Below are 44,870 nucleotides of genomic sequence, written 5' to 3' on the forward strand. Positions count from 1 at the left end.
GGCGCCCTCGACCGGCAGCAGATCAGTGGTCAGTACTTCGGCGCGCGGCCGTCCGAGCGCGATCCGCGTCATCCCGTCAAAGCTGGTTGCGCCTGTGGCCTCCATGAGGAGTCGCTGCGCGTCTGCGGCAACCTCTGGGCCTCGCCGTGCCGTGCCGGGCTTCACCTTGAGGTCGCCGTGCTCGGCGCGCGCTGCCAGCTCGTCGTAGCCGGCGCTCATGGCGCCCCTCCTTTCGCTCAGTGAACGCTGAAATCACGCGGAACTGGCAGGTGTTGCATCAGATCGAACAGTTCGCGCTTTTACATCCATCCGTTCCGGGAGGGCAACGGTCGGACGCAGCGCGTGTTCTGGAACCGGGTGGCGAGCACCGCGGGTTGGCAGCTCGATTGGCGCGCCGTGCGCGGCGCGACCAACGACGAAGCTTGCCGGGCGGCCTCAGAGCGGCGTGACTTCGGGCCGCTGCGAGAGATGTTCGACCAGATCGTCACCAAGGCGACGCCATGGCTAGAACGCGACGAGACCTGGCGTGAAGCGGAACGGGCCAGGCTTGCTTTCCCCACCAGCTCGGGGGAGGGCGGCCCTGATTCCGGGCAGCACGTCGCGCAGGAGCCTCCCTCTCTTGAGCGGAGGCTAGACGCCGAGCTGCACGAGCTGCGCGCGCGTCGCGACGCGAGGTTGCCGAAGCCTGCCACCGATGCCACGCGCAGCGCGCCCGAGCTGGGCGACGGCGCGCGGGCCTACCGGCCCCGCGACGAGCGCGGCCGGGGGATGGGAGGCAGGTAGTCGTGGAGCTGGGGTATACGCGCGTGAGCACGCGCGGCCAGAAGGCTGACTCGCAGGTCGCCCGGCTGGAGGCGGCTGGGTGTGGTCGCAACTCGGTCATCCGCGCCCTGTCGAGGGACGTGCAACGCCAGTAGCACGCAGTGGTGCTTATCCCGATATGAAGCCCATAGCGCAGGGAGAGGGAGTGCCAAGGGGATGGCTTTGCCGTCTCGCGAAGCGACGCGCAGCGCCCTTGACACTCCCTCTCCCGGAGCTAACGTCATAGCCTCGGGATAAGCCTCTTACAACAGCGCGTCAATATCGACATCGATTGCCATCGACTCTCCCTTGCTCTGACAGCCTCGCGCGGCTGTTACGGCGGTGATCTTCTCGGGTAGAACGGTCAGCTGCGCCGAGCCGCACATGGCGAGGCCCCCTGTGGTCATGGCAAGCAGCGCGACGTCGAGCAGCGGAACGCAGAGCAAGAGCAGCCTGGAAAGCCCGCGCCACCGCGGCAGGATGGGACGCATGACGCCACCTCGGATCGGTCTGCTGGTGCGAGCCCTCCCTCGGGCGACTTTCGTAACTCGCCGTGATGAGTCACCTATCGGCGGAGACTCTTAGAATCGGGGGGTGACTTCTGGCCGTTCCTTCTACATCACGACGCCGATCTACTATCCGAGCGACGTGCCGCACATCGGCCACGGCTATACGACCGTGGCCGTCGACACGCTCGCGCGCTGGCACCGCCAGGCGGGCGACGACACGTGGATGCTCACCGGCACCGACGAGCACGGCCAGAAGATGCTGCGCGCCGCCGCCGCCAACGGGGTCACACCGCAGGAGTGGGTCGACAAGCTCGTCAGCGAATCGTGGTTCCCGCTGCTGAAGGAGCTCGACGTCGCCAACGACGACTTCATCCGCACCACTCAAGAGCGCCACGAGCGCAGCGTGCAGGTGTTCTTCCAGACGCTGTACGACCGCGGGTACATCTACGCGGGCGAGTACGAGGCGCTGTACTGCGTGGGGTGCGAGGAGTTCAAGCCCGAAGCCGAGATCGTCGACGGCGCCGGGGAGTTCGAGGGGCTGAAGGTCTGCGCCATCCACTCCAAGCCGCTGGAGCTGCTGCAGGAGAAGAACTACTTCTTCAAGCTCAGCGAGTTCCAGGACCGCCTGCTCGCCCTCTACGAGACCGGGTTCGTGCAGCCCGAGTCGGCGCGCAATGAGGTCGTCTCGTTCGTGACGCACGGGCTGAAGGACCTCTCGGTGTCGCGCTCGACGTTCGACTGGGGGGTCCGGGTTCCGTGGGACGAGTCGCACGTCATCTACGTGTGGATCGACGCGCTGCTCAACTACGTCACCGCGGTCGGCTACGGCTCGGATCCCGAGCAGTTCGAGCGGCGCTGGCCGGCGCACCACGTCGTCGGCAAGGACATCCTGCGCTTCCACGCGGTCATCTGGCCGGCAATGCTGATGGCCGCGGGTCTCGAGGTGCCCAAGAGCGTGTTCGCGCACGGCTGGCTACTGGTCGGCGGTGAGAAGATGTCGAAGTCCAAGCTCACCGGCATCGCGCCGAGCGAGATCGTCGACGTGTTCGGCTCTGACGCCTACCGTTTCTACTTCCTGTCGGCCATCCCGTTCGGGCACGACGGCTCGTTCTCGTGGGAGGACCTGTCGGCCCGCTACCAGGCCGAACTGGCGAACGGCTTCGGCAATCTCGCCTCGCGCACGACCGCGATGATCGAGCGCTACTGTGAGGGGATCGTGCCGGTGCCGGGCGAGCACACCGAGGCGGATCGCGAGATCCAGCGGGTGGTGGCGGATGCCGCGAAGAACGCGGATGCCGCGATCGAACGCTTCCGCATCGACGAGGCCATCGATGCGATCTGGACGATCGTCGACGAGCTCAACGGCTACATCACCGACAACGAGCCGTGGGCGCTCGCGCGGCGCGGCACTGAGTCTGCCGAGGGGGACGACGCGCAGCGTGCGCGGCTGGGCACCGTCCTGTACACGTGCGCGGAGGGGCTGCGTGCTCTCGCCGTGCTGCTCTCGCCGGTGATGCCCGTCGCCACCGAGAAACTGTGGATCGCGCTCGGCGCCGCCGAGTCGATCGGGCGCCTGCGGGATCAGCCGCTGCGCGAGGCGGGGGCCTGGGGTGTGCTCACGCCCGGCACCTCGGTGAACGGCCTGGCGCCGCTGTTCCCCCGTGTGGAGCAGGCGTGACGAGTGACGCCGCCGTGAACGTCGGAGGTTCGCGTCGATGTCGGAGGAACGACGCGGAATCCTCCGACGTTCGCGCGACCGTCCTGCTTTTGCGGTCATGAGCGATTTGAGCGGCTACGTCCGTGCCCGCGAGAAGGGGGCGCGGGATGTCACGTACCCGCCGGCACCCGAACCCTTGGCGGTCGCCGTGTACGACAATCACGCGCACCTTGAGATCCAGGACGGCCAGGGCCTGACGCTCGACGAACAGCTCGCTCGCGCGGATGAAGTCGGCATCGTCGGCGTCGTGCAGGCCGGCGGAGACATCGAGTCGAGCCGGTGGTCGGCGTGGGCCGCAGCATCCCACCCCCGCGTGCTCGCGGCCGTCGCGATCCATCCGAACGAGGCGCCCGCCTACCGGGATGCCGGCAGACTCGACGAGGCGATCGCCGTCATCGACGAGCTGGCCGCGCAGCCGCGTGTGCGTGCGATCGGGGAGACCGGGCTCGACTTCTTCCGCACCGGCGCCGACGGCATCCCTGCTCAGCACGAGAGCTTCGAGGCGCACATCGCGCTCGCGAAGACGCATGGCATCGCGATGCAGATCCACGACCGTGACGCGCACGACGCCGTGCTCGAGACGCTCGCGCGCGTCGGGGCACCCGACCGCACGGTGTTCCACTGCTTCTCGGGCGACGAGGCCATGGCGCGCATCGCCGCAGCGGCGGGCTACTACCTCAGCTTCGCCGGCAACGTGACGTTCAAGAATGCGCAGAACCTGCGCGACGCGCTGGCGGTCACGCCGCGGGAGCGCATCCTCGTGGAGACGGATGCCCCCTTCCTCACGCCGGTGCCGCACCGTGGACGCCCGAACGCGCCGTACCTGATCCCGGTGACGGTGCGCTTCATCGCCGACGAGCTCGGCGTCGATGTCGATGAGCTGTGCGCGCAGCTCGCCGAGAACACCCTGCGCGTGTATGGGGCGTTCGAGGACTGACCTGGACGGCGGGCTGCGGCGATGTGCGAGATCGACCGCCACACGAGGGCGAGTTGGCCGATGCGACGCGGCCCTGCAGTGCCTGCAGCACGAGTCTCTGACGCACCGTCGTCGACAGCACCCCGATGCAGACGATCGCCAGCATCCCGTCGGCGGTCGCACCGGCCGGCGATCGCGACGGCGCGCAGTCCGATCAGCAGCCACGCAGGAACCGCAGGATCGCGCCGGAGGCCACGAGCATCGGCGACGAGGCCTCCGAGGGAAGGCACCGGATCAGCGTGGAACCCGCCATCTTCCCCGGAGCGCGACGGGTGTGCCTACTCGGCGCGGGCCTGGTCGTCCAGGCGACGCTGCTCGGCCGCTGCGAGGCGATCCTTCTCTTTCTGCGCGGCCTCGCGCTCTTCGCGGATCTTCTCGTGCGACTCGGAGTTGTTCGTCATGAGGAGATCATAGGACGGCAACACGGCTGGGTACTGTGGTCGCATGCCCGTGACCCTCCTCGGGGCGGCGGAGATCCGCGCCCTGGCCGCCGAGCTCGACGTGACCCCCACGAAGAAGCTGGGGCAGAACTTCGTCGTCGATGCCAACACGGTGCGCAGGATCGTGCAGGTCGCCGGCGTCGAGCCCGGTGATCGGGTGGTCGAGGTGGGGCCGGGGCTCGGCTCGCTGACGCTGGCGATCCTGGAGGCCGAGGCATCCGTCACGGCCATCGAGATCGACCACCGCCTGGCCGCCCGGCTTCCCGAGACGGCCGCGGCGCACGGTGTGCGGGCGGGCGCGCTGACGGTGGTGGATGCCGATGCCCTGCGCGTCACGGCGCTTGCCGGTGACCCCGCGGTACTCGTCGCGAACCTGCCCTACAACGTGTCGGTGCCGGTGCTGCTGCACTTCCTCGAGACCTTCCCGCGCCTGCGGCGCGGGGTCGTGATGGTTCAGGCCGAGGTGGGGGAGCGCCTCGCCGCCCGGCCGGGATCGAAGACGTACGGGGCACCGAGCGCGAAGGCCGCCTGGTACGGCACGTGGCGGCTGGCGGGCACTGTCTCGCGACAGGTGTTCTGGCCGGTGCCGAACGTCGATTCGGTGCTCGTCGGCTTCCAGCGCGACGCCGTGCCGCGGGGCACCGAAGACGAGCGCCGCCGTACGTTCGTCCTCGTCGATGCGGCGTTCCAGCAGCGGCGCAAGATGCTGCGCCAGGCGCTGAGCGGGGTGCTCGGCGGGTCGTCGGCCGACGCCTCTGCGCTGCTCGAACGCGCGGGTGTGGAGCCGACGGCACGCGGTGAGGAGTTGACGATCGGCGACTTCCAGCGCATCGCGCAGTCGCTGCCCGGCACCTGACGCGCGCGGGTGCGCCGCGCTAGGGTCGACACGTGACTGACGAACCTCGCTTCGGGCCGTCCGTGCCCGACATCCATCGGCCGTATGCCGCAGCGGACGACCGGTACGCGTCGACGTCGTACCGCCAGGTGGGCGCGTCGGGTCTGTACCTGCCGCCGGTCTCGCTCGGACTGTGGTGGAACTTCGGCGACAACATCCCGCTCGACGACCAGCGGGCGCTGCTGCGCCATGCGTTTGACCGCGGCATCACGCACTTCGACCTGGCGAACAACTACGGCCCGCCCTACGGGTCGGCAGAGAAGAACTTCGGCCGCATCTTCGCCGAAGACCTCGCGCCCTACCGCGACGAGCTGATCATCTCGTCCAAGGCCGGGTGGGACATGTGGCCCGGGCCCTATGGCGACCTCGGCAGCCGCAAGCACATCCTCGCCAGCGCCGACCAGTCGCTGACCCGCATGGGACTGGACTACGTCGACATCTTCTACTCGCACCGGGCCGACCCCGTGACGCCGGTCGAAGAGACCGTCGGCGCTCTCGACACGCTCGTGCGCCAGGGCAAGGCCCTGTACGTGGGTATCTCGTCGTACAGTTCCGATCGGACGGTGGCCGCCGCGGCGGCGGCGCGCAGTCTGGGCACCCCGCTGGTCATCCACCAGCCCGCCTACTCGATCCTGAACCGCTGGGTCGAAGACGGCCTGACGGGGGTGCTGCAGCAGGAGCGAATGGGCGCCATCGCCTTCACACCGTTGGCGCAGGGGCTGCTCACCAGCAAGTACCTCGGCGACGGTACGGCACAGCGTGCGCAGCAGCGATCTTCGCTGCCCGGCGGGCGGCTGTCGGACGACGCGCTCGGCGCGCTGCGCGGGCTCGACGTGATCGCGAAGGCACGCGGGCAGGCGCTGGCACAGATGGCGATCCAGTGGGTGCTGCGCACCCCGGTCGTCGCTTCCGCGTTGATCGGCGCATCTCGCCCGGAGCAGCTCGACGAGAACCTGGCCGCCCTCGACGGCCCGGCCTTCACGACCGAGGAGATCGAGCAGATCGACGCCCTGTCGGACGCCATCGACGTCGACCTCTGGGCGAAGTCGAGCACGCTGTGACCGAGACGCCGCGCCCCCACCGCCAGCGCGTCGGCGACGACGCGCTGGTCGCCGGCACCGACAAGACCTGGGCGCAGTGGTTCGCTCTGCTCGACGCGGCCGGTGCGGTCGGGTGGACGCACACCGACATCGCGGCCTGGCTCGTCGGCGAGCAGGGTGTGGACGCCTGGTGGGCGCAGGGCATCACGGTCGGCTTCGAGCAGGAGCGCGGATTGCGCCTGCCCGGTCAGAACCCCGACGGAACGTTCAGCACGACGGTGTCCAAGACGCTGTCGGTCGCGCAGGCAGACGCACTCCGGCTGGCCGTCGCCGCCCTCACCGAGCTCGCCGGCGACCCGGCGTCGGTGAACACCGAGGCGAAGTACGCGTCGGCGCGCTGGCACCTCGACGACGGTGCCCGGCTGGAGGCGATGGCGGCTCCGACGACGAACGGCAAGTGCCGGGTCTCGCTGACCGCGGCGAACCTCTCGGGCCCGGAAGCCTTCGAGGGCTGGCGTCCACGGCTGAAGGCCCTGCTCGAGGGTCTCGCAACGCGCCTCGCGGCGGCGGGGGACTGACATGGCGCTGTCGGCGGTCGACGAGACCGTGCACGTGCGCGCGCCGGGAAAGCTCAACCTGTTCTTCGAGGTCGGCCATCCGCAGGGCGACGGGTATCACGACGTCGCCTCGGTCTATCAGGCGGTCTCGCTCTATGAAGACGTGTGGGCGACACCCGCCGACGAGTTCACGGTGGCGGTGAGCGGAACGGCGGATGTCTCGGGCGTGCCGCTCGACGACGGCAACCTGGCGCTGCGCGCTGCCCGAGCCCTCGCCGCGCACATCGGCTATGACGGCGGTGTGCACCTCGAGATCGTCAAGCACGTGCCGGTGGCAGGCGGCATGGGCGGCGGGTCGGCCGACGCGGCCGCGGCGCTCGTGGCCTGCGATGCCGTGTGGGGCGCAGGTCTGGGTGCCGCCGAGCTGCAGCACCTGGCGGCGCGGCTCGGCGCCGATGTGCCGTTCGCGCTCATGGGCGGCACCGCCGTCGGCACGGGACGCGGAGACCGGCTGAGCCCCGCCCTCGCCCGCGCGCGGTTCGACTGGGTGCTCGTCGCCGACGACGAGGGTCTCTCCACGCCCGGCGTCTACCGCAGGCTCGACGAGTTGCGCGCCGCGCCCGCACCGGGCGTTGCTGCGGCACCCCCTGTGCCGGGCGTCGACCCCGTCGTGCTGCAGGCGCTGCGCGCGGGCGACGCCGCCGCTCTCGCCGGCGGGCTGCGCAACGATCTGCAGGCGGCGGCCCTCGACCTGCACCCGCGCCTGCGCGAGGTGTTCGAGCGCGGTGTCGCCGAGAACGGCGCGCTGGCGGGTATCGTGTCGGGCTCGGGCCCGACCGTCGCCTTCCTGACGGCCGGTCCCGAACGTGCGCTGGAACTGCAGGTGGCACTCGCGGCGGCCGGTGCCACCGCCCTGCACGTGCATGGACCGGTGCGCGGCGCGCACATCATCGGCTGAGGAGACATGACCTTCGACCCGGACACGTACGACAACGAGGCGTTCCTCGCGCTGGCGGCGGACACGCGCGCTGCGCAGACGGTGGCCGAACGCGGTCTCGAGCTGCGCGTCGCGCCGTCGGCCGGCCCGGTCGCGGCGGGGTGGCTGCAGGCCGTGACGCGGGGATTCCTCGAACCCGAGCGCGACGAGGCCGAGATCGCCGCCACGCTCGCGCTGACGGCGCACCGTCGCCGCACCGGCGTCTACGACCCGGCGGCACCCGTGCCCGACGAGCCGGTGGCCACGTTCGCGTCGTGGATCGGTGAGCTCGCCGTGCCCGGCGGCACCGGCATCCCCGCGTGCGCGATCTCTTCGGTGACGGTCGCACCCACGCATCGGCGACGCGGTCTGCTCCGAGCGATGATGGAGGGCGAGCTGCGGCTGGCCGCCGCCCGCGGCGTGCCGATCGCGGCGCTCACCGTGAGCGAGTCGGCGATCTACGGACGGTTCGGCTTCGCACCGGCAGCGGCCGCCGCGCAGTGGACGCTGAACACGCGGCGCGCGACATGGATCGGGCCCGTGCCGGACGGACGCGTCGACTTCGTGCCGCGCGAGCGGTGGCGGGCGGTGGTCGAGCAGGTGCACGAGCGGGTGCGGCTGCGCGATGCCGGCGAGCTCAGCATGCCGGGCGGTCATTTCGAGCGGTTCGCCGGCACCCGGCTGGGCGTCGACAAGCCCGGGGCGAAGCGCGCGATCCAGTACACGGATGCCGGCGGCACCGTGCGCGGCGCCGCCGTCTACGCCGTGCGGGAGAACCACGATGATTTCGCGGCATCCACCGCTCATCTGCACTACCTGGTCGCCGAGACCGCCGACGCGTACGCGGCCCTGTGGCGCTTCCTCGTCGAGCTGGACCTGGTCGCGACGCTGCACGCGAGCGAGCTGTCGGCCGACGAGCCGCTGCTGTGGATGATCGCCGATCAGCGGGCGGCGCGCATCACCGTGGCCGACCACCAGTACGTGCGGATCCTCGACCTGCCCGCGGCGCTCGAAGCACGCCGCTACGGGGCGCCGGGCCGACTGCTGCTGGACGTCGCCGACCCGCTGGGGTTCACGGCGGGCCGCTGGCTGCTCGAGGTCGGAGAGGACGGCCGAGCGCGCGTCACGGCGACGGGGGACATCCCGCCGGACGCCGTCTCGGTGCGGCTGTCGGTGACGGAGCTTTCGGCGGTGTTCCTCGGCGGCGTGTCGCCGGCAACCCTCGCCGACGCGGGGCGGGTCGCAGCCGACGAGATCGCCCAGGTGACGCGCGTGTTCGGGTGGTACCGCACCCCGCGGCTGAGCTACTGGTACTGACGAACGCGTTACCGTTCATGTCGCCCTCGCCGCACAGGGGGGAGAGGTTGTCGGCGCACTCGGCTAGCGTGGAGTGGGTGATCGAGTTCACCGGCGTATCCAAGCAGTTCACGGGGGGAACCCGCGCCGTCGACGACTTCAGCCTCGTGATCCCGGCCCGCCGCACCACCGTCTTCGTCGGCTCGTCGGGCTGCGGCAAGACCACACTGCTGCGCATGATCAACCGCATGGTCGAGCCGTCGGCGGGCACCGTCTCGATCGACGGCGAGGACGTGGCATCCCGCCCCGCCGTGCAGCTGCGCCGCAGCATCGGCTATGTCATGCAGAATTCCGGACTGCTGCCGCACTTCACCGTCGCCGACAACATCGCCACCGTGCCCGTGCTGAACGGCATGAAGAAGAAGGATGCCCGCTCCCGCGTGCTCGAGCTCATGTCCACCGTGGGTCTCGACCCGGCGATGGCCGACCGGTACCCGAGCCAGCTCTCCGGCGGCCAGCAGCAGCGTGTCGGGGTGGCACGGGGACTTGCCGCGGACCCGAACATCCTGCTCATGGACGAGCCCTTCGGCGCCGTCGACCCGATCGTGCGCGCCGAACTGCAGCAGGAACTCATCCGCCTGCAGACCGAGATCGGCAAGACCGTCGTGTTCGTCACCCACGACATCGACGAGGCTTTCCTGCTGGGCGACCAGGTCGTGATCCTGCAGAAGGGCGCGCACATCGCCCAGGTCGGCAGCCCCAGCGAGATCATCGAGAACCCGGCCGACGACTTCGTCGCGAGCTTCATCGGGGCCGAGAAGGGCAAGCGCGCGCTGCGGCTGAAGGAGACGCCGCGCGGCACTGTCGTGGTCGACGCGGAGGGGCGCACGCAGGGGGCCCTCGTCGACGGGCCGGAGCGCGGAACGTGACCTGGGTTCTCGAGAACCTCGGCCTCATCGGCGAACTCACGCTGGTGCATCTGCGGCAGAGCGCGATCGCGATCGTGCTCTCGATCGTCCTGGCGATCCCCCTCGGCTGGGTGGCATGGCGCTACCGACTCGTGCGCGGCACCGTGATCACGGTCACGGGGCTGCTGTACACGATCCCGTCGCTGGCGCTCCTCGCCCTGCTGCCGGTCTTCCTCGGGACCGGCTACACGAGCGACGTGAACCTCATCGTCGCGCTCACGCTCTACGGCGTGGCGCTCATGGTGCGCAGCGTGGCTGACGGTCTCGACGCGGTCAGCCCGGAGGCGCGCCTCGCCGCCACGGCAATGGGTTACGGGGGGTTCCGGCGATTCTGGGCCGTGGACCTGCCGCTGTCCGGTCCCGTGCTCCTGGCGGGGCTGCGCGTCACGGCGGTCAGCACGATCGCGCTTGCGACTGTCGGCATCCTGGTCGGGATCACCAACCTGGGCTACCTGTTCACGAACGGTCTGCAGCGCAGGATCCTCGAAGAGGTGTTCGCCGGCCTGGTCGCCGTGGTGATCCTCGCCGTGGTGATCGACCTGCTCCTCGTGCTGCTCGGGCGACTGCTGATGCCGTGGGCGCACAGGAGTGCGCGGGGGAGCCGGCGGCTGAAGGTCGCGCTCGAGGTCGGGGCGGCGCCATGAACTTCATCATCGACGCCTTCGCCTGGATCTTCTCGGGCGATACCGGGGCGTACGCCTCCATTCCGGTGGCCTTCGGCGAGCATCTCCTGTTCACCCTCGTCTCTGTGCTGATCGCCGCCGTCATCGCCATCCCGATCGGGTGGGCGATCGGCCACACCGGCCGGGGGCGTGACATCGCCGTGGCCCTGTCGGGTGCCGCGCGCGCCATCCCGTCTTTCGGACTGCTGGTGCTGCTGGTCCTTCTCATCGGTGTGCTGCACAAGCCCGAGGCTGCGATCATCACGTTCGTGCTGCTCGGCATCCCGTCGATCCTCGCCGGTGCATACAGCGGGTTCGAGGCCGTCGACCGCTCGGTGATCGACGCGGGCCGGGCGATGGGGATGACCGGCTGGCAGGTGCTGTGGCGCATCGAGGTGCCGCTCGGCCTGCCGCTGCTGGTGGCCGGGCTGCGCGCCGCCACCCTGCAGGTCGTCGCCACGGTGACGATCGCCGCCTATGTCGACCTCGGAGGTCTCGGCCTTTACATCATCGCCGGTATCCCGCTGCGCAACTTCGCCATGGTGCTCGGCGGGGCGATCCTCGTCGCCGCGCTGGCCCTCGCCCTCGACGGGCTGTTCGCGATCGCACAGCGCCTCGTCGTGTCCCGTGGCATCCGTGTCGCGGCCCAGACCCTCGAGACCGGGTCGGCTGTCGCCCAGCCGGCCACCTGAGTTCCCACACCTGTCCCACGAGAAGGAGATCCCATGTTCACAGCACGCAGAAGAATCGTCGCGGTCGCCGCCGCGGCTGTGATAGGCGCGTTCACCCTCGCCGGGTGCGCGTCGAGCAACCCGCTCGAGCCCGAGACGGCTGGGCCCGGCACCGAGACCGACACCATCGTCGTCGGATCGCAGTCGTACTACTCGAACGAGATCATCGCCGAGATCTATGCCCAGGCGCTCGAGGGTGCCGGGTTCACGGTCGAGCGCTCGTTCCAGATCGGGCAGCGCGACGCCTATGTCCCGGCCATCGAGAGCGGCGAGGTGACCCTGTTCCCCGAGTACACGGGCAACGTGCTGCAGTTCTTCGACCCGGAGACGGAGGCGCGCACGTCAGACGACGTGTACGCGGCACTGGCCGAGGCGCTGCCCGAGAACCTCACCGTCCTCGACCAAGCCCAGGCCAGCGACCAGGATTCGTACACGGTGACCAGCGCCTTCGCCGACGCGCACGGGCTCACGACGATCGCCGACCTGGCGGACGTCGACGAGACCCTCGTGCTGGGCGGTCCGCCCGAGCTCGCCGAGCGCCCGTACGGCCCCATCGGGCTCAAGGACGTGTACGGCGTCGAAGTCGAGTTCAAGGGCACCGGCGATACGACAGTCGAGGAGCTCGTCGCCGGCACGGTGAATCTCGCCAACGTGTACACGGCCGATCCGCGCATCGAGACCGACGCGCTCACGGTGCTGGAGGACCCGAAGGGCCTCTTCCTCGCCTCGAACGTCGTCCCGCTCGTGAACGTGGGAGTCGCCGACGAGATCGCCGATGTCATCAACGCGGTGCAGGCGAAGCTGACCGCTGAGAGCCTGGTCGCCCTGAACGTGCAGAGCACGGTCGACAAGAGATCGTCGGCCGACATCGCGGCGCAGTGGCTGGCCGACAACGGTCTGAGCTGAATCGGCTGAACCGGTCTGAGCCGAGTGTGCCTCGGCGGGGCGTTCAGTCGAGTGCCTCGCCGAGTTCCAGCCAGCGATCCTCGAGTTGGGTCATCTCGGCCGAGACCGCGTCGCGCTCGGACTGCAGCGCGAGCAGCCGCTCGTAGTCGTCGTGCGACTCCGCCAGCTGCACGTCCAGATCCGCGACGCGCGCGGCGAGCTTCTCGAGCTTGCGGTCTATCGCGGCCAGCTCTTTCTCCGCCGCGCGCCGGTCGGCCCCGGAGAGCGCGGTGGCAGGCGAGGGCACGACGGCGGGGGAGGCCGACGGCTGTCGGGGCGCGTGAGCGCGCAGCCGCAGGTACTCGTCCACCCCGCCGGGCAGGTGCCGCAGGTGCCGGTCGAAGATGCCGTACTGCTGGTCGGTGACCCGTTCGAGCAGGTATCGGTCGTGCGAGACGACAAGCAGCGTCCCGGGCCATGAGTCGAGCAGGTCCTCGAGCGCGGCGAGTATATCGGTGTCGAGATCGTTGCTCGGCTCGTCCAGAATGAGCACATTCGGCTCGCCCAGCAGTACGAGCAGCAGCTGCAGCCGTCGCTTCTGGCCGCCCGACAGATCGCGCACCGGGGTCGACAGCTCCGAGGAGCGGAAGCCGAGCCGCTCCAGCAGCTGCGCGGGGGTGAGCTCCTTGCCGCCGGCGACGTAGGAGGTCTTCTGCTGTGCCAGCACCTCGCGCACCCGCAGGTGCTCGACCTCGTCGAGCTCGGTGAGCCGCTGGCTGAGCGTGGCGACGCGCACGGTCTTTCCGCGCTTCACACGGCCCGCGGTCGGTTCGACCGTGCCGGCCACGAGCCCGAGCAGGGTCGACTTGCCGGCGCCGTTCGGGCCGAGGATCCCGGTCCGCTCACCGGGTGCGATGCGCCACTCCACATCCCGCAGCACCTCGACGTCGCCGTATGAGACTCCCGCGTCCAGCAGATCGACGACGTCCTTGCCCAGGCGGGCCGTCGCCAGCTGCGTCAGCTCGACGGAGTCGCGCGGCGGCGGCTCGTCCTCGATCAGCTGGGTTGCCGCATCCAGCCGGAACTTCGGCTTCGATGTGCGCGCGGGCGCACCGCGACGCAGCCACGCCAGCTCCTTGCGCAGCAGGTTGCGCCGCTTCTCTTCGGCGACCGCGGCCTGGCGCTGCCGCTCCACCCGTTGCAGCACATACGCGGCGTAGCCGCCCTCGAAGGGCTCGACCTCGCCGTCGTGCACCTCCCACATGCGGGTGCACACGGCGTCGAGGAACCAGCGGTCGTGCGTCACCAGCAGAAGAGCGCCGGATGCCGCGGCCCATCGCCCGCGCAGATGCGCGGCGAGCCACGCGATGCCTTCGACGTCGAGGTGGTTCGTCGGCTCGTCGAGCGCGACGACGTCCCAGTCGCCGATGAGCAGTCGTGCCAGCGACACGCGACGTCGCTGGCCGCCCGACAGGCCGTCGACCGGCATGGTCAGGTCGAGGTCGCCGAGAAGCCCGTCCAGCACGTCGCGGATGCGCGCGTCGCCGAGCCATTCGTGCTCGGGCCGGTCGCCGACGACCACGCTCTGCACCGTGCCGTCGCCGGGCAGGTCGTCATCCTGCGCGAGCATGCCGACGCGCAGACCCCCGCGCCGGGTGACCCTGCCGGCATCCGGCCCGACCCTGCCGGTGAGCACGCGCATGAGCGTGGACTTGCCGTCCCCGTTGCGGCCGACGATGCCGACGCGGTCGCCGTCGGCGATGCCCACCGTGACGTCGTCGAGGACGACCTTCGCGGGGAACTCGACGTGCAGATGCTCTCCGCCCAGCAGGTGCGCCACGCATCCAGCCTACGCGGCGAGGGATACGTTGGAATCATGGGCGCCGAACGCATCTATCACGTGGCGATCTCCGACGACTGGGAGATGAGCGTCCCGGCCGGCTCGTACGAGGCGGCGACGCGGGGCACGCTCTGGGAGGACGGCGGGTACATTCGGGCGTGCGCGGCCGAGGCGATCCAGTCGGTGCTCGACGCGCGCTACGCCGATCTCACGCTGCCGCTGCTCGTCGTCGTGCTCGATGCCGAGGTGCTGCGCACCGAGGGCATCGCCGTGGAGACCGACGGCTCGAGCGCCCGCATCTACGGTGCGCTGCCGTCGGCAGATCACGACGCGGTGGTCGAGACGATCGCGATCGAGCGCGCCGAGAGTGGATGGCTGGCGCCCGCGGGCATGGTCGCACCCGCGCCGACGCACGTCGAAGCGCATCCGAGCGTGCTGTACGTGGGGACTCCGGCCTACCTCATCGGCACGACCAACGACGACGGAACGCCGAACCTGTCGCCGGCGTCGTCGCACTTCGCGCTCGGAAACATGCTGGTGCTGGGCATCGAGACCGACAGTCAGACCTCGCTCAACCTGCACGCCCGCGGTGAGCTGACGGTGAACTTCCCCTCGCCCGACAGCTGGCAGGCGGTTGTGCGGCTGTCGAGTCTCACAGGGCGCGATCCCGTTCCGCTGCACAAGGCGAGGCGCTACCGGTACGAGCCCGACAAGTTCGGCGCCGCGCACCTGACGGCACAGGCATCCGACCTGGTCGCACCGCCGCGTGTGCAGGAGTGCCGCCTGCAGTTCGAGGCGAAGGTGCGTCGCATGACTCCCGGCGTCGGCGGCGGCTATGACATGGTCGAGGCGGAGGTCGTGAAGGTGCACGCCGACCCGCGGCTGCTGCGCGACCGCGACGGCCACCTGGTGCCGGACCGGTGGCATCCGCTGATCTACGCATTCCGCCACCTCTTCGATCGCGGACCCGAGGTGGGCTGGCTGGCGTCGTCGCCGACAGCCGGTGGCCCACCCGAGCTGGACTGATCAGGAGTCGAAGCCGAGGCTGAGCTTGCGCAGCAGGCCCGCCAGCCGCTCCCGCTCCCCGGCGGAGAGGGTCGCCAGCAGCGCGGCCTCCGCATCGACGAGACGGGTGATGGCTGCGTCGACCCGCACGCGACCGTCATCGCTCAGGATGACGTTGATGCTGCGCCGGTCGGCGGGGTCGCTCTCGCGGCGCACCAGCCGCCGCGCGACGAGCCGGTCGATCCGGTTGGTCATGGTGCCGCTGGAGACCAGCGTCTGCTGCAGCAGTTGTTTCGGGCTCAGCCGGTAGGGCTCGCCGGCGCGGCGCAGGGCCGACAGCACATCCCATTCCCAAGGCTCGAGCTCGCTGCGGCGGAACGCCGTGCGGCGGGCACGGTCGAGAAGCCGGGACAGGCGGTCGACCCGCGACAGCACCTGCAGCGGCGCGAAGTCGAGATCGGGACGCTGGTTCTCCCACGCGTCGACGATTCGGTCGACCTCATCGTTGGCTCGGGACATGCTCCCCATTATCGCGGGGTGCGTGCACGGGCCGTGGCAGACTTGACGGGCGGCCCGGCAGGTTTCGGTTCGCGGTCCGCCGTAGTGTAACGGCAGCACGACAGCCTTTGGAGCTGTGAGGTTCAGGTTCGAATCCTGGCGGCGGAGCATGACAGACACGCAACTTGCCATCATCATCCTGGCGGCAGGGCAGGGCACCCGCATGAAGTCTGCCCTGCCGAAGGTGCTACACCCGATCGCCGGGCGCCCGCTGGTCTCGCATGTGCTCTCGACCGCGCGCGACCTGGAGGCCGGGTACATCCGCGTGGTGCTGCGGCATGAGCGCGACCGGGTCGCCGAGGCGATCGACGACGGCGGCCCCGACCTCGAGATCGTCGACCAGGACGACATCCCCGGCACCGGTCGCGCCGTCGAGGTCGCCCTGCAGCAGTTGCCGGTGGGGTTCGGCGGCGACGTGCTGGTGCTCAGCGGCGACGTGCCGCTGCTGCGGGCGGGCGAGCTCGCCGAGCTGCTGCAGACGCACCGGACCTCGGGGGCGGCGGCGACGCTGCTCAGCGCACGCATGACCGACCCGACGGGGTACGGCCGTGTCGTGCGCGGTGGCGACGGGTCGGTCGAGCGCATCGTCGAGCAGCAGGATGCCACCCCCGACGAGGCGGCGATCGATGAGATCAACGCCGGGGTCTACGTGTTCCGCGCGACCCAGCTGCGCGCACAGATCGGGGGCCTCGACACCGCGAACGCGCAGGGCGAGCGCTACCTCACGGACGTCATCGCGCTGCTGCGCCGAGCCGGTGAGGCGGTTGCCGCCGCGACGGCACCGGACCCGCGGGTGGCCCTGGGTGTGAACGACCGCGTACAGCTGGCAGAGGCAGCCGGCATCCTGAACGAGCGCATCGTGCGCCGCTGGCAGCGCGAGGGCGTGACCGTGACGGACCCGGCGACGACCTGGATCGACGAGACGGTGACACTTGCACCGGATGTCACGATCCTGCCGAACACGCAGCTGCTGCGCGCGACGGCGGTCGCCACCGGCGCCACGATCGGCCCCGATACGACCCTCACCGACTGCGAAGTAGGCGAGGACGCCGTCGTGCGACGCACCGAGGCGAACCTCGCCGTCATCGGCGCCAGAGTCGCGGTCGGTCCCTTCGCGCACCTGCGGCCCGGCACCGTGCTGGCCGCCGACGTGAAGCTGGGCGCATTCGTCGAGACCAAGAACGCGCAGGTCGGCGAGGGCACCAAGGTTCCGCACTTCATCTACCTCGGGGACGCCGAGGTCGGCGTCGGCGCGAACATCGGCGCGGGAACCATCACCGCCAACTACGACGGCGTGAACAAGCACCGGACCGTGGTGGGCGACTATGCCAAGACCGGCGCACACAACGTGTTCGTCGCTCCCGTTAGGATCGGAGACGGGGCCTACACGGGCGCAGGAACGGTGGTCCGCAAGGACGTCCCCCCGGGAGCGCTGGCACTGCTGGCGGCCCCGCAGCGCAACATCGAGGGCTGGGTCGGGCGCAGCCGTCCGGGCACAGCCGCCGCGGAAGCGGCGGAGAGGGCGAACGAGGGTGGGCAAGAAGAAGAGGACTGACCTCGACCGCATGAACGGCACGGCCCCCGGGCTGATCGCCAAGACGAAGAAGCGGCTCGTCGTCGCGTCGGGCAGGTCGCATCCGGCCCTCGCCAACGAGGTGGCCGAAGCCCTCGGCACAGAGCCGGTGCCCACCGAGTACCGCACGTTCGCGTCGGGCGAGATCCTCACCCGCTTCGAGGTATCGGTGCGCGGCTGCGACATCTTCCTCATCCAGTCCTTCGGCCCGCCGGTGAACGAGTGGATGATGGAACTGCTCATCATGATCGACGCGGCCAAGCGCGCATCGGCGAAGCGCATCACCGTGGTCGCACCCTACTTCCCCTACTCGCGGCAGGACAAGAAGGGCCGGGGTCGCGAACCGGTCAGCGCACGCCTGGTCGCCGACCTGCTCAAGACCGCCGGTGCCGACCGCGTCATGAGCGTCGACCTGCACGCCGCGCAGATCCAGGGCTTCTTCGACGGTCCGGTCGACCACCTGTTCGCCAAGCCCGTGCTGCTGGAGTACTTCCAGAACACGCTGAGCGCCGAGGACCGCGAGAAGCTCACGGTCGTCTCGCCCGACACCGGCCGGGTGCGGGTCGCCGACCAGTGGTCCGACAGCCTGCATGCGCCGCTGGCGATCATCCACAAGCGCCGCGATCCGAACGTCGCGAACCAGGTGACGGTCAATGAGATCGTCGGCCACGTCGACGGCCGGGTGTGCCTCCTCGTCGACGACATGATCGACACCGGCGGCACCATCATGAAGGCGGCCCAGGCGCTCAAGGCGAACGGGGCCGAGCGGGTCATCGTCGCGGCGACCCACGCGATCTTCAGCGACCCGGCGACCGCTCGCCTGCAGGATCCGTCGATCGACGAGGTCGTGGTCACCGACACTGTGCCGCTGCCCGACGACAAGCGCTTCCCAGCGCTGACGGTGCTGCCCATCGCTCCGCTGCTGGCCCGCGCCATCAAAGAGGTCTTCGAGGATGGCTCGGTCACCAGCATGTTCGACGGCGCCGCCTAGGTTTGTGCCACCGAGTTCCACAGCAGACGCATAGTCCCGGCATAGCCCCGTCGAGGGCTGCGTGTCTAGCCTGTGGGCTGGACGAACCGGAGGCGACGAATGATCCGCACCACTGTGACCCGCCCCGCCCGCGCCGGAGTGGCGCTGGCCAGCGTCGCCGGTCTGCTGGCACTGGCCGGCTGCGGTGCCGTGGTCGACGCCGACGGCGAGAAGGTCGACGCCGGTCCGTACACCGACGGCAGCTACACCGCCGAAGGCAGCTATGCCACACCCGAGTCCGTCGAGACGATCCAGGTGACCGTCACGCTGCAGGACGACAGGGTCACCGAGGTCACGGTGGTCGGCGACCCGCAGAAGCCCGAATCGGCGCAGTACCAGGGCCGGTTCATCGGCGGTATCGCTGAGGAGATCGTCGGGCGCGACATCGACGAGCTCGACGTCAGCCGTGTGGCCGGGTCGTCGCTGACCAGCGGTGGTTTCAACGCCGCGATCGAGCAGATCAAGCAGCAGGCGGCGGCGTAGCCGGTGTGGCGTTTCGACGCGATCGGCACGATCTGGGAGATCGAGACGTCGGCGCAGCTCACCGTACCCGCACGGCAGGCCGTCGCCGCGCTCATCGCCGCGTTCGACGGGGACTGGTCGCGCTTCCGCGACGACTCGCTCGTCCGTGCGCTCGCCCGTGGGGCGGGTGTGGTGCACGCGCCGGTGGATGCCGCCGACATGCTCGATGCGTATCTCGCACTGTCGGAGGCGACGGACGGTGCGGTCAACCCGCTGATCGGTTCGTCGCTGGAGCGTCTGGGCTACGACGCCGACTACTCGCTGCGGCCTGCCGACGGGCCGCTGCCCGCTCCGCGCGACTGGCGCGAGCGGTTGGCCTGGGCCGACGATCGCATCGCGCTCGCCGAGCCCGCACTGATCGATGTCGGAGCGCTCGGCAAAGGCCGCCTGGTCGACCGGGTGCTCGACGTCGTGTCGCAGTGGACGGAGGGCGACGTCGTGGTCGACGCCGGCGGCGACCTGGTCGTACGCGGGTCGGTCGTGCGGGTGGCACTGGAGCATCCGTACGATCCGGCCCGCGCGATCGCCACCGCGCTGTTCTTCGACGGCGGTGCGCGGCTCGCCCACGACGAGGGCATCGAGTGGGTGCGGATGCTGTTGGACGGCCGCGTCGAGCACTCCCCGCAGTGTCCGGCCGAGCTGTTCACGCCGGGTTAGCGTAGACGCATGACTATGAGTGCATCGGCCAACGCCGTGTGGAATCGCGTTCTGCAGGTCCTGGGCCAGGTGTCGATGTACCGACTGACGCTGCTCACGCTGGCCTCGCTCGCCGCGATCGCCTTCGTCCTGTCGCTGTTCGGACTGGTCGTGCCCGGCCCGCTCGCGATCGTGGTCACGCTCGCCGTGCTGGTCGGCGTCGGGGTCGGGGTCGACGCCGTCATCCAGCGGCTGCTACATCTGCCGCATCGCTACGAGTCGTCGATCATCACCGGTCACATCCTGCTGTTCGTGCTGCAACCCGCGCTCGATCCGTGGGCGCTCGTGGGCCTTGCCGTCGCTGCGCTGACGGCGTCGTTGTCGAAGTACGTGCTCGCGTGGCGCGGGCGTCACATCTTCAACCCCGCCGCCGTCGGGGCGACCGTGCTCGCGCTGGTGAGCCTGGCCTGGCCGGCCCTGGGCTCGCCGGTCTGGTGGGTGGGCTCACCGATCATGGCGGCCCCCGTGCTCATCGCCGGCCTGATCGTGCTGTGGCGCACCGAGAGGCTGCGCGTCATCGGGGTCTTCGTCGTGATCGCGGTGGCCGTGGGGGTGTTCCGGATGGCCGCGCAGTTGGATGCGGTCGGACTCCCGGTGGACCCGTGGGAGGTGCTCGGCTTCGCGCTGTGGTGGTCTCCGGTGCTCTTCCTCGGCGCGTTCATGCTGTCCGAGCCGCTGACGCAGCCGCCGCGGCGGTGGCAGCAGTTCTGGGTGGCGGGGGTCGTCGGGGTGCTCGTCGGATGGCCGATCGATGTCGGGGTGCTCACCCTGGGGCAGGAGCGGGCGCTGCTGATCGGCAACCTGCTCGCCTTCGCGTTCGCCGTGCGGGGTGCCGTGCGGGTCGCGCTGGTCGATCGCACAGCGGTGACCGGCACCGTGCAGCAGCTCACCTTCCGCGCCACCCGCCGTGTGCGCTTCGTGCCCGGGCAGTACCTCGAGCTGGACGTGCCGCACACCCACCCCGACGCGCGTGGCACGCGCCGCGAGTTCAGCATCGCGTCGGCGCCCGAGGACCTGCCTGAGATCTCCATCGCGTTCCGGGTGGGCGGCGGTGCCAAGCCGTCGAGCTACAAGAAGGCGCTGGCGGCGGTGCGCCCCGGCGATCCACTGGCCGTCACCGGCGTGTGGGGCGACTTCGTGCTTCCCCGCCGCGAGGGTGCGCCGGTGCTCATGGTCGCGGCCGGCATCGGGGTGACACCGTTCGTGTCGCAGCTGCGGCAGATGCGACTGGCGGGGGAGGACCGTGACGTCGTGCTCGTCTATGTGGCTTCGGATGCCTCGGAGCTCGCGTTCCGCGACGAGCTGGAGGCATCCGGGGTTCCCGTCCTCGTTTTCACCCGCAACCGCCCCGCCGACCTTCCCCGGCACTGGATGTGGGCGCGCGGGGTGCGGCTGGATGCGAACGGTCTCGCCGAGGTCGTGTCCGACATCGCCGCGCGGCATGCGTACATCTCCGGGCCGGCGGGCCTCATCGCCGACCTGGCGCCGGCGCTCGCGAAGGCACGTTCGGTGACCACCGACGCGTTCTCGGGTTACTGAACCCGGTCGTCGGCGGGCTCCGTCACCGGGTCAGCCGGGCGGGCGGGAAGACGCACCGTGAAGGTCGTGCTTCCGGGTGAGCTGTCGACGACGACCGTGCCGCGGTGGCCGTCGACGATGGCCTTCACGATCGACAGGCCGAGGCCTGTGCCCCCGGTCTGGCGAGCGCGGGAGCGGTCGCCGCGCGCGAACCGCTCGAACAGCTCGCCGGCCAGTTCGGGATCGATGCCCGGCCCGTCGTCGTGCACTCGCACGACGGCGTCTGCGCCCTCCCGGGCGAGGGCGAGGGTGATTGTCGTGCCGGAGGGCGTGTGCGTGCGGGCGTTCGCCAGCAGGTTCGCCACGACCTGGTGCAGACGCCCCGCGTCGCCCGCGACGACCACGGGATCGTCGCCGACCTCGAGCAGCCACACGTGGTCGGGGCCGGCGGCCCGCGCGTCGGCGACGGCTTCGACGACCAACTGCGAAAGGTCGACTGTGCTGTAGACGAGCTCCTGCCCCTCGTCGAGACGGGCCAGCAGCAGCAGGTCTTCGACGAGTCGGGTCATGCGCACCGACTGCGCCTGGATGCGGTCCAGCGCCGACTCGGTGTGCGTGGCTCCCTGGGCGGGTCCGCCCGCTCCCTGAGCCTGTCGAAGGGTGCGCAGTGACAGCTCGGAGTAGCCCCGGATCGACGCCAGCGGGGTACGCAGTTCGTGGCTCGCATCGGCGACGAACCGTCGCATCCGCTCCTCGTTGCGCTGTCGCGCCTCCAGCGAGCTGTCCACGTGGTCGAGCAGCGTGTTGAGCGCTGCGCCGACGCGCCCGATCTCGGTTCGGTCATCCGCTTCGGTGGGCGGCACCCGTTCGGCGATCGACACCGCGCCCTGGTCCAGCGGCAGTGCGGCGACGCGGGTGGCTGTGTCGGCGACGGACCGCAGCGGCGCCAGACCCAGGCGGATCACGATGACGATCGCCCCCGCGAGCACGACGAGTCCGGCGGCGGTGACCAGGGCGATGGTCAGCAGCATGGCGCCGATCGTGGCGTTGACCTCGGCGAGAGGCAGCCCCGCGATGCCGCTGGTGAGTGCCGACGGCCACGCCACCGGGGTGATGCGGTACGCGCCGAGGCCGTCGAGGGTCACGTCGCTGCTGCCTTGGCGCATAGCGTGCAGCAATTGCTCGGTCTGCTCCTCGGTCAGCGACCGCGCGGCGCCGTTGTCGTCGACGACCGCGCCGCTGACCTCGCCGTCGGCACTGCGCAGTATCAGCAGGAACCCGTAGCGCGCCCGGCTGTGCGCGAGGGTCTCCTCGGCGGACAGCGCCTGGGGCGGGAATCCGGGCTGGAACAGCTGCACCGAGCGTGTGGTCGTGGCGATCTCGGCGTCCAGCCCCTGCTTGAGCACCGTACCGAGTATGGTGCTGGTGGCTGCGGCAACGATGACGAGAAGCAGTGCGACGATGCCGATCACGATCATGATCAACCGGGCCTGCAGCGACACCGGTCGTCGGGTCACTGCGCCGCCTTGATCATGTACCCGACGCCGCGCACCGTGTGGATGAGCGGGCTGCGGCCGTGGTCGATCTTCTTGCGCAGATACGAGATGTACAGTTCGACGATGCTCGAGCGCCCGCCGAAGTCGTAGCTCCACACCCGATCGAGGATCTGCGCCTTCGACACGACGCGGCGCTGGTTGCGCATCAGGTAGCGCAGCAACTCGAACTCGGTCGCGGTCAGTTCGATGTCGGTGCCGGCGCGCTGCACCTCGTGGGAGTCCTCGTTGAGGGACAGATCTCCCACCCTCAGCACGGGATCCGCCTCGCTGGCATAGGCATTGCCGGCACGCCGCATGAGGCCGCGCAGCCGCGCCACGACCTCTTCCAGACTGAACGGCTTGGTGACATAGTCGTCGCCGCCCGCGGTCAGTCCGGCGATGCGGTCGGCGACGCCATCCTTCGCGGTGAGGAAGAGCACGGGCACGTCGTTGCCGGACTGCCGCAGCCGCTGCAGCACCGCCATGCCATCGAGGTCGGGCATCATGACGTCAAGCACCATCGCGTCGGGGTCGAAGTCGCGCGCGCTCTGCAGGGCCTCCAGACCGGAGCCGGCGGCGCGCACCTCCCACCCCTCCATGCGCAGTGCCATCGAGAGCAGGTCGGTGAGCATCTGCTCGTCGTCGACGACGAGCACGCGCAGCGCACTTCCGTCGGGGCGGCGCAGCTCGGACTCGGCAGCGGTCATGCCCCCATTGTGCGCCGTGTTCTATGAACTTCCTATGGAAGTGGCTATGTGTCTTCTGTGAGCCCTCAGTCGGTGATCTCGACCTCGGTGCGGTCGCCGGACCACAGCGTGTGGAACATGCCGGGCGTGTCGAGCCGCCGGTAGGTGTGGGCGCCGAAGAAGTCGCGCTGCCCCTGGATCAGGGCGGCGGGCAGCCGGTCGGCGCGCAGCCCGTCGTAGTAGGCGAGCGACGACGAGAAGGCCGGGGAGGGGATGCCGGCGGTCGCCGCCGTTGCCACGACGTGGCGCCATGCCCCCTGTGCGCGCGCGAGCGCGTCGACGAAGTACGGCGCGGTCAGCAGCACGGGCAGGTCGGGCTCGGCCGCATACGCGTCGGCGATGCGGTTGAGGAACTGCGCACGGATGATGCATCCGCCGCGCCAGATCTTCGAGATCGCTCCCAGATCGATGTCCCAGCCGTACTGCTGCGCCCCGGCGCGGATCTCGTCGAAGCCCTGCGAATAGGCGACGATCTTTGAGGCGTAGAGCGCCTGACGGACGAGCTCGATGAACTCGTCGTGGTCGGAGACATGGAAGTCGGCCGAACGGGTTCCGCTTCCCGAGCCCGTCGAGGGACCCGGAAGCTCGTGCGACACTGCACGCTGCTCGGGATGGCTCGACAGCGAACGCGCGAACACCGCTTCGGCGATTCCCGAAACCGGAACACCGAGGTCGATCGCCGTCTGCACGGTCCAGCCGCCGGTGCCCTTGGCGCCGGCCTCGTCGACGATGACGTCCACGAGCGGTGTGCCGGTCGAGGCATCCACCTGCCGCAGCACCTCCGCCGTGATCTCGATAAGATACGACTCGAGCTCACCGCGGTTCCACTCCGCGAAGACCTCGGCGATCTCGGTCGGGCTCTTGCCCGTGCCGCGGCGGATGAGGTCGTACGCCTCGGCGATCAGCTGCATATCGGCGTACTCGATGCCGTTGTGCACCATCTTCACGAAGTGCCCGGCACCATCGTGCCCGACGTGCGTGACGCAGGGCTCGCCCTCGGCGACCGCGGCGATCGAGCGCAGGATCGGGCCGAGCGTGGCCCACGACTCGTCGGATCCGCCTGGCATGAGTGATGGGCCGAGCAGTGCGCCCTCCTCGCCGCCGGAGACGCCCATACCGACGAAGTTGATGCCCGTCTCGCGCACGGCCTTCTCGCGCCGGACGGTATCGGTGAACAGCGCGTTGCCGCCATCGACGATGATGTCGCCCGGCTCGAATACGCGCACCAGTTCGTCGATGACGGCATCGGTCGGACCGCCTGCCTTGACCATGATGATCGCGGTGCGCGGCCGTTGCAGCACCGCCGCGAGCTCCGCATAGGTCGACGCCGGGACGAAACCGGCCTCGGGGTGCTCGGCGACGACCTCATCGGTGCGGGATGACGTGCGGTTGTACACCGCCACGGTGTTCCCTTCGCGACTGGCCAGGTTACGGGCCAGGTTCGAGCCCATCACCGCTAGCCCGATGACGCCGATGTTCGCCGTTGCCTCGGTCATGCGCACTCCTCGTACCGCGTGTGTCAGGGTCGCCACCAGCCTAGAGTCTGCGCACGAGCCGCGCGGGCGTCAGTCCTTGCGGTAGGCGTCGCGCCCCAGGAACCAGAGCGAGAGCACGGCCCCGACAGTGCCGACGACGCCGAGTGCGGCGATGACCCACAGCACGATGTGGGAGTAGAAGCCGTAGTCCATGGGGTCCTCCGATGCGCGGAACGAGTGCGTATTCATCGTAGCGGGGCCGCTGGTAGACTGGTGAGACGAACTTCGGCGAGGGATGCCTTGGGCATCCGTGATCGACGCGGTCGGCAGGCTTCACGGCTTTCCTCACGCGTGCGCGTTCGAGTCGAAACCTACAGACCACCGATACAGGGCCCCGCCGATCGCAGGCGCCCGCAAGGAGAACAACATGTCGACCGACACCAAGGTCCACGCAGAGACCCGCGAGCAGTTCGGCAAGGGCTTCGCCCGCCGTCTGCGCGCCGCCGGCCAGATCCCCGCCGTCATCTACGGCCACGGCACCGAGCCGGTTCACGTCGCCCTGCCCGGCCACCAGGTGGGCCTGCTCGTGCGCCGCGCCAACGCGGTGCTCGAGCTCGACGTCGACGGCACGCAGCAGCTGGCGCTCGTCAAGGACGTGCAGCGCGACCCGGTGCATCAGATCATCGAGCACATCGACCTGATCGTCGTGCAGAAGGGCGAGAAGGTGCAGGTCGAGGTCCCCGTGGTCATGATCGGCGAGTCCTTCTCGGGCACGATCGCCACGCTCGACAACACCACCGTGCGCCTCGAGGTCGAGGCCACACACATTCCCGAGCACGTCGAGGTGGACATCGACGGTCTGGAGGACGGTGCGCACCTCACGGCGGGCGACCTCACGCTGCCCAAGGGTGCGGCCCTGCTCGACGAGCGCGACCTGCTGATCGTCGCGATCTCGGTTCCCGCGGCAACCGTCGAGGCCGAAGAGGAGATCGCCGACGACGACGCCGCCGAGGCTGCCGAGCAGTCGGCAGAGTCCGTCGAGGCGGCCGCCGAGTAAGGCGACTGCCCCCGGCGATGGCGGAGACCTGGCTCGCGGTCGGGCTGGGAAACCCCGGTCCGCACTATGAGCTGACCCGGCACAACGTCGGCCAGCTCGTCCTCGACGAACTGGCCGAACGGCGCGGCGAGCGATTCGCCTCGCACAAGGCGAACGCACGGGTCGCCGAGACGTGGCTGCGCCCGGGTGGGCCGAAGCTGGTCCTCGCGAAGCCGAACTCGTTCATGAACGTCTCGGGCGGCCCGGTCTCCGGGCTCGCCCGCTACTACGGCGTCGACCCGTCACGTGTCGTCGTGGTGCACGACGAGCTCGATATCCCGTTCGACACAGTCCGGCTCAAGTCCGGCGGCGGGCACGGCGGGCACAACGGCGTGCGTGACGTCGCGAAGGCACTGGGCACACCCGACTTCCCGCGTGTGCGGGTGGGCGTCGGGCGCCCTCCGGGGCGCCAGGACGCCGCGGACTGGGTGCTCGACCCGTTCGGGGCCGCCGAGCGCGCACGGCTTCCGCTCGTTCTCGCCGATGCCGCCGACGCGGTCGAGCTGCTCGTCGCCGACGGGCTGCTCGCCGCTCAGCAGAAGCACCACGCCCCGCGCGCGTAGAGGCATGGCATCGCGTCAGGTACCCGGGTACATGCCGGAAGAGCCGGCCGTGCCGACCCCGGTGCTGAGCGCCATGAGCGCAGCGACGGCGAAGACCATCGGTGTGATGACGGCCAGCACGATCGCGACGATCGCCGCGATGCGACCGCGGTTCCGCACCGTGGCGACGATGCCCTGCACGAACGCCCACACGCCCAGCAGCGTGCCAGCCCAGAACGACAGCTCGGCGGCGAGCACCCAGCCGCGCACGGGCGTGAGGATCGCCAGACGGAACGGGTCGCCGGCGGTCATGCGGGTCAGCTCGGGGTCGATGCCCACCCCGACCTCGAACATCGCGATCGCCGCGACGACGGGCGTCACCGCGGCGAGCCCTGCGGCGATCAGTGCCACGACGCCGAGCGTGGGGCTGCGCCGGGGCGCGGGCCCCGACGTGATGGCTGCGGCGTATTGCGGGTGCACAGGCGCCTGATACGGGGCCTGGTAGGGAGCCGACTGGGGCTCTGGCGCCCGCGGGGGCTCTGGCGCGTATGGCCCGCTGTACGGTGCGACCGGAGGCGCCGTGGGCTGCGGAACCGGCGGTACGTGCTGGGGGTCGCTCACGGGTCCATCGTAGACTCGTGCGGTGACAGTTTCCGGGATCGCGCGCGCCCTCGCGCAGGCCGAGACCCTGCAGTCCGCGCTGGCCGCGGCCTCCGTCGATGCCGAGCTCTCGATGGTGCAGGGCATGGCTGCCCCTGCGCTGGCCGCGCTGCTCGATCGCCGTGCACACCGTGGCGCCGCGCCGGTGCTGCTGGTCGTCGCCCCGACCGGCCGGCGCACCGACTCCATCGGTCCGGCGCTCGAAGCTCTCGTCCCCGGGGCGACCGTGCTGCACTTCCCGGCGTGGGAGACGCTGCCGCACGAGCGCCTGAGTCCGAGTGCCGAGACGGTCGGCCGCCGTCTCGACGTGCTGCGGCGGGTCGCCCGCTGGGACGGTACCGCGCCGCTCATCGTGACGGCGTCGGTACGCAGCGCGTTGCAGCCGCTGGCGGCGGGGTTGGTCGACGCAGCGCCGATCGTGCTCTCGGTCGGCTCGCGCGGTCACGAGCTGAGCGAGGTCGTCACTCGGCTCGTCGAGCGTGCGTACCTGCGGGTCGACATGGTGTCGCGGCGTGGCGAGTTCGCGGTGCGCGGCGGCATCCTCGACGTCTTTCCGCCCGTGGCCGACCACCCGTACCGGGTCGAGTTCTTCGGCGACGAGATCGATCAGATCCGCTCGTTCTCGGTGGCAGACCAGCGTTCGCTGCCCGGCGACGTGCCCGAGATCGAGCTGGTGGCGAGCAGAGAACTGCTGCTGACGGATGCGGTGCGCGCCCGTGCCCGCGCACTCGCCGCCGGCCTGCCCGGCATCCGCGGCATGCTCGAGAAGATGGCCGAGGGTATTCCGGTCGAGGGAATGGAGTCGCTCACCCCGCTGCTGGTCGACCGGGTGGTCTCGCTCGTCGACTATCTGCCGCTCGGCGCCGCGGTCGCCCTGCTCGACCCCGAGCGCGCCGTGACCCGTGCGATCAGCCTGTCCGAGACCAACCGCGAGTTCCTCGATGCGGCGTGGAGTGCTGCCACCTCGGGCGCCGATGCGCCGATCGACCCGACAGCGCTGCTGGGCGCCCCGGCGGACGATGCGCGCCGCACCGGCGACTTCCTCACGCTCGCGCAGCTGCGCGAGACCTCCGCCGCCCGCGAAGGCGTGTGGTGGAGCATCAGCACCTTCGACGCCGGCGACGATGCGGTCACGCGGGTGGCAGCGGCATCCGTCCCCTCCTTCCAGGGAAACATCGACGGCGCGACGGCGCACGTCGCCGAGCAGCTGTCGGGCGGCTGGAGCGTGGTCGTCGCCGCATCCGGCATCGGTCTCGCCGACCGTGCCCGCGACGTGCTCACCGATCGCGGCATCGCCGCACGGCGTGTGGACGACGTGCGCGAACCGCCCGAGCCCGGGGTGGCGCTGGTGGTCGCTGCGACCCTCGAGAGCGGGTTCGAGGCGCCGGACGCCCGGCTCGCCGTGCTCACCGAGAGCGAGTTCTACGGGCGCACGATCGGCGGCGACCAGCGGGTGGTGCGCAAGCTCGCGTCACGGCGACGCAACGTCGTGGACCCCTTGCAACTGACACCCGGCGACGTCGTCGTGCATGCCACGCACGGCATCGGCCGGTTCGTCGAGCTGACCCAGCGCGAAGTCTCCAGCGGCGGGCGCAACCCGGTCAAGAGCATGCGCGAGTATCTCGTGCTCGAGTACGCGCCGTCCCGGCGCGGGTACCCCGGCGACAAGCTCTACGTGCCCACCGACCAGCTCGACCTGCTGTCGCGGTACGTCGGCGGCGAGGCGCCCACGCTGTCGAAGATGGGCGGCAGCGACTGGGCGGCTGCGAAGGGCAGGGCGCGCAAGGCGGTGCGCGACATCGCCGTCGAGCTGGTCAAGCTCTACTCGGCCCGCATGGCCGCCAAGGGACACGCTTTCGGACCCGACACGCCGTGGCAGCGCGAGTTGGAAGAGGCGTTCCCGTTCGCCGAGACCCCCGACCAGCTGCAGACGATCGACGAGATCAAGGCCGACATGGAGCGGCCGATTCCGATGGACCGGCTGCTGTCGGGCGACGTCGGCTTCGGCAAGACCGAGGTGGCGGTGCGGGCGGCGTTCAAGGCGATCCAGGACGGCACGCAGGTCGCGATGCTCGTGCCGACGACACTGCTGGTCAAGCAGCACCTCGAGACGGTCACCGAGAGGTTCGCCGGTTTCCCCGTGCAGGTGCGGGCGCTGTCGCGCTTCCAGAGCGACAGAGAGGCGCAGGCGACCCTGGCGGGGCTGGCCGACGGCACCGTCGACATGGTGATCGGCACGCACCGCATCCTCACCGAGAAGGTGCGCTTCAAGAGCCTCGGGCTCATGATCATCGACGAGGAGCAGCGCTTCGGCGTCGAGCACAAGGACGCGCTCAAGAAGCTGAAGACCAACGTCGACATCCTCGCGATGAGCGCGACGCCCATTCCCCGCACGCTGGAGATGGCGGTCACGGGGATCCGCGAGATGTCGACCCTGCAGACCCCGCCCGAGGACAGGCATCCGATCCTCACCTTCGTCGGGGCGCGCAACGACAAGCAGATCGCCGCCGCGATCCGCCGTGAGCTGCTGCGCGAGGGCCAGGTGTTCTTCGTGCACAACCGGGTGAAGTCCATCCAGCGGGTCGCCGCCGAGCTGGCCGAGCTCGTGCCCGAGGCCCGCATCGCCGTTGCGCACGGCCAGATGGGGGAGCACGCGCTGGAGCAGGTCGTCGACGACTTCTGGGAGCGGCGGGCCGATGTGCTCGTGAGCACGACGATCGTCGAGACGGGTCTGGACATCTCCAACGCCAACACGATCATCATCGACCGCGCCGACAAGTACGGCCTGTCGCAGCTGCATCAGCTGCGCGGGCGAGTGGGGCGCGGCCGGGAGCGGGCGTACGCCTACTTCCTCTACGACGACCAGAAGCCCCTGTCCGAGACGGCGGCCGACCGGCTCGAGACCATCGCGGTGAACAACGACCTCGGCTCGGGCATGCAGGTCGCCCTGAAGGACCTCGAGATCCGCGGCGCGGGAAACCTGCTCGGCGCCGAGCAGGCCGGGCACATCGCCGGCGTCGGCTTCGACCTGTACCTGCGCATGATCGGTGAGGCCGTGGCGACCTTCCGCGGCGACGAGGTCGAAGGCCCGGCCGAGCTGCGCGTGGAGCTGCCGGTGCAGGCGCGCATCTCCGAGACGTACATCGACAGCGAACGACTGCGCCTGGAGGCCTATCAGAAGCTGTCTGCCGCCGCCGGGGCAGCAGCCAAGGCAGACGCGATCGACCTGGTCGTCGACGAGCTGCGCGACCGCTACGGCGAGCCGCCCGCCGAGGTCGAGGGCCTCGTCGCGGTGGCCCGGCTGCGGCGGCGCGCCGCGCGCGCGGGCCTCTCCGACGTCGTGGCCATGGGGCCCAACCTGCGCATCGCCCCGGCACAGCTGCCCGACTCGATGCGCGTACGCCTGCAGCGGCTGCACCCGAAGGCGAAGCTGGTCGCGTCGGGCGAGGCGCTGGTCGTACCGTTGCCGGTGGCCGGGGGCGAGACGCTGCCGGATGCCGGCCTCATCGCGTGGGTGGGCCAGCTGCTCGATCAGCTCTGGCCGGCACCGGTACCCGACCCCGCGCCGGAGCCCGAGGTCGAGACCGTCTGACGCGCCGGTCGTCGTCAGGGCAGCAGGCCCGCGCGGCGGGCCTTGGTGACCGCGGCGTGGCGGGTCGAGGCATCCAGCTTTCTCATCGCGGCGCCCAGATACGCCTTGACGGTACCCTCCTTCAGCCCGAGCGCGTGCGCGACCTGGGCGTTCGTGTAGCCGAGGGCGGCGCACGCGAGCACATCGGTCTCGCGCGGTGAGAGGTGCACGTCGGGCAGGCTCAGGACCGCCTCGCCCGAGAGCCCGGCCAGACGATCTTCGAGCGCCTCGAGGCGACGACGCAGGTGCGGGTCGTCGACCGCCGCGGCGATGCTGCGCAGTTCGGCATAGCTCTCGCGCAGCTCCTCGCGCTGCGTGGGGGCGAGGCCGGGAGCGTGCCCGGGCATGGCCGCCAGGCGCCGCCGCACCTCGTCGCGCACGCGCAGTTCGCGGCTCAGCTCGTCGGCGATGGCCAGTGCGGGCGTGGCGAACACGTCGCCCCGCGGCCCGGTGCGTCGCGCCCCGCCGTACAGCACCGCGCGCGTCTGCCCGCCGACCACCACCGGCACCGCGAGCAGGGTCGCCAGCCCCTCGCCCAGCACCTGCAAGTCGTAGTCGTGGGTGATCTGCCGGGACGAGCCGTAGTCGGGCGTCCAGCGCGGCCGGGACTCGACCATAGCGCGGCCGCCGAGCCCGCGCAGCGGCAGTACGCGCAGACCGTGCAGGCTGCGGGTGCGTTGACCGATGACCGACGTGACCGAGACGCCGCCGTCGGTGACGAGGCCCCCGAACGCGACGGGGAACCGTGTCGTCTTCGCCAGATCGGCGACGGCACGGCTGAGAAGGTCCCGATCCGACGCCTCGTCAGGGGGAACGGGTGCTGCGTCGGTGCTCACTGCGCATGAGAATACCACCGGGTGCGACGCGGTGCTCCAGGTCGATCAGGTACCGCTTGGCATCCGGATCCCTCCCGTACCGGCCGATGCTGCCGTCGGACCGCACGACCCGGTGCACCGGGATGACGATGCTGATCGGCGTGCGGGCGCAGGCCGTTCCCACAGCCCGCGCGGCACCGGGAGCGCCGGCGAGCACGGCGACCTCGCCGTACGCGGCGGTCTCGCCGTAGGGGATGTCCAGGATCGCGCGCAGCGCGGCGAGGGGGAAGCCGCGGGTGGGCGAGAGGTCGAGTGCGATATCGAACGCCGTGCGCTCGCCCGCGAAGTACTCGTCCAGCTGCCGGGCGACCGGCGCGACGGTCGAATCGTCGCGCGCCACAACCGCGTCCAGCTGCCGGGCGAGCGGGGCGATCACGTGCTCGGGCGGGGAATCGTCGATGTCGAGCGAGACCAGTCCCCGCTCGGTGACGGCGATCACAGCGGTTCCGACGGGGGTGGCGGCGGTACCGAAGCGCAGCAGGGTCATGTTCTCATCCTGGTCGTCGACGGCGACAGAGCGGTGACGACAAGCCCCTGATCGGGACGGCACGTCGCGCAATCGTGCGAAACTCGGTGGGGATGCGACCCGCGGGTGTCTCGGACACCTAGTCTGGCGGGTGTGTGACGAGCAGGGAGCGTCGTGACGGGTGCGGAGGACGAGGTGTCGGGAGACACGGTGAGACCGGGCGCCCTCGGCGTGGCCGAGGGAGAGGTGCCCGTGCACATCGCCGAAGCTGAGCGTGAACGCCTGTGCGCCGCAGCGGCCGAGCTCGGCGGGCGGCAGACCCTGCTGCAGTACGTGGACGCGCCCGAGTCGGGCATCGAGATCACGAAGGCGCACCCGGGGAGCCTGCCGACGTTCATCACCGGCAAGTCGACGCTGCTGTCGAACCTTTTCCGCGACGAGGTCGCGCTGCGTACGGCCCGCCTGGCGGCGACACGCATCACCGCGAAGGACGTCGAGTTGCGCACGGTGCGGGCGATCGATTCGGTCCACCTCGCGGTCGGACTGGCGTCCTGGCGCGTCGGCGGTCGCGCGTTTACTGCACCGGTGCTGCTGCGCCCCCTGGCGATCCGGCGTCACCACGACGACTTCGAGCTCAAGCTGCACGGTGCGTTCGCGATCAACCCAGAGCTTGTGCGCGCGTTCCGCACGCACTTCGGCGTCGAGATCGACGGCGAAGCGCTCGCCCGGCTGGCGCTCGAGGACGGCGTGTTCAAGCCGCAGCCGGTCATCGACCAGCTGCGCACACGCACCACGTCGATCGAGACGTTCAGCGTGCAGCCCCGACTGGTCGTCTCCACGTTCGCCGACGTGGGGCAGCGGATGCAGCGCGATGCCGCCGACCTGCAGCATCCCGTGCTGGATGCCCTGGCCGGCCATGTCGCCGCGCGGGAGCACCTGCAGACCGAGCGCCCGCTGCCCGAGCGCCTCGGGCCGGACGAGCGCGCACCCGCGTCGGACACCCTGCTGCTGGACGCCGATGGCGAGCAGGAGGACGTGCTGGCCCGCATTGCCGCCGGCCAGTCGGTCGCGGTGCACACGCTGCCCGGCACCGGCGGCACGCAGACGATCGTCAACGCCCTCGGGGCGCTCGTGCAGGCAGGCAGACGCGTGCTGGTGGTCAGCGCGCGCCGGTCGACGATCGACGGCGTCCGACACCGCCTCGCCGGCATCGGCCTGCCGGGGCTGGTCGTCTCCCCGGTGGGCCTGCGCCGTGACCTGATCCGCGCGATCGGTCGCAACGAGAAGGCAGAGAAGCCGGCGGTCGCCGACGTCGACGATGCGCTCGTGCGGCTGCGCGGGGTGCTCAGCGACTACCGGGGCGCCCTCACCGGGCCCGACGAGCGCCTGGGCGTGTCGGCCCTCGAGGCGCTGCGCACCCTGACGCGGCTGGCGGCACAGGATCCGGCACCCGCGACGGTGGCGCGACTGGACGGCGACACGCTGGTGGAGCTGGCGGGCGGGCGGGATGCCGCGGCCACGGCGCTCGCGACGGCCGCCCGTCTCGGCGAGTTCCGCTTCGGGCCCGACGACTCCCCGTGGTACGGGGTCGGCTTCGCGACGTCGGAGCAGGCCCGGGCCGCCCACGACCTGGCCGCGAGGCTGCACCGCGACGAGGTGCCGCGGCTGCTGGAGCGTGGCTATGAGCTCATCGGCAAGACGCACATGCGCCCGTTCACGACCGTCGACGAGTTCGGCGAGCAGCTGCGCCTGCTGGCCGGCATCCGCGACTGCCTCGACCGGTTCAGCCCCACGGTGTTCGAGCGGCCGCTCGGCGAGCTCATCCAGGCACACGGCCCGCGTCGCGACGCGCCGCAGCTCAAGGGCGGCGCCCGCCGGCACCTGAAGCGCCTGTCCCGCGAGTACGTGCGGCCGGGCGTGCACATCGTCGACATGCATGAATGGCTCATACGCATCCAGCAGCTGCGCACCGAATGGCAGCGATACGCGGCCGTGGGCACCGCGCCGGAGGTGCCGCTGGGCCTCACCGATGTGGAGTCGCTGTGGCACCGGGTGCACGACGACCTCGCGGAGCTCGACGGACCGCTCGGCCGCACGGGCGACAACCGCCTGGCCGCACTGCCGGTGGCCGGGCTCGTGCGCATGCTGACGGGGCTCGCGGCCGAGTCGGACTTCTTCGACAACCTCATCGAGCGCGCGACGCTGCGCGCCGACCTGGCCGCACTCGGACTGGAGCCCCTGCTGACGGAGCTGTCGGTGCGTCACGTGCCCGAGGACCAGGTGGGCGCCGAGCTGGAGTTCGCGTGGTGGCAGTCCTCGCTCGAGCATCTGCTGCAGACGCGCCGGGCGCTCCTGGGCGCCAATACGTCGGTGGTCGACCGCCTCGAACGCGACTTCCGCCTCGTCGACGAGGCACACGCGGCCGCGTCGGGTCCGCTGCTGGCCTGGCAGCTGGCGACGCAGTGGCGCATCGCGATCGTGGATGCCGCAGCCGAGGCGGATGCGCTGCGTCGCCACCTGCGCACCGCGGCCGACTCGGCCGGTTCCGCGGGCAATGCCACGACCGAGCTCGACGAGCTGCTGGCTGCCGCGCCGACGCTCATGCGCACCCTGGTGCCGGCGTGGATCGCCTCGCCGTACGACGTGCCCGTCCTACCTGACCACGTGCACTTCGACACCGTCATCGTCGCCGACGCGGCCGCCCTGTCGCTCGTGGAGGCGGCTCCGGCGCTGCGCCGCGCCGATCAGGTGGTGCTGTTCGGGGATCCCGTGACACAGCGGCCGACGCCCTTCGAGGTCAGCGCGGTCTCCGGGCCCCTCGACGACGACCCCCTGCCGTTCGACGATGTATCGGTGTTCGAGCGCCTGGCCGAACTCGTCCCCGTGCTCACGCTCACCCAGAGCTATCGCGCCGGGGGAGAGGACCTCGCGTCGCTCGTGAACGACGCGTTCTACGGCGGCGAGCTCGCCTCACTGCCGTGGGCGGGCTCCTATCTGGGCCGCGGCAGCCTCAGCGTCGACTACGTCGAAGGCGGCGTGGGCACGCCGGACCCCGTGACCGGAGCGGTGGAGAGTCCAGACGCCGAGGTCGCGCGGGTCACCACGCTCGTGGTCGAGCACGCCGTGAACCGGGCGAGCGAGTCGCTCATGGTGGTGACCGCCAGTCGCAAGCACGCCGAGCGGGTGCGGGCAGCGGTCACGGCGGCCTTCGCCGGTCGATCGGATGTCGCAGACTTCGTGGGCCGCGACACCTCCGAGCCGTTCGCGGTGCTGACCCTCGAGGAGTCGGTGGCCGAGAGCCGTGACCGCGTGATCTTCTCGCTCGGATTCGGGCTGACCAAGCACGGGCGGGTGCTCAGCGACTTCGGCGATCTGTCGACGCCCGACGGCGACCGACTGCTCACGGTGGGCATGACCCGGGCGCGACGCTCGATGGTGATCGTCTCGTCAATCCGGCCTTCGGCGTTCGATGATGGCCGGCTGTCGCACGGCGCGCAGACGCTCATGGGCATTCTCGGTGGGATCGCGGCCCGCGCCCGCGAGGCCCGACTGGAAGACCTCGCCGACCCGCTCACGCTGACCCTCGCCCGCGAGCTGAGGCGCCTGGGCGCGTCGGTCGACGTGGACTACCGCGGCCTGCTGCCGTTGGTCGCCCAGCACGCGGGCAAGGCCGTGGTCGTCGAGAGCGACCCCGAATCACGTGGTGTCTCGCTGCGCGAGACCCTGCGTCTGCGCCCGCAGATGCTGCGCAGGCTCGGCTGGCACTACGTGCGCGTGCACGCCTTCGACCTGTACAGCGATCCGGCGGCGGTGGCGGGCCGGGTGGCCGGCATCCTCGGCATCCAGCCCGAGACGCCGACCGCCGACACCGATACGCAGCCGATTGTCACTCTCGACGAATGAACCGTGACGAAGACGCGCCGCGGCAGCGGGTGGTGCGCGCGCGGCACGGTCGGCGCGCCACGCTCACGCCGGCGCCGGGCACGACCGGCGAACCGGTGTCGGCGGACGAGAAACGGGATGCCTCTCCCGCGGCGGGCAGCGAGGCATCCGGCCCCAACGACGACCGCTTGCGGCGCGACAGACCGCCGCACTACTGACCGCCGGGAACCACCCGTCAGGACTTCTGCTTCTCCAGCAGGTCGCGGATCTGCACGAGCAGCTCCTGCTCGCTGGGCAGCGGCTCTTCCTCGACGATGCCGGCCTTGCGCGCCTGGCGGTCCTTCGCCTTGTTCATCGGGAGGATGAACACGAAGTACACGACCAGCGCGACGGCGACGAAGTAGATGATGGCGCCGATCACGGCACCGATCTGGACGACGCCGATTGTGAGGTCGTTCAGCGATTCCGCGTTGAAGAACAACCCGATCAGCGGATTGATGATGCCCTCGACGAACGCGTTGACCACCGCCGTGAACGCCGCGCCGATGACTACCGCGACGGCAAGGTCGATGACATTGCCGCGCATGATGAAGTCTTTGAATCCGTTGATCATGACACCCCTTCTGAGGCCTTTGCCTCGGACTTCGATTCTGTCGAACTGGTCTCGCTCGCGCCAGAGGTGGTGCGAGAATCCGTGCGATAGAACCCCGAGCCGTTGAAGGTGACGCCGACGGAGCCGTACTCCTTGCGCAGCGGCCCACCGCACTCGGGGCACTCGGTCAGCGATGGCTCGCTGAAGGACTGCACGGCGTCGAAGCGGTGGCCGCAGTTCTTGCAGGCATAGGCGTAGGTGGGCATCGGGACCTTTCTGGATCAGCTCTGCGGCGACAGGCCGACGGTGCGGGTGGGGGTGACGACGCCGTTGACGCGCTCGTCGTGCGCGTCGGAGGGCACCTCGTCGACGAACTCGGAGTCGAACACCACGGCGTACACCGGTGGGCGCCGCTCCATCGAGCCAAGGGTCTTGTCGAAGTAGCCGCGCCCCCAGCCGAGTCGCATTCCGGTGCGGTCGACGGCGGCCGCCGGGATGAGCATGAGGTCGACCTCGCCCACGGCGATCGGGCCGAGTACCTCGGCCACGGGCTCGGGCACGCCCATCGCCGCCTCCACGATCTCTGCACCGCTGTCGTGGACGGCCCAGTCGAGCAGCCCGTCGGCGCGCATGATCGGGAGGAGCACCCGGATGCCTCGGGCCGTCGCGCCGACGATGAACTGGCGAGTGTCGGGCTCGGTGAGCGTCGACAGGAAGCACGAGACCGACTGCGCGCCGTGCGCGGCGACGAGCGCGTCGAGCTGGGCCGTCAGACCTGCCGTGGTCTGATCGCGCTGCCGCTCGGAGAGCAGTTGCCGGCGTTCACGCAGCTCGGCGCGGAGGGCGCGCTTGGCGTGATCGACATCGGGCGTCATGACTTCGATTCTAGGTCGATAGGCTGTAGGTCATGCCTTTGAACATGAAAGCCGTGATTCCCGCCGCCGGGCTGGGCACGCGGTTCCTTCCCGCGACGAAGGCGATGCCCAAAGAGATGCTGCCGGTCGTCGACAAGCCGGCCATCCAATACGTGGTCGAAGAGGCCGTGCAGGCCGGGATCGACGACATCCTCATCATCATCGGGCGCAACAAGAACGCCCTCGCCAACCATTTCGACTCGGTGCCCGAGCTAGAGAGCACGCTCAACGCGAAGGGTGACACGGCGCGGCTGCGCCGCGTGCTCGAGGCGAGCGACCTCGCTGACATCCACTTCGTCCGTCAGGGCGAGCCGAAGGGGCTGGGCCACGCAGTGCTGCGGGCACGCACACACGTGGGCGAGGCGTCGTTCGCGGTGCTGCTCGGCGACGACCTGATCGACGAGCGCGACGAGCTGCTCACGCGCATGATCGCCGAGCACGAGCGCACCGGCTCGGCCATCGTCGCGCTGATGGAGGTCGACCCCGCGCACATCCACATGTACGGGGCGGCGGCGATTGAGGCGACTGACGATCCGGACCTCGTACGGGTGACCGGGCTGGTCGAGAAACCGTCCGCCGATGTCGCGCCGTCGAACCTCGCCATCATCGGCCGCTACGTGCTGCCGGCGAGCGTCTTCGAGATCCTCGAACGCACCGGCCCCGGCAAGGGCGGCGAGATCCAGCTCACCGATGCCTTGCAGGAGATGGCTGCCGACCCCGACGGGCCGGGCGTGTCGGGCGTGGTCTTCCGCGGGCGTCGGTACGATACCGGCGATAGGCTGGACTACATCAAGGCCATCGTGCAGTTGGCATCCGATCGTGACGACCTGGGTCCGGATCTGCGACCCTGGCTCAAGGACTTCGCGGCGGGCCTCTAGCCGCCTGAGCCCGTAGCCACCTGAGGGAGAGCCCATGGACATCAGCTCCCCTCACACCCACGGGCGGGTCGCGCTGCGGCTCGTGCGAACACGCGATGCGCGCACACTGCAGCGTGAGCTGCTCGGCAACAGGACGTGGCTGCGCCCGTGGGAGGCCACGAGCCCCGACGGTCCGGTGTCGTTCGACATGCGCGCGGGAGTGCGCCGGCTGCTGCAGCAGTACCGCGACGGCAACGGCGTCCCGTTCGTGATGGAGTACGACGGAGAGCTGGCCGGGCAGCTGAACGTGTGGGGCATCGCGCGCGGGTCGATGTCGTCGGCGACGATCGGGTACTGGGTGAGCGAGCGATTCGCCGGCCGGGGCGTCACCCCGACGTGCGTCGCCATGGCCACGGACGTGTGCTTCCGCGAGCTGAACCTGCACCGCATGGAGATCTGCATCCGGCCCGAGAACCAGGCGAGCCTACGCGTCGTCGAGAAGCTCGGCTTCCGGTACGAGGGACTGCGCCGCCGCTACATCCACATCGACGGCGACTGGCGCGACCACTATGCGTTCGCGCTCGTGCGCGAAGAGGTTCCCGAAGGCGTGCTCGCACGGTGGGTGTCGGGTCGTGCCCCGCAGCATGCCGCGACGGTGCCGCCGTCGGATCGCCTGCGAGCCTGACCTTCAACCTGAACTCGAGAGTGCGACACGCGCGCGGGATCCGGGCGCTCCTGCGCCGGTCGCTTACCGTGGACGCATGGGCGGGCAGGTGCTGGGCGGCGGCGTGATCGTGCTGGTCGCCGTGCTGCTCTGGCTCGTGTATCTCCTGCCCAGCTGGCACAGCCGGCACCAGTTCAACGCCGCCGAACGCAATGCGGTGCGACTGAACCAGGCACTGCGCATCCTGGCCGAGACCAGCGAGACCCCCGACGAGGTGCGCCTCGAGCTCAACGCGCGCACCGCACTGGCGCAGCAGCGTCTCGCCAAGCGCGCCACCGCCCAGCGCGAGCAGGCCCGACTCGAGGCGTCACGTGCCGAGCTCGAGCGCGCACGTGCCGAGCGCGAACGTGCCAGAGCGCTGCGCACCGCCGCCCGATCGCTGCCCGAGGCGCGCCGGGCGCGCGCACGGCGCCGGGTGCGCCTGTCCGCGACGGTGGTGCTGCTGGCCGGGGTGGTGCTGGCGGGCTGGGGCGGCTGGGAGGTCGTGCGCACCGGCTCGCAGGTGGCGCTGTGGTCGGGAGTTTCGGTGACCATGCTCTGCGGGCTGATGCTGCGCCGGATGTCGCGGGTCGCCGCGCGCACGGTGGTCGGCACCGCGTCGGCGGCCGAACCGCTGGCGCGGGCACGTGTCACCCAGACCCTCGCGACCGACCTGGTCGAGGATCGCACGTGGACGCCGCGCTCACTGCCGCAGCCGCTGGTCTCGGCGGCCGGGTCGCAGGCGGCTGGCGTGCTCGACACTGTCGACGCGCAGCGCGCGCTGCACGAGGCCGCGCGGGCTGAGGCGCTGCGGGCCGAGGCGGACCGCCGTCGGCCACCCGACATCGCCGCCGCTCGGGCCGGCCGCGAGGAGTCGTTCGCGGGCCCGGCCGACGACGCGCGAATCGAGGCGCACGTGCGCCGGCTGCTGGCGACCCGGGCGGCCGGGTGATCTTCTACACGCCCGCGGATCGCGACCGCACCCTGCTGCCGCACGATCCGGTCAAGGCGGTGGTCGCCCCCCGGCCGATCGGGTGGATCTCGACGGTGGATGCCGCAGGCATCCCGAATCTCGCACCGTACAGCTACTTCAACGCCGTCGCCGACCGGCCGCCGATCGTGATGTTCTCCAGCGACGGCATGAAGGACTCGGCCACGAACGCGCTGGCGATCGGGGAGTTCGTCTGGAATCTCGCCACCTATGACCTGCGTGAGCAGATGAACCTGTCGTCGAAGGAGTTGGCGCCGGGGGAGTCCGAGTTCGCCTTCGCGGGGCTAGAGGCGGCGACTTCGCGGCGGGTGCACCCCCGCGGGTCGCGGCGTCGCCGGTGGCGCTGGAGTGCCGAGTGACGCAGACCGTGCAGCTGCGGGATGCCGCGGGCTCGCCGCTGGAGCGATACACGGTGTTCGGCGAGGTCGTCGGCGTGCATCTCGACGAGCGGTTCATCCTGCCGGATGGTCGTGTCGATACCGCTGCGCTGCGCCCGATCGCCCGCATGGGGTATCTGGACGAGTACTCTGCGGTCGATGCCGTGTTCCACATGACCCGCCCCGGATGAGGTGTGCGCGTTCGACGACCAGGCGCGGTGCAGTACGCGTCCGCCGCCGATGCCGCGCAGCCCGATCATGAGGTCCACATCGACGTGGGTGCGGATGCCGAGCTCGTGGCGACGGGCGCGCTCATGCCCGATGCAGCCGTCTGTGTCACTCTCGCCCCCCGTACGACTGCCAGGGCGACCCCACCACGACTTGTCGATGTGCACATGCGCGTTGACGAGCCCCGGCAGCGCGAGAAGGCCGTCGCCGTCGAGGTCGCCCAGCTGCGCAGGGCCGGGGGTATCGATCGCGTCGATGCGGCCGCCGGTGATGTGGATGTGGACGGGATCGCCGCCGAAGGGACGTATGTTTCGCAGTGATGCCAGGCCGCGCGTGGGACCGGTCATCGCACCGTTCTTGCGAATCAGCCGTGCTAGTCTTGCTGAGGTTCACGGGCCTGTGGCGCAGTTGGTAGCGCGTCTCGTTCGCAATGAGAAGGTCAGGGGTTCGATTCCCCTCAGGTCCACCCAAAGTGTCTTACGGGAACACGCGACATGCGTAGGTTCGTCGTGTTCGTGTTCCGCCCCTCTCCTTCGTCATCAGCCCGCGCACGGCGAGGTCGCGCAGCAGCCCGGCCACGGACGTCTCCCCGGTCGCGTGCTGCTCGAACGCCCACCGGATCAACGAGGCACGTCCGAGATCAACCTCGACTGTTCGGACTTCCCGGCCGTTGTCGTCGGTGCGGTGCACGTTCAGGTAGCCGATCGGGGCGCGCATCGGCGTGCCGCCCTGCGCGACTTTCTGCGTCAGCCCCTTGGTGACCTCGGTGGCGAGGTTGCGGCGATGAACGCCATCATGTCCTGTAGGCCGTCACGATCCGCCGCCGGGCGAGCCGTCCACGCCATCACCGGGGACACGACCGTCACGTTCTGCGACGCCGCTACCGGCGAGATCATCGCCGAGTCAACTGGACCATCAGCAGACCCACCGCCTTGTAAGGTCTGAAAAGCAGCCCAAAGACCATTCCTGTCACAGATGCACCTCGAGTGGTGTCTTTCCTGTAGGAGGGTGTTCCACCGGGGCACACTATGAGCAGAAAGCGGGCAGATGAGTCACACGATCGTTGTTGGAGCAGGATACGCGGGGGTTGCGGCCGCGAATCGCCTCGCAGCACGGGGGAACAGGGTCAGCCTCGTCACTACGTACCCCTACTTTGTTGAGAGAATTCGCCTGCACCGGGTGGCTGCCGACCTCCGCGAGCATGCCCGGGTCCCACTGGTTGAACTGATCCACCCCAAGGTGTCTATCGTCATAGACCCCGCCACGCGAATCGACACGGAAACACCCGACCGGGTGTCGGTGGAACTAGCCTCGGGGCGTGTCCTTCACGCTGATTTTCTGATTTACGCTGTCGGTTCGGGGGAACCGCGAGCGACCGGGGCGCACCAGATCACCAATGAGGCGCAGGCGCTGGCTTTCCGCGACGAATTGCGCGGTCGACCCGATGCGCCTGTCACAGTGATCGGTGCGGGATTGACCGGCGTCGAGTTGGCCGCCGTGCTTGCTATGTCGGGCCGCACGGTCGAGGTCATCACCTCCTCGTCGATGGACGCCACCGCCTCTGATCGCGCGCATCTGGGCCGTCTCAGCCGCCTCGGCGTGACGGTACGCACTGGAGAGCGGGCGGATCTTAAGACGATCGGCGCCGATCGGACGCGAGTCGTCGTGGAGACCGCTGGCTTCTCGGTCCCCACCCTGGCAGCGGATTCCGGGTTACCGACAACTGCGGACGGCCGCCTCGTGATCGACGCGACCCTCCGTGTTCCCGGGCACGCTGCGATCTTCGGGGCCGGGGATGCGGTATGTATCGACGATGAGCGCACCACGCACCTGCGGCCTGCGTGCGCCACCGCTCTTCCGATGGGCTCGCACGCTGCCAACATTGTCGCCGCCGTCGACGACGGACGCGCACCGGATCGGTTCGTGCACGGGTACGTCATGCAGTTCGTCGACTACGGCGGTAGGTCAGGCCGTGCCCAGCTGGTTCGCCCAGACGACTCCGAGCGCCGTTTCGCTGTGGGCGGTTGGCTCGGTGGCGTTATCAAGGAGGCAATCTGTCGTATGACCTTGGTCTGGATGCGCGGGGAACGCCGTGGCCGCTCGGTGCCGCGCTACCCCGAGCCAGCCCCGGTTCCGGCTGAGGTATGAGCGTGAGCACGATCGATCTCGTCCAGGAGTTTTCCGCGCAGCGACCTGCGATGATCGCCGCCGCCTACCGCATCACAGGATCGCGTGCGGACGCCGAGGATGTGGTGCAAGACGCCTGGGAACGGTGGTCGCAAGTCGAAGCAGACGAGGTGCACAACCCGCGGGGAATGCTCGGCGTGATCGTGGCACGTCTGGCGCTGAACGCGGTGCGGGCCCGCGCTCGCCGCCGCGAGACCTATATTGGCCCGTGGCTTCCGGAGCCGGTGGTCGACGATGGCTCACCGGAATGGACGGTGCTGCACCGTGAGGGACTGGGCCAAGCACTCGATATTGTGCTGTCGACGATGACCCCGGAACAGGCCACCGCGTACGTGCTCCGCAAGGTTCTCGACCTAGAGTACATCGAGATCGCTCGTGTCCTCGACGTCAGCATCGTCGCCGCACGGCAGCACGTCTCCCGCGCGCAGCGCGCAGTGAGCGCCGCACTTCCAGATCTCCCGCGCATCCGCGCACAGCGCGATCAGCGGGCGCTTTCCGCACTGGTAGAGGCTGTAATTTCTGCCGATGCGGTCCGTGTTGCTGCGCTCCTTGCCCCGGACTCGGTGTTCTATTCCGACGGCGGCGGCGCGGTAAGCGCGGCCCGCCGCCCGGTACACGGTGCGGAGCGCATCGCACGTCTGCTGATCGGTTTGGCTGATCAACCCGGCGAGATCACGGTCGCGCCGGTGACGATCAACGGAGGGCCGGGGCTGCTGATCTGGATCGGCGGCGAACTCGATACGACAGTGTCGCTGCGCACGAGCGGTGAGGGCATCACAGGCCTGTATCTTGTGCGCAACCCGGAAAAGATCGCACGGGTCGTTCACCCGGGGTCTTCGTAGCCTCCGGCTCAGTGCTCATCTGCTCCCATTCAGTGGGCTCCGCCGATGATCGCGCCCCAGCGGAGGTAGGACCGCCCAAGTCGGCTCACCCCGGTGTCCTTCGGTTTCGGTCGATGATCTCGATAGATCCCTCGGAAGATCTGATGCGCTATCCAGGGAATCTTGATCCGTCGTTGACGCCACCTGACACATGGTGGTGTCACGACGAAGCCACCCGGGTCTTTGTCTCAACGAAAGGTAGATGAAATGAACACGAGCAAGAGCCACCCGGCGGGAACTGGCCGACGCCGCACCATTGCGGGTTTCCTCGGTGCGGGAGTTCTCGCAACCTCACTCGCCCTGATGGGTGCGGCGGGGGCCGGAGCAGTCGAGGGTGAAGGGGGCAGCGAGCAGATGAGTGCTGAACTCTTGAAGGAGAACACCGCCTTCGAGAAGGGCCTGGAGACGAAACTCACCGAAGCGGGTATTCCCTTCGAGCGGGTGACTCTCGAAGGAGACGGTGTCGAGGTTATCGAGCTCGAACACTCTGACCCAGCGGCCGCTGCTGTGTATGAGTCGCTGCTGGACAAGCTCGGCTGGGAGGTCGGTGAGGACAACGGCGATTCCGGACAGAACTCGACCGAAGGAGAGATCGAGGTCGAGGAGGTGCCGGCGCCGACCGCTAAGGAGATCGCCGAGGCCAACGCGCAGGTCGATGCCGCTATCGCGGCGCTGCAGGCGGCCAACATCGCGGTGACGGTCAGCACCGACCCCGATGGGCTGCGGACCTTCGAGATCCATCTCGCGGACGGCGACGACACCGGGTGGGAGAAGGTTGATGCCGCGCTGAACTCAGCATTCGGCACTCCCGACGCCGACACCCACGAGACGGAGAGCAACGAGGCAGACTGACAGCGACCCGCCCCCTGGCCGTGATCGGGTGTGACTGGCCAGGGGGCGATCTCGCGCCGTAGAATCGGGCAGAGGGGCAGAGTGGAGATGTCACGGATTCTCATCGCGGAGGATGATCCCCGCCTAGCGCGTGTGCTGGGCGCCTATTTGGAGCGGGATGGCCATACGGTCGCGGTTGTGGGCGA

Annotated in this window: 48 protein-coding genes and 2 tRNA genes; 34 read left to right on the forward strand and 16 right to left on the reverse strand. The window is 70.0% G+C overall.

From position 1 onward, the window contains the following. Positions 1-219: hypothetical protein (locus tag ACK5IN_RS04270; protein WP_416894974.1), on the reverse strand; the 219-nt coding region annotated here is incomplete at its 3' end. A 138-nt stretch (positions 220-357) separates the two neighbouring features. On the opposite strand from ACK5IN_RS04270, the gene ACK5IN_RS04275 reads away from it, so the two are divergent. Continuing rightward, positions 358-783, forward strand: a complete 426-nt coding sequence (locus ACK5IN_RS04275) for a hypothetical protein (protein ID WP_416894975.1) — start codon at positions 358-360, stop codon at positions 781-783. Positions 784-1,064: 281 nt separating this feature from the next. On the opposite strand, the gene ACK5IN_RS04280 is transcribed toward ACK5IN_RS04275, so the two are convergent. Beyond that, a complete protein-coding gene (locus tag ACK5IN_RS04280; protein ID WP_416894976.1) occupies positions 1,065-1,292 on the reverse strand; it encodes a hypothetical protein in 228 nt (75 codons plus the stop codon). Between the two features lie 103 nt (positions 1,293-1,395). Between ACK5IN_RS04280 and metG the strand changes: the two genes are divergently transcribed. After that, positions 1,396-2,988: a methionine--tRNA ligase gene (metG, locus tag ACK5IN_RS04285; protein WP_416894977.1), complete on the forward strand. Its 1,593-nt coding sequence runs from the start codon at positions 1,396-1,398 to the stop codon at positions 2,986-2,988. A 97-nt stretch (positions 2,989-3,085) separates the two neighbouring features. Next, complete coding sequence (locus tag ACK5IN_RS04290) at positions 3,086-3,964, forward strand: TatD family hydrolase (RefSeq protein ID WP_416894978.1); 879 nt, start codon at positions 3,086-3,088, stop codon at positions 3,962-3,964. Positions 3,965-4,281: 317 nt separating this feature from the next. Here ACK5IN_RS04290 and ACK5IN_RS04295 read toward each other — a convergent pair whose 3' ends face one another. After that, entirely contained in the window at positions 4,282-4,404 is a 123-nt protein-coding gene (locus ACK5IN_RS04295; protein WP_416894979.1) for a hypothetical protein, read from the reverse strand. A 43-nt stretch (positions 4,405-4,447) separates the two neighbouring features. Here ACK5IN_RS04295 and rsmA point away from each other — a divergent pair, with 43 nt between their 5' ends. The 9 genes from rsmA to ACK5IN_RS04340 all read left to right on the forward strand — a co-directional run bounded on the left by rsmA (position 4,448) and on the right by ACK5IN_RS04340 (position 12,474). Beyond that, on the forward strand, positions 4,448-5,299 hold the full coding sequence (gene rsmA / locus ACK5IN_RS04300) for a 16S rRNA (adenine(1518)-N(6)/adenine(1519)-N(6))-dimethyltransferase RsmA (protein WP_416894980.1): 852 nt from the start codon (positions 4,448-4,450) through the stop codon (positions 5,297-5,299). A gap of 32 nt (positions 5,300-5,331) precedes the next feature. Continuing rightward, positions 5,332-6,399 (forward strand): aldo/keto reductase, encoded by a 1,068-nt coding sequence (locus ACK5IN_RS04305; RefSeq protein WP_416894981.1) that lies wholly within the window; start codon positions 5,332-5,334, stop codon positions 6,397-6,399. Then, a complete protein-coding gene (locus tag ACK5IN_RS04310; RefSeq protein ID WP_416894982.1) occupies positions 6,396-6,956 on the forward strand; it encodes a hypothetical protein in 561 nt (186 codons plus the stop codon). Before ACK5IN_RS04305 ends, ACK5IN_RS04310 begins: the two co-directional genes overlap by 4 nt. 1 nt (position 6,957) lies before the next feature. Beyond that, complete coding sequence (locus ACK5IN_RS04315) at positions 6,958-7,893, forward strand: 4-(cytidine 5'-diphospho)-2-C-methyl-D-erythritol kinase (RefSeq protein ID WP_416894983.1); 936 nt, start codon at positions 6,958-6,960, stop codon at positions 7,891-7,893. A 6-nt stretch (positions 7,894-7,899) separates the two neighbouring features. Next, on the forward strand, positions 7,900-9,228 hold the full coding sequence (locus ACK5IN_RS04320) for a GNAT family N-acetyltransferase (protein WP_416894984.1): 1,329 nt from the start codon (positions 7,900-7,902) through the stop codon (positions 9,226-9,228). A gap of 77 nt (positions 9,229-9,305) precedes the next feature. Further along, the gene (locus ACK5IN_RS04325; protein ID WP_416894985.1) at positions 9,306-10,136 is read left to right on the forward strand and encodes an ABC transporter ATP-binding protein; all 831 of its coding nucleotides are present in this window, start codon (positions 9,306-9,308) and stop codon (positions 10,134-10,136) included. Next, positions 10,133-10,819, forward strand: coding sequence for an ABC transporter permease (locus ACK5IN_RS04330; RefSeq protein WP_416894986.1), 687 nt, complete (start codon positions 10,133-10,135; stop codon positions 10,817-10,819). The genes ACK5IN_RS04325 and ACK5IN_RS04330 overlap by 4 nt, the downstream gene beginning before the upstream one ends. Then, positions 10,816-11,529: an ABC transporter permease gene (locus tag ACK5IN_RS04335; RefSeq protein WP_416894987.1), complete on the forward strand. Its 714-nt coding sequence runs from the start codon at positions 10,816-10,818 to the stop codon at positions 11,527-11,529. Before ACK5IN_RS04330 ends, ACK5IN_RS04335 begins: the two co-directional genes overlap by 4 nt. A gap of 33 nt (positions 11,530-11,562) precedes the next feature. After that, positions 11,563-12,474: an ABC transporter substrate-binding protein gene (locus ACK5IN_RS04340; protein ID WP_416894988.1), complete on the forward strand. Its 912-nt coding sequence runs from the start codon at positions 11,563-11,565 to the stop codon at positions 12,472-12,474. A 43-nt stretch (positions 12,475-12,517) separates the two neighbouring features. Here the strand turns inward: ACK5IN_RS04340 and ACK5IN_RS04345 are convergent, their stop codons facing one another. After that, the gene (locus ACK5IN_RS04345; RefSeq protein WP_416894989.1) at positions 12,518-14,293 is read right to left on the reverse strand and encodes an ABC-F family ATP-binding cassette domain-containing protein; all 1,776 of its coding nucleotides are present in this window, start codon (positions 14,291-14,293) and stop codon (positions 12,518-12,520) included. A 36-nt stretch (positions 14,294-14,329) separates the two neighbouring features. On the opposite strand from ACK5IN_RS04345, the gene ACK5IN_RS04350 reads away from it, so the two are divergent. Beyond that, positions 14,330-15,319, forward strand: coding sequence for a flavin reductase (locus tag ACK5IN_RS04350; RefSeq protein ID WP_416894990.1), 990 nt, complete (start codon positions 14,330-14,332; stop codon positions 15,317-15,319). On the opposite strand, the gene ACK5IN_RS04355 is transcribed toward ACK5IN_RS04350, so the two are convergent. Continuing rightward, positions 15,320-15,817, reverse strand: coding sequence for a MarR family winged helix-turn-helix transcriptional regulator (locus ACK5IN_RS04355; protein WP_416894991.1), 498 nt, complete (start codon positions 15,815-15,817; stop codon positions 15,320-15,322). 75 nt (positions 15,818-15,892) lie between these two features. On the opposite strand from ACK5IN_RS04355, the gene ACK5IN_RS04360 reads away from it, so the two are divergent. From ACK5IN_RS04360 to ACK5IN_RS04385, 6 genes are all read left to right on the forward strand, one after another. Continuing rightward, positions 15,893-15,964 (forward strand) — tRNA-Gln (locus tag ACK5IN_RS04360). Between the two features lies 1 nt (position 15,965). Beyond that, positions 15,966-17,411: a bifunctional UDP-N-acetylglucosamine diphosphorylase/glucosamine-1-phosphate N-acetyltransferase GlmU gene (gene glmU / locus ACK5IN_RS04365; protein ID WP_416894992.1), complete on the forward strand. Its 1,446-nt coding sequence runs from the start codon at positions 15,966-15,968 to the stop codon at positions 17,409-17,411. 10 nt (positions 17,412-17,421) lie between these two features. Beyond that, positions 17,422-18,420, forward strand: coding sequence for a ribose-phosphate diphosphokinase (locus ACK5IN_RS04370; RefSeq protein WP_416894993.1), 999 nt, complete (start codon positions 17,422-17,424; stop codon positions 18,418-18,420). A 99-nt stretch (positions 18,421-18,519) separates the two neighbouring features. Next, entirely contained in the window at positions 18,520-18,942 is a 423-nt protein-coding gene (locus tag ACK5IN_RS04375) for an FMN-binding protein (protein WP_416894994.1), read from the forward strand. A gap of 3 nt (positions 18,943-18,945) precedes the next feature. Then, positions 18,946-19,638, forward strand: coding sequence for an FAD:protein FMN transferase (locus ACK5IN_RS04380; protein ID WP_416894995.1), 693 nt, complete (start codon positions 18,946-18,948; stop codon positions 19,636-19,638). Between the two features lie 15 nt (positions 19,639-19,653). Then, entirely contained in the window at positions 19,654-21,216 is a 1,563-nt protein-coding gene (locus tag ACK5IN_RS04385; RefSeq protein WP_416895021.1) for an FAD-dependent oxidoreductase, read from the forward strand. On the opposite strand, the gene ACK5IN_RS04390 is transcribed toward ACK5IN_RS04385, so the two are convergent. From ACK5IN_RS04390 to ACK5IN_RS04405, 4 genes are all read right to left on the reverse strand, one after another. Beyond that, positions 21,210-22,712, reverse strand: coding sequence for a sensor histidine kinase (locus tag ACK5IN_RS04390; RefSeq protein ID WP_416894996.1), 1,503 nt, complete (start codon positions 22,710-22,712; stop codon positions 21,210-21,212). The two genes, ACK5IN_RS04385 and ACK5IN_RS04390, sit on opposite strands and share 7 nt — an antisense overlap. Next, positions 22,709-23,437, reverse strand: a complete 729-nt coding sequence (locus ACK5IN_RS04395; protein WP_416894997.1) for a response regulator transcription factor — start codon at positions 23,435-23,437, stop codon at positions 22,709-22,711. Before ACK5IN_RS04395 ends, ACK5IN_RS04390 begins: the two co-directional genes overlap by 4 nt. 65 nt (positions 23,438-23,502) lie before the next feature. Beyond that, a complete protein-coding gene (gene gndA / locus ACK5IN_RS04400) occupies positions 23,503-24,972 on the reverse strand; it encodes an NADP-dependent phosphogluconate dehydrogenase (protein WP_416894998.1) in 1,470 nt (489 codons plus the stop codon). Between the two features lie 69 nt (positions 24,973-25,041). Next, the gene (locus ACK5IN_RS04405; protein ID WP_416894999.1) at positions 25,042-25,200 is read right to left on the reverse strand and encodes a hypothetical protein; all 159 of its coding nucleotides are present in this window, start codon (positions 25,198-25,200) and stop codon (positions 25,042-25,044) included. Positions 25,201-25,378: 178 nt separating this feature from the next. On the opposite strand from ACK5IN_RS04405, the gene ACK5IN_RS04410 reads away from it, so the two are divergent. Continuing rightward, the gene (locus tag ACK5IN_RS04410; RefSeq protein ID WP_416895000.1) at positions 25,379-26,008 is read left to right on the forward strand and encodes a 50S ribosomal protein L25/general stress protein Ctc; all 630 of its coding nucleotides are present in this window, start codon (positions 25,379-25,381) and stop codon (positions 26,006-26,008) included. A 17-nt stretch (positions 26,009-26,025) separates the two neighbouring features. Continuing rightward, on the forward strand, positions 26,026-26,610 hold the full coding sequence (gene pth / locus ACK5IN_RS04415) for an aminoacyl-tRNA hydrolase (protein WP_416895001.1): 585 nt from the start codon (positions 26,026-26,028) through the stop codon (positions 26,608-26,610). A gap of 15 nt (positions 26,611-26,625) precedes the next feature. Here the strand turns inward: pth and ACK5IN_RS04420 are convergent, their stop codons facing one another. After that, complete coding sequence (locus ACK5IN_RS04420; RefSeq protein ID WP_416895002.1) at positions 26,626-27,069, reverse strand: hypothetical protein; 444 nt, start codon at positions 27,067-27,069, stop codon at positions 26,626-26,628. Between the two features lie 163 nt (positions 27,070-27,232). Between ACK5IN_RS04420 and mfd the strand changes: the two genes are divergently transcribed. After that, the gene (mfd, locus tag ACK5IN_RS04425; protein ID WP_416895003.1) at positions 27,233-30,841 is read left to right on the forward strand and encodes a transcription-repair coupling factor; all 3,609 of its coding nucleotides are present in this window, start codon (positions 27,233-27,235) and stop codon (positions 30,839-30,841) included. 14 nt (positions 30,842-30,855) lie between these two features. On the opposite strand, the gene ACK5IN_RS04430 is transcribed toward mfd, so the two are convergent. Both ACK5IN_RS04430 and ACK5IN_RS04435 read right to left on the reverse strand, forming a co-directional pair. Next, a complete protein-coding gene (locus tag ACK5IN_RS04430; RefSeq protein ID WP_416895004.1) occupies positions 30,856-31,716 on the reverse strand; it encodes a LuxR C-terminal-related transcriptional regulator in 861 nt (286 codons plus the stop codon). Then, complete coding sequence (locus tag ACK5IN_RS04435) at positions 31,685-32,242, reverse strand: methylated-DNA--[protein]-cysteine S-methyltransferase (RefSeq protein ID WP_416895005.1); 558 nt, start codon at positions 32,240-32,242, stop codon at positions 31,685-31,687. Before ACK5IN_RS04435 ends, ACK5IN_RS04430 begins: the two co-directional genes overlap by 32 nt. 153 nt (positions 32,243-32,395) lie before the next feature. On the opposite strand from ACK5IN_RS04435, the gene ACK5IN_RS04440 reads away from it, so the two are divergent. Together ACK5IN_RS04440 and ACK5IN_RS04445 are read left to right on the forward strand one after the other, a co-directional pair. Next, positions 32,396-36,124: a DEAD/DEAH box helicase gene (locus ACK5IN_RS04440; protein ID WP_416895006.1), complete on the forward strand. Its 3,729-nt coding sequence runs from the start codon at positions 32,396-32,398 to the stop codon at positions 36,122-36,124. Continuing rightward, the gene (locus ACK5IN_RS04445; protein WP_416895007.1) at positions 36,121-36,321 is read left to right on the forward strand and encodes a hypothetical protein; all 201 of its coding nucleotides are present in this window, start codon (positions 36,121-36,123) and stop codon (positions 36,319-36,321) included. The genes ACK5IN_RS04440 and ACK5IN_RS04445 overlap by 4 nt, the downstream gene beginning before the upstream one ends. A 17-nt stretch (positions 36,322-36,338) precedes the next feature. Here ACK5IN_RS04445 and mscL read toward each other — a convergent pair whose 3' ends face one another. Genes mscL through ACK5IN_RS04460 form a run of 3 tightly spaced genes read right to left on the reverse strand, consistent with a single transcriptional unit; the run spans position 36,339 to position 37,570 of the window. Continuing rightward, positions 36,339-36,716 (reverse strand): large conductance mechanosensitive channel protein MscL, encoded by a 378-nt coding sequence (gene mscL, locus ACK5IN_RS04450; RefSeq protein ID WP_416895008.1) that lies wholly within the window; start codon positions 36,714-36,716, stop codon positions 36,339-36,341. After that, positions 36,713-36,961, reverse strand: coding sequence for an FmdB family zinc ribbon protein (locus ACK5IN_RS04455; RefSeq protein WP_416895009.1), 249 nt, complete (start codon positions 36,959-36,961; stop codon positions 36,713-36,715). The genes mscL and ACK5IN_RS04455 overlap by 4 nt, the downstream gene beginning before the upstream one ends. A 15-nt stretch (positions 36,962-36,976) precedes the next feature. Continuing rightward, complete coding sequence (locus ACK5IN_RS04460; protein WP_416895010.1) at positions 36,977-37,570, reverse strand: 5-formyltetrahydrofolate cyclo-ligase; 594 nt, start codon at positions 37,568-37,570, stop codon at positions 36,977-36,979. 32 nt (positions 37,571-37,602) lie between these two features. On the opposite strand from ACK5IN_RS04460, the gene galU reads away from it, so the two are divergent. From galU to ACK5IN_RS04495, 7 genes are all read left to right on the forward strand, one after another. After that, complete coding sequence (galU, locus tag ACK5IN_RS04465) at positions 37,603-38,487, forward strand: UTP--glucose-1-phosphate uridylyltransferase GalU (RefSeq protein ID WP_416895011.1); 885 nt, start codon at positions 37,603-37,605, stop codon at positions 38,485-38,487. A gap of 34 nt (positions 38,488-38,521) precedes the next feature. Next, a complete protein-coding gene (locus tag ACK5IN_RS04470; protein WP_416895012.1) occupies positions 38,522-39,151 on the forward strand; it encodes a GNAT family N-acetyltransferase in 630 nt (209 codons plus the stop codon). 76 nt (positions 39,152-39,227) lie between these two features. Continuing rightward, positions 39,228-40,121: a large exoprotein gene (locus ACK5IN_RS04475; RefSeq protein ID WP_416895013.1), complete on the forward strand. Its 894-nt coding sequence runs from the start codon at positions 39,228-39,230 to the stop codon at positions 40,119-40,121. Continuing rightward, positions 40,118-40,519, forward strand: coding sequence for a flavin reductase family protein (locus tag ACK5IN_RS04480; RefSeq protein WP_416895014.1), 402 nt, complete (start codon positions 40,118-40,120; stop codon positions 40,517-40,519). Before ACK5IN_RS04475 ends, ACK5IN_RS04480 begins: the two co-directional genes overlap by 4 nt. Further along, complete coding sequence (locus ACK5IN_RS04485) at positions 40,516-40,728, forward strand: hypothetical protein (protein ID WP_416895015.1); 213 nt, start codon at positions 40,516-40,518, stop codon at positions 40,726-40,728. Before ACK5IN_RS04480 ends, ACK5IN_RS04485 begins: the two co-directional genes overlap by 4 nt. A 27-nt stretch (positions 40,729-40,755) precedes the next feature. After that, entirely contained in the window at positions 40,756-41,085 is a 330-nt protein-coding gene (locus tag ACK5IN_RS04490; RefSeq protein WP_416895016.1) for a hypothetical protein, read from the forward strand. Between the two features lie 73 nt (positions 41,086-41,158). Beyond that, positions 41,159-41,231 (forward strand) — tRNA-Ala (locus ACK5IN_RS04495). An 11-nt stretch (positions 41,232-41,242) separates the two neighbouring features. On the opposite strand, the gene ACK5IN_RS04500 is transcribed toward ACK5IN_RS04495, so the two are convergent. Then, on the reverse strand, positions 41,243-41,482 hold the full coding sequence (locus tag ACK5IN_RS04500; RefSeq protein ID WP_416895017.1) for a hypothetical protein: 240 nt from the start codon (positions 41,480-41,482) through the stop codon (positions 41,243-41,245). 330 nt (positions 41,483-41,812) lie between these two features. On the opposite strand from ACK5IN_RS04500, the gene ACK5IN_RS04505 reads away from it, so the two are divergent. From ACK5IN_RS04505 to ACK5IN_RS04515, 3 genes are all read left to right on the forward strand, one after another. Next, complete coding sequence (locus tag ACK5IN_RS04505; protein WP_416895018.1) at positions 41,813-42,913, forward strand: NAD(P)/FAD-dependent oxidoreductase; 1,101 nt, start codon at positions 41,813-41,815, stop codon at positions 42,911-42,913. 2 nt (positions 42,914-42,915) lie between these two features. Further along, complete coding sequence (locus ACK5IN_RS04510; RefSeq protein WP_416895019.1) at positions 42,916-43,794, forward strand: sigma factor-like helix-turn-helix DNA-binding protein; 879 nt, start codon at positions 42,916-42,918, stop codon at positions 43,792-43,794. A gap of 246 nt (positions 43,795-44,040) precedes the next feature. Continuing rightward, complete coding sequence (locus tag ACK5IN_RS04515; protein WP_416895020.1) at positions 44,041-44,685, forward strand: hypothetical protein; 645 nt, start codon at positions 44,041-44,043, stop codon at positions 44,683-44,685. The last annotated feature ends 185 nt before the right edge of the window (positions 44,686-44,870 follow it).

This window comes from Microbacterium sp. (assembly GCF_047971895.1).
In the GTDB taxonomy this organism is placed as follows: domain Bacteria; phylum Actinomycetota; class Actinomycetes; order Actinomycetales; family Microbacteriaceae; genus Microbacterium.

Bases quoted from the DNA above. Each gene is read 5' to 3' on its own strand.
- ACK5IN_RS04410 (WP_416895000.1), top strand. From the start codon at position 25,379: ATGTCGACCGACACCAAGGTCCACGCAGAGACCCGCGAGCAGTTCGGC.
- ACK5IN_RS04515 (WP_416895020.1), top strand. From the start codon at position 44,041: ATGAACACGAGCAAGAGCCACCCGGCGGGAACTGGCCGACGCCGCACC.
- ACK5IN_RS04505 (WP_416895018.1), top strand. From the start codon at position 41,813: ATGAGTCACACGATCGTTGTTGGAGCAGGATACGCGGGGGTTGCGGCC.
- pth (WP_416895001.1), top strand. From the start codon at position 26,026: ATGGCGGAGACCTGGCTCGCGGTCGGGCTGGGAAACCCCGGTCCGCAC.
- ACK5IN_RS04470 (WP_416895012.1), top strand. From the start codon at position 38,522: ATGGACATCAGCTCCCCTCACACCCACGGGCGGGTCGCGCTGCGGCTC.
- ACK5IN_RS04455 (WP_416895009.1), bottom strand. From the start codon at position 36,961: ATGCCCACCTACGCCTATGCCTGCAAGAACTGCGGCCACCGCTTCGAC.
- ACK5IN_RS04435 (WP_416895005.1), bottom strand. From the start codon at position 32,242: ATGACCCTGCTGCGCTTCGGTACCGCCGCCACCCCCGTCGGAACCGCT.
- ACK5IN_RS04370 (WP_416894993.1), top strand. From the start codon at position 17,422: ATGAACGGCACGGCCCCCGGGCTGATCGCCAAGACGAAGAAGCGGCTC.
- ACK5IN_RS04315 (WP_416894983.1), top strand. From the start codon at position 6,958: ATGGCGCTGTCGGCGGTCGACGAGACCGTGCACGTGCGCGCGCCGGGA.
- rsmA (WP_416894980.1), top strand. From the start codon at position 4,448: ATGCCCGTGACCCTCCTCGGGGCGGCGGAGATCCGCGCCCTGGCCGCC.
- ACK5IN_RS04475 (WP_416895013.1), top strand. From the start codon at position 39,228: ATGGGCGGGCAGGTGCTGGGCGGCGGCGTGATCGTGCTGGTCGCCGTG.
- ACK5IN_RS04445 (WP_416895007.1), top strand. From the start codon at position 36,121: ATGAACCGTGACGAAGACGCGCCGCGGCAGCGGGTGGTGCGCGCGCGG.
- ACK5IN_RS04350 (WP_416894990.1), top strand. From the start codon at position 14,330: ATGGGCGCCGAACGCATCTATCACGTGGCGATCTCCGACGACTGGGAG.
- ACK5IN_RS04335 (WP_416894987.1), top strand. From the start codon at position 10,816: ATGAACTTCATCATCGACGCCTTCGCCTGGATCTTCTCGGGCGATACC.
- ACK5IN_RS04375 (WP_416894994.1), top strand. From the start codon at position 18,520: ATGATCCGCACCACTGTGACCCGCCCCGCCCGCGCCGGAGTGGCGCTG.
- ACK5IN_RS04395 (WP_416894997.1), bottom strand. From the start codon at position 23,437: ATGACCGCTGCCGAGTCCGAGCTGCGCCGCCCCGACGGAAGTGCGCTG.
- ACK5IN_RS04385 (WP_416895021.1), top strand. From the start codon at position 19,654: ATGAGTGCATCGGCCAACGCCGTGTGGAATCGCGTTCTGCAGGTCCTG.
- ACK5IN_RS04280 (WP_416894976.1), bottom strand. From the start codon at position 1,292: ATGCGTCCCATCCTGCCGCGGTGGCGCGGGCTTTCCAGGCTGCTCTTG.
- mscL (WP_416895008.1), bottom strand. From the start codon at position 36,716: ATGATCAACGGATTCAAAGACTTCATCATGCGCGGCAATGTCATCGAC.
- galU (WP_416895011.1), top strand. From the start codon at position 37,603: ATGCCTTTGAACATGAAAGCCGTGATTCCCGCCGCCGGGCTGGGCACG.
- ACK5IN_RS04500 (WP_416895017.1), bottom strand. From the start codon at position 41,482: ATGCGCGCCCCGATCGGCTACCTGAACGTGCACCGCACCGACGACAAC.
- ACK5IN_RS04460 (WP_416895010.1), bottom strand. From the start codon at position 37,570: ATGACGCCCGATGTCGATCACGCCAAGCGCGCCCTCCGCGCCGAGCTG.
- gndA (WP_416894998.1), bottom strand. From the start codon at position 24,972: ATGACCGAGGCAACGGCGAACATCGGCGTCATCGGGCTAGCGGTGATG.
- ACK5IN_RS04355 (WP_416894991.1), bottom strand. From the start codon at position 15,817: ATGTCCCGAGCCAACGATGAGGTCGACCGAATCGTCGACGCGTGGGAG.
- ACK5IN_RS04405 (WP_416894999.1), bottom strand. From the start codon at position 25,200: ATGAATACGCACTCGTTCCGCGCATCGGAGGACCCCATGGACTACGGC.
- ACK5IN_RS04340 (WP_416894988.1), top strand. From the start codon at position 11,563: ATGTTCACAGCACGCAGAAGAATCGTCGCGGTCGCCGCCGCGGCTGTG.
- ACK5IN_RS04290 (WP_416894978.1), top strand. From the start codon at position 3,086: ATGAGCGATTTGAGCGGCTACGTCCGTGCCCGCGAGAAGGGGGCGCGG.
- ACK5IN_RS04320 (WP_416894984.1), top strand. From the start codon at position 7,900: ATGACCTTCGACCCGGACACGTACGACAACGAGGCGTTCCTCGCGCTG.
- ACK5IN_RS04295 (WP_416894979.1), bottom strand. From the start codon at position 4,404: ATGACGAACAACTCCGAGTCGCACGAGAAGATCCGCGAAGAGCGCGAG.
- glmU (WP_416894992.1), top strand. From the start codon at position 15,966: ATGACAGACACGCAACTTGCCATCATCATCCTGGCGGCAGGGCAGGGC.